The sequence below is a fragment of the Burkholderia sp. Bp9012 genome, assembly GCF_003853825.1.
GTDB classification, from domain to species: Bacteria; Pseudomonadota; Gammaproteobacteria; order Burkholderiales; family Burkholderiaceae; genus Burkholderia; species Burkholderia diffusa.
This window is the reverse complement of sequence record NZ_QTQA01000026.1, coordinates 1-57671: the sequence shown is the minus strand read 5'-3', so window position 1 is coordinate 57671 and position 57671 is coordinate 1. Positions and strand designations below refer to the sequence as shown.

Annotated in this window: 51 protein-coding genes and 1 pseudogene (1 of these 52 running past the window's edge); 27 read left to right on the top strand and 25 right to left on the bottom strand. The window is 67.8% G+C overall.

Features of this window, described 5'->3' with window-relative positions; translation table 11 throughout:
• A protein-coding gene (locus tag DIE11_RS28980; RefSeq protein WP_124628734.1) for an SH3 domain-containing protein crosses the window boundary here: on the top strand, position 1 shows a 1-nt sliver of it. It extends 812 nt beyond the left edge of the window; only 1 of the gene's 813 nt is visible here; its start codon lies off the left edge, out of view; its stop codon straddles the left edge of the window (only 1 of its three bases is visible, at position 1).
• Between the two features lie 116 nt (positions 2–117).
• On the opposite strand, the gene ilvD is transcribed toward DIE11_RS28980, so the two are convergent.
• The 5 genes from ilvD to DIE11_RS37135 all read right to left on the bottom strand — a co-directional run bounded on the left by ilvD (position 118) and on the right by DIE11_RS37135 (position 6909).
• Complete coding sequence (gene ilvD, locus DIE11_RS28975; RefSeq protein ID WP_059607831.1) at positions 118–1977, bottom strand: dihydroxy-acid dehydratase; 1860 nt, start codon at positions 1975–1977, stop codon at positions 118–120.
• A gap of 265 nt (positions 1978–2242) precedes the next feature.
• Complete coding sequence (locus tag DIE11_RS28970) at positions 2243–3265, bottom strand: Ldh family oxidoreductase (RefSeq protein WP_059607832.1); 1023 nt, start codon at positions 3263–3265, stop codon at positions 2243–2245.
• Positions 3258–4850, bottom strand: coding sequence for an aldehyde dehydrogenase (NADP(+)) (locus DIE11_RS28965; RefSeq protein WP_124628732.1), 1593 nt, complete (start codon positions 4848–4850; stop codon positions 3258–3260). Before DIE11_RS28965 ends, DIE11_RS28970 begins: the two co-directional genes overlap by 8 nt.
• A gap of 71 nt (positions 4851–4921) precedes the next feature.
• Entirely contained in the window at positions 4922–6547 is a 1626-nt protein-coding gene (locus tag DIE11_RS28960) for an APC family permease (RefSeq protein WP_124628730.1), read from the bottom strand.
• Positions 6548–6786: 239 nt separating this feature from the next.
• Positions 6787–6909, bottom strand: coding sequence for a hypothetical protein (locus tag DIE11_RS37135; RefSeq protein ID WP_257792068.1), 123 nt, complete (start codon positions 6907–6909; stop codon positions 6787–6789).
• 248 nt (positions 6910–7157) lie between these two features.
• On the opposite strand from DIE11_RS37135, the gene DIE11_RS28955 reads away from it, so the two are divergent.
• Genes DIE11_RS28955 through DIE11_RS28940 form a run of 4 tightly spaced genes read left to right on the top strand, consistent with a single transcriptional unit; the run spans position 7158 to position 10712 of the window.
• A complete protein-coding gene (locus tag DIE11_RS28955) occupies positions 7158–8090 on the top strand; it encodes a 4-hydroxyproline epimerase (RefSeq protein ID WP_059607857.1) in 933 nt (310 codons plus the stop codon).
• Entirely contained in the window at positions 8087–9217 is a 1131-nt protein-coding gene (locus DIE11_RS28950; protein ID WP_124628728.1) for an FAD-binding oxidoreductase, read from the top strand. The genes DIE11_RS28955 and DIE11_RS28950 overlap by 4 nt, the downstream gene beginning before the upstream one ends.
• A complete protein-coding gene (locus DIE11_RS28945; RefSeq protein ID WP_011658575.1) occupies positions 9214–9447 on the top strand; it encodes a 2Fe-2S iron-sulfur cluster-binding protein in 234 nt (77 codons plus the stop codon). Before DIE11_RS28950 ends, DIE11_RS28945 begins: the two co-directional genes overlap by 4 nt.
• Positions 9444–10712, top strand: a complete 1269-nt coding sequence (locus DIE11_RS28940; RefSeq protein ID WP_124628726.1) for an FAD/NAD(P)-binding oxidoreductase — start codon at positions 9444–9446, stop codon at positions 10710–10712. The genes DIE11_RS28945 and DIE11_RS28940 overlap by 4 nt, the downstream gene beginning before the upstream one ends.
• 46 nt (positions 10713–10758) lie before the next feature.
• Here DIE11_RS28940 and DIE11_RS28935 read toward each other — a convergent pair whose 3' ends face one another.
• The gene (locus DIE11_RS28935; protein ID WP_059607839.1) at positions 10759–11703 is read right to left on the bottom strand and encodes a LysR substrate-binding domain-containing protein; all 945 of its coding nucleotides are present in this window, start codon (positions 11701–11703) and stop codon (positions 10759–10761) included.
• A 164-nt stretch (positions 11704–11867) separates the two neighbouring features.
• Here DIE11_RS28935 and gtdA point away from each other — a divergent pair, with 164 nt between their 5' ends.
• From gtdA to DIE11_RS28895, 8 genes are all read left to right on the top strand, one after another.
• Entirely contained in the window at positions 11868–12914 is a 1047-nt protein-coding gene (gene gtdA / locus DIE11_RS28930; protein ID WP_124628724.1) for a gentisate 1,2-dioxygenase, read from the top strand.
• A gap of 108 nt (positions 12915–13022) precedes the next feature.
• Positions 13023–13721, top strand: a complete 699-nt coding sequence (locus DIE11_RS28925; protein ID WP_060188883.1) for a fumarylacetoacetate hydrolase family protein — start codon at positions 13023–13025, stop codon at positions 13719–13721.
• A 34-nt stretch (positions 13722–13755) separates the two neighbouring features.
• Complete coding sequence (maiA, locus tag DIE11_RS28920) at positions 13756–14397, top strand: maleylacetoacetate isomerase (RefSeq protein ID WP_124628722.1); 642 nt, start codon at positions 13756–13758, stop codon at positions 14395–14397.
• 19 nt (positions 14398–14416) lie between these two features.
• Positions 14417–15625, top strand: coding sequence for a 3-hydroxybenzoate 6-monooxygenase (locus tag DIE11_RS28915; protein ID WP_124628720.1), 1209 nt, complete (start codon positions 14417–14419; stop codon positions 15623–15625).
• 76 nt (positions 15626–15701) lie between these two features.
• Positions 15702–17063: an aromatic acid/H+ symport family MFS transporter gene (locus DIE11_RS28910; protein ID WP_124628718.1), complete on the top strand. Its 1362-nt coding sequence runs from the start codon at positions 15702–15704 to the stop codon at positions 17061–17063.
• Between the two features lie 121 nt (positions 17064–17184).
• Positions 17185–17535 carry a helix-turn-helix transcriptional regulator gene (locus tag DIE11_RS28905; protein ID WP_124628716.1) on the top strand — a complete coding sequence of 117 codons (351 nt, stop codon included), beginning with the start codon at positions 17185–17187 and terminating at the stop codon, positions 17533–17535.
• Complete coding sequence (locus DIE11_RS28900; protein WP_124628714.1) at positions 17525–17959, top strand: YeeE/YedE family protein; 435 nt, start codon at positions 17525–17527, stop codon at positions 17957–17959. The genes DIE11_RS28905 and DIE11_RS28900 overlap by 11 nt, the downstream gene beginning before the upstream one ends.
• Before the next feature lies 1 nt (position 17960).
• Positions 17961–18383 (top strand): DUF6691 family protein, encoded by a 423-nt coding sequence (locus DIE11_RS28895; RefSeq protein ID WP_124628712.1) that lies wholly within the window; start codon positions 17961–17963, stop codon positions 18381–18383.
• A 140-nt stretch (positions 18384–18523) separates the two neighbouring features.
• Here the strand turns inward: DIE11_RS28895 and DIE11_RS28890 are convergent, their stop codons facing one another.
• Positions 18524–18874, bottom strand: a complete 351-nt coding sequence (locus DIE11_RS28890) for a hypothetical protein (RefSeq protein WP_124628710.1) — start codon at positions 18872–18874, stop codon at positions 18524–18526.
• A 194-nt stretch (positions 18875–19068) separates the two neighbouring features.
• Here DIE11_RS28890 and DIE11_RS28885 point away from each other — a divergent pair, with 194 nt between their 5' ends.
• Entirely contained in the window at positions 19069–20562 is a 1494-nt protein-coding gene (locus tag DIE11_RS28885; protein ID WP_124628708.1) for a PLP-dependent aminotransferase family protein, read from the top strand.
• A 144-nt stretch (positions 20563–20706) separates the two neighbouring features.
• Here DIE11_RS28885 and DIE11_RS28880 read toward each other — a convergent pair whose 3' ends face one another.
• The 7 genes from DIE11_RS28880 to DIE11_RS28845 form a co-directional block, all read right to left on the bottom strand.
• Complete coding sequence (locus DIE11_RS28880) at positions 20707–20982, bottom strand: hypothetical protein (protein WP_057928306.1); 276 nt, start codon at positions 20980–20982, stop codon at positions 20707–20709.
• Positions 20983–21281: 299 nt separating this feature from the next.
• Positions 21282–21470, bottom strand: coding sequence for an AlpA family transcriptional regulator (locus tag DIE11_RS28875; protein ID WP_059607850.1), 189 nt, complete (start codon positions 21468–21470; stop codon positions 21282–21284).
• A gap of 428 nt (positions 21471–21898) precedes the next feature.
• On the bottom strand, positions 21899–22531 hold the full coding sequence (locus DIE11_RS28865) for a type VI secretion system amidase effector protein Tae4 (protein WP_124628706.1): 633 nt from the start codon (positions 22529–22531) through the stop codon (positions 21899–21901).
• Between the two features lie 2 nt (positions 22532–22533).
• Entirely contained in the window at positions 22534–23091 is a 558-nt protein-coding gene (locus tag DIE11_RS28860; protein WP_124628704.1) for a PAAR domain-containing protein, read from the bottom strand.
• Positions 23092–23286: 195 nt separating this feature from the next.
• On the bottom strand, positions 23287–23547 hold the full coding sequence (locus DIE11_RS28855) for a hypothetical protein (RefSeq protein ID WP_124628702.1): 261 nt from the start codon (positions 23545–23547) through the stop codon (positions 23287–23289).
• Between the two features lie 181 nt (positions 23548–23728).
• Entirely contained in the window at positions 23729–25054 is a 1326-nt protein-coding gene (locus tag DIE11_RS28850) for a cytochrome-c peroxidase (RefSeq protein WP_260437192.1), read from the bottom strand.
• Positions 25055–25224: 170 nt separating this feature from the next.
• Positions 25225–26688 (bottom strand): metallophosphoesterase, encoded by a 1464-nt coding sequence (locus tag DIE11_RS28845; protein ID WP_124628698.1) that lies wholly within the window; start codon positions 26686–26688, stop codon positions 25225–25227.
• 181 nt (positions 26689–26869) lie between these two features.
• Here DIE11_RS28845 and DIE11_RS28840 point away from each other — a divergent pair, with 181 nt between their 5' ends.
• Entirely contained in the window at positions 26870–27718 is an 849-nt protein-coding gene (locus DIE11_RS28840; protein WP_124628696.1) for a class I SAM-dependent methyltransferase, read from the top strand.
• A 90-nt stretch (positions 27719–27808) separates the two neighbouring features.
• Here DIE11_RS28840 and DIE11_RS28835 read toward each other — a convergent pair whose 3' ends face one another.
• The 5 genes from DIE11_RS28835 to DIE11_RS28815 form a co-directional block, all read right to left on the bottom strand.
• Positions 27809–28120 carry a hypothetical protein gene (locus tag DIE11_RS28835; protein ID WP_124628694.1) on the bottom strand — a complete coding sequence of 104 codons (312 nt, stop codon included), beginning with the start codon at positions 28118–28120 and terminating at the stop codon, positions 27809–27811.
• A 58-nt stretch (positions 28121–28178) separates the two neighbouring features.
• Positions 28179–30200, bottom strand: coding sequence for a BCCT family transporter (locus DIE11_RS28830; protein ID WP_124628692.1), 2022 nt, complete (start codon positions 30198–30200; stop codon positions 28179–28181).
• Positions 30201–30483: 283 nt separating this feature from the next.
• Positions 30484–31671 carry a porin gene (locus DIE11_RS28825; RefSeq protein WP_124628690.1) on the bottom strand — a complete coding sequence of 396 codons (1188 nt, stop codon included), beginning with the start codon at positions 31669–31671 and terminating at the stop codon, positions 30484–30486.
• Positions 31672–31796: 125 nt separating this feature from the next.
• The gene (locus DIE11_RS28820) at positions 31797–34217 is read right to left on the bottom strand and encodes a glycoside hydrolase family 31 protein (protein ID WP_124628688.1); all 2421 of its coding nucleotides are present in this window, start codon (positions 34215–34217) and stop codon (positions 31797–31799) included.
• A 27-nt stretch (positions 34218–34244) separates the two neighbouring features.
• Entirely contained in the window at positions 34245–35516 is a 1272-nt protein-coding gene (locus DIE11_RS28815; protein WP_059598877.1) for an MFS transporter, read from the bottom strand.
• 452 nt (positions 35517–35968) lie between these two features.
• Here DIE11_RS28815 and DIE11_RS28810 point away from each other — a divergent pair, with 452 nt between their 5' ends.
• The 9 genes from DIE11_RS28810 (at position 35969) to DIE11_RS28770 (ending at position 46337) form a co-directional block, all read left to right on the top strand.
• Entirely contained in the window at positions 35969–36919 is a 951-nt protein-coding gene (locus DIE11_RS28810) for a MurR/RpiR family transcriptional regulator (RefSeq protein ID WP_059598878.1), read from the top strand.
• On the top strand, positions 36916–37902 hold the full coding sequence (locus tag DIE11_RS28805) for an isoaspartyl peptidase/L-asparaginase family protein (RefSeq protein WP_059598879.1): 987 nt from the start codon (positions 36916–36918) through the stop codon (positions 37900–37902). Before DIE11_RS28810 ends, DIE11_RS28805 begins: the two co-directional genes overlap by 4 nt.
• 27 nt (positions 37903–37929) lie before the next feature.
• Positions 37930–39843, top strand: a complete 1914-nt coding sequence (locus DIE11_RS28800; RefSeq protein WP_124628687.1) for a dipeptide ABC transporter ATP-binding protein — start codon at positions 37930–37932, stop codon at positions 39841–39843.
• A gap of 129 nt (positions 39844–39972) precedes the next feature.
• A complete protein-coding gene (gsiB, locus tag DIE11_RS28795; protein WP_124628685.1) occupies positions 39973–41535 on the top strand; it encodes a glutathione ABC transporter substrate-binding protein GsiB in 1563 nt (520 codons plus the stop codon).
• 67 nt (positions 41536–41602) lie between these two features.
• Positions 41603–42523 carry a glutathione ABC transporter permease GsiC gene (gene gsiC / locus DIE11_RS28790; protein ID WP_124628683.1) on the top strand — a complete coding sequence of 307 codons (921 nt, stop codon included), beginning with the start codon at positions 41603–41605 and terminating at the stop codon, positions 42521–42523.
• A 7-nt stretch (positions 42524–42530) separates the two neighbouring features.
• Positions 42531–43424 (top strand): glutathione ABC transporter permease GsiD, encoded by an 894-nt coding sequence (gene gsiD, locus DIE11_RS28785; RefSeq protein ID WP_059598882.1) that lies wholly within the window; start codon positions 42531–42533, stop codon positions 43422–43424.
• Positions 43424–44506, top strand: coding sequence for a P1 family peptidase (locus DIE11_RS28780; RefSeq protein ID WP_124628681.1), 1083 nt, complete (start codon positions 43424–43426; stop codon positions 44504–44506). Before gsiD ends, DIE11_RS28780 begins: the two co-directional genes overlap by 1 nt.
• The gene (locus tag DIE11_RS28775) at positions 44503–45330 is read left to right on the top strand and encodes a M55 family metallopeptidase (RefSeq protein WP_059598884.1); all 828 of its coding nucleotides are present in this window, start codon (positions 44503–44505) and stop codon (positions 45328–45330) included. Before DIE11_RS28780 ends, DIE11_RS28775 begins: the two co-directional genes overlap by 4 nt.
• A 227-nt stretch (positions 45331–45557) precedes the next feature.
• Positions 45558–46337: a helix-turn-helix domain-containing protein gene (locus DIE11_RS28770; RefSeq protein ID WP_221622472.1), complete on the top strand. Its 780-nt coding sequence runs from the start codon at positions 45558–45560 to the stop codon at positions 46335–46337.
• A gap of 462 nt (positions 46338–46799) precedes the next feature.
• Here the strand turns inward: DIE11_RS28770 and pcaG are convergent, their stop codons facing one another.
• The 3 genes and pseudogenes from pcaG to DIE11_RS37445 form a co-directional block, all read right to left on the bottom strand.
• Positions 46800–47393 carry a protocatechuate 3,4-dioxygenase subunit alpha gene (gene pcaG / locus DIE11_RS28765; RefSeq protein WP_124628677.1) on the bottom strand — a complete coding sequence of 198 codons (594 nt, stop codon included), beginning with the start codon at positions 47391–47393 and terminating at the stop codon, positions 46800–46802.
• A gap of 3 nt (positions 47394–47396) precedes the next feature.
• Positions 47397–48104: a protocatechuate 3,4-dioxygenase subunit beta gene (gene pcaH, locus DIE11_RS28760; protein ID WP_059525082.1), complete on the bottom strand. Its 708-nt coding sequence runs from the start codon at positions 48102–48104 to the stop codon at positions 47397–47399.
• A gap of 285 nt (positions 48105–48389) precedes the next feature.
• Positions 48390–48636, bottom strand: a pseudogene (locus tag DIE11_RS37445) (hypothetical protein); the annotation flags it as partial.
• Positions 48637–48804: 168 nt separating this feature from the next.
• Between DIE11_RS37445 and pcaQ the strand changes: the two are divergent.
• The 3 genes from pcaQ (at position 48805) to DIE11_RS28735 (ending at position 50652) form a co-directional block, all read left to right on the top strand.
• Positions 48805–49791: a pca operon transcription factor PcaQ gene (gene pcaQ / locus DIE11_RS28745; protein ID WP_059598887.1), complete on the top strand. Its 987-nt coding sequence runs from the start codon at positions 48805–48807 to the stop codon at positions 49789–49791.
• A 134-nt stretch (positions 49792–49925) separates the two neighbouring features.
• Complete coding sequence (locus tag DIE11_RS28740) at positions 49926–50285, top strand: type II toxin-antitoxin system RelE/ParE family toxin (RefSeq protein ID WP_124628674.1); 360 nt, start codon at positions 49926–49928, stop codon at positions 50283–50285.
• Between the two features lie 70 nt (positions 50286–50355).
• A complete protein-coding gene (locus DIE11_RS28735) occupies positions 50356–50652 on the top strand; it encodes an XRE family transcriptional regulator (protein WP_059598888.1) in 297 nt (98 codons plus the stop codon).
• 84 nt (positions 50653–50736) lie between these two features.
• Here the strand turns inward: DIE11_RS28735 and DIE11_RS28730 are convergent, their stop codons facing one another.
• The 3 genes from DIE11_RS28730 to DIE11_RS28720 form a co-directional block, all read right to left on the bottom strand.
• A complete protein-coding gene (locus DIE11_RS28730) occupies positions 50737–52011 on the bottom strand; it encodes an APC family permease (RefSeq protein WP_059598889.1) in 1275 nt (424 codons plus the stop codon).
• Between the two features lie 131 nt (positions 52012–52142).
• Positions 52143–56642: a DEAD/DEAH box helicase gene (locus DIE11_RS28725; protein WP_124628673.1), complete on the bottom strand. Its 4500-nt coding sequence runs from the start codon at positions 56640–56642 to the stop codon at positions 52143–52145.
• Positions 56643–57086: 444 nt separating this feature from the next.
• Complete coding sequence (locus tag DIE11_RS28720) at positions 57087–57353, bottom strand: PAAR domain-containing protein (RefSeq protein ID WP_124628776.1); 267 nt, start codon at positions 57351–57353, stop codon at positions 57087–57089.
• Positions 57354–57671 lie beyond the last annotated feature (318 nt).

Sequence of the window (57671 nt, the reverse complement as noted above, 5' to 3'; positions counted from 1 at the left end):
ATCGATTGGCGGCACGGGTGCCGCTGCTTCGGGCCGGCGCCGGACGAAAAAAAGCCGCTCCGGAGAGCGGCTTCTGGTTCACGCAGACGGGCCGTTCGCGCGGCCCGTCGCCCGGTGTCAGTCATCGAGCAGCGACAGGTCGCGCACGGCGCCCTTGTCGGCCGACATCACCAGCTTCGCATAGGCCTTCAGCGCAGCGGACACCTTGCGCGGGCGCGGTTGCGCCGGCTTCCAGCCCTTCGCGTTCTGCTCTTCGCGGCGACGCGCGAGTTCCTCATCCGACACCAGCACGTCGATCGTCCGGTTCGGGATGTCGATGCGGATCCTGTCGCCGTCGCGTACGAGGCCGATCGCGCCGCCCGCTGCCGCTTCCGGCGAGCAGTGACCGATCGACAGGCCGGACGTGCCGCCCGAGAACCGGCCGTCCGTCAGCAGCGCGCATGCCTTGCCGAGGCCCTTCGACTTGATGTAGCTCGTCGGGTACAGCATTTCCTGCATGCCGGGGCCGCCCTTCGGGCCTTCGTAGCGCACGATCACCACGTCGCCGGCCTTGACCTTGTCGTTCAGGATGTTCTCGACCGCTTCGTCCTGCGATTCGGTCACGTGAGCCGAGCCCTCGAACACGAGGATGCTTTCGTCGACGCCGGCCGTCTTCACCACGCAGCCGTCGAGCGCGATGTTGCCGGTCAGCACGGCCAGGCCGCCTTCCTTCGAGAACGCGTGCTCGTACGAGCGGATGCAGCCTTCGGCGCGGTCGAGGTCGAGGCTCGGCCAGCGCGTGTTCTGGCTGAACGCGACCTGCGTCGGGATCCCGGCCGGGCCGGCGAGGTAGAACGTGCGGACCGCTTCGTCTTCCGTGCGGACGATGTCCCACTGGTCGAGCGCATCCTTCAGCGTCGGCGCGTGCACGGTCGGCACGTCGGTGTGCAGCTTGCCGGCGCGCTCGAGTTCGCCGAGGATCGCCATGATGCCGCCCGCACGGTGCACGTCCTCGATGTGGTACTTGTTCGTGTTCGGCGCGACCTTGCACAGCTGCGGCACGATGCGCGACAGGCGATCGATGTCCTTCATCGTGAAGTCGATGCCGGCTTCCCGCGCGATCGCCAGCAGGTGCAGGATCGTGTTGGTCGAACCCCCCATCGCGATGTCGAGCGTCATCGCGTTCTCGAACGCCTTGAAGCCGACCGAGCGCGGCAGCACGCGCATGTCGTCCTGCTCGTAGTGCTGGCGGGTCAGCTCGACGATGCGGCGGCCGGCGCGCTTGAACAGCTGCTCGCGATCCGCGTGCGTCGCGACGACCGTGCCGTTGCCGGGCAGCGACAGGCCGAGCGCTTCGGTCAGGCAGTTCATCGAGTTCGCGGTGAACATGCCCGAGCACGAGCCGCAGGTCGGGCAGGCCGAGCGCTCGACTTCGGCGACGTCGGCATCCGAATACGACTGGTCGGCCGCGATCACCATCGCGTCGACGAGGTCGAGCTTCTTCAGTTCGACGGTCTTGGTGATCGGGTTCGCGAGGCGCGTCTTGCCGGCTTCCATCGGGCCGCCCGACACGAAGATCACCGGGATGTTGAGGCGCATCGCGGCCATCAGCATCCCCGGCGTGATCTTGTCGCAGTTCGAGATGCACACCATCGCGTCCGCGCAGTGCGCGTTCACCATGTACTCTACCGAGTCGGCGATGATGTCGCGGCTCGGCAGCGAATAGAGCATGCCGTCATGGCCCATCGCGATGCCGTCGTCGACCGCGATCGTGTTGAATTCCTTCGCGACGCCGCCGGCGGCCTCGATCTCGCGCGCGACGAGCTGGCCGAGATCCTTCAGGTGCACGTGCCCGGGCACGAACTGCGTGAACGAGTTGACGACCGCGATGATCGGTTTCGAGAAATCGTCGTCTTTCATGCCGGTGGCGCGCCACAGCGAGCGCGCACCTGCCATGTTGCGGCCGGCGGTGGAGGTTTTGGAACGGTATGTGGGCATGATGATGGCTGAAGAAATATCGCGGAAAAGGGTGGAGGCACGGGAATAGAGGCCTCTCGCGCGCCCGTGCGAACAACCTCTTGAGCTGCGCCCTGGGCAAACCCGACGATTATCCCACAGCCGCCGGGCGTGCGGCGCCCGCAGGCACGGGCGAGCGGGCGCCGGGTGGGGCGCCAGGATGCAGGCGCGGGACACGCCGGTCGAACCGGACGACGGCTTCATCGCCCGTCCTGCCGGCGATGAAGCCGCGCCTCGCGATCGTGCGTCAGTCGAGCAGCGTCAGGATTTCGTCGTACAAGGCCTTCGGAATCCGCACGCCGTGCGCAATGCTGCGCGCGCGGGCGTCGAAGCGCCGTTGCGACGGCAGCCGCGCGCCTTGTCCGGTGATCGATGCGAACATCCGCTCACCGCGCGCGAGGCCCGCGTCGAGGTCGTCGCCGAGGAACACTTTCGGGTCGAACGCGATCACGAGCTCGCCGTGGCACGGCGTCGCGCCGACGCCTTCGTCGAAGTCCATCGACTCCTGGCTCGTCATGTCGCCGATCAGCGCGCCGCCGAGCAGCTCGACCATCGCCGCGAGCGCCGAGCCCTTGTGCCCGCCGAACGTGCGCATCGCGCCCTGCAGTGCGGCCTTCGGATCGGTGGTCGGCTGGCCGTCGGGGCCGATCGCCCAGTGCGGCGGGATCGCCTTGCCCTGTTTTGCATGCAGCTCGATGTCGCCGCGCGCGATCGCGCTCGTCGCGAAATCGAATACGAACGGCACGCCGTCCGGGCGCGGCCATGCGAACGCGATCGGGTTCGTGCCGAACACCGGCTCGCGGCCGCCTTCCGGCGCGACCCAGCTGTGGCTCGGGTTCATCGCGATGCCGACCAGCCCCTCGGCGGCGATCGCCTCGACCTCGGGCCACAGCGCCGAGAAGTGGTAGCAGTGGTTGATCGCCATCGCGGCGATCCCGTGCTGCTTGGCCATCTCGACGAGCACCGGCAGGCCGGTTTCGAAGCTCAGCAGCGAGAAGCCGCGATGGGCGTCGACCGCGACGATCGACGACGATAGCCGGCGCAACGTCGGCACGGCTTGCGGGTCGACCTTGCCCTTCTTCAGCGAGCGCACGCACACGAGCAGCCGGTACACGCCGTGCGAGTGGCACTCGTCGCGCTGGCCCTGCGTGATCACACCCGCGATCGCCCGCGCGTGCGCATCGGACATCCCGTGGTGCGTCAGCACCCGCAGCGCGAGCGCATGAACCTCATCGAGCGACAGGACGACTTCGGCGAGCGGCTCAGACATCGCGCGCTTCCCGCGGTGCGGGCACGCCGTCGATGCGTTGCGGCACGTTCAGCGGGTTGCCGTTGCGGATGGCGTCGGGCAGCAGCGCGTCCGGCACGTCCTGGTACGACACGGGGCGCAGGAAACGCTCGATTGCGCGTGCGCCGACCGACGTCGTGCGCGTGTCGGACGTGGCCGGGAACGGGCCGCCGTGCACCATCGCATGACCGACCTCGACGCCCGTGCCGAAGCCGTTGACGAGAATGCGGCCGGCCTTGCGCTCGAGCGTCGGGCGCAGCGCGGCGAACAGCGCGGCGTCGCCGCCGGCGAGATGCGCGGCGATCGTCAACTGGCCTTCGAGCGATTTCAGCACGCGGTGCAGCGTGTCGGCATCGGGGCAGCGCACGATGAGCGACGCGGGGCCGAACACTTCGTCGCGCAGTTCGGGGTGGGCGATGAATGCGTCCGCCGAGGTCGCGAACAGCGCCGCGCGCGCCTGGTAGCGGCTGCCTTCCATGCCTTGCGCCAGCAGTTCGACCGCGTCGTGCGTGCTCAGCGCGGCCACGCCTTGCGCATAGCTCGCGTGGATGTGCGGCGTCAGCATCGTCTGCGCGGCGCTCGCCTGCACGGCAGTGGCCGCCGCGGCTTCGAACGCGCGCAGCGCGGGGCCATCGACCGCGAGCACGAGGCCCGGGTTGGTGCAGAACTGGCCGGCGCCGAGGGTGAGCGATGCGACGAACTGCGGCGCGATCGCATCGTGGCGCGCGTCGAGCGCGGCCGGGAACAGCAGCACCGGGTTGATCGAGCTCATTTCCGCATAGACCGGAATCGGCTCGTGGCGCGCGGCCGCGATGTTCATCAGCGCGACGCCGCCGCGGCGCGAGCCGGTGAAACCGACGGCCTTGACGCGCGGATCAGCGACGAGCGCCTGGCCGATTTCGCGCGACGCGTCGAACAGCAGCGAGAACACGCCGGCCGGCAGCCCGCATTCGCGCACGGCCTGCTGGATCGCGCGGCCGACAAGCTCGGACGTGCCCGGATGCGCGGAGTGCGCCTTGACGATCACCGGGCAGCCGGCGGCGAGTGCCGACGCGGTATCGCCGCCCGCGACCGAGAACGCGAGCGGGAAGTTCGACGCGCCGAATACGGCAACCGGCCCGATCGCGACGTTGCGCAGGCGCAGGTCGACGCGCGGCAGCGGCTTGCGGTCCGGGCGGGCCGGATCGATGCGCGCGTCGACGTAACCGCCGTCGCGCACGAGCGACGCGAACAGCGCGAGCTGGCCGACCGTGCGCCCGCGTTCGCCTTCGATGCGTGCGCGCGGCAGGCCCGTTTCGGTGACGCAGCGCTCGATCAGGTCGTCCCCGAGCGCCATGATGTTGCGGCCGATTGCATCGAGGAGCGCGGCGCGCTGCTCGGGGCGCGTCTCGCGATACGTGTCGAAGGCTTCGTCGGCGAGCGCGCAGGCCGTCTCCAGGTCGTGCAGGCTCGCGCCGCCGAACGCGGGTTCGAGCGGTTCGCCGGTTGCGGCGGCGATCGCGTGAAGGGTGCCGTTCTGTCCGGCGATGGCCGACTGGCCGATCAGGAGCTGACCTGTGAGTTGCATGGGTTTTCCTCGGAAAATGCGGGGCCGGGCGTGGTGCACCCGGCCGGAGTGAAATGGGGAACGCGGGTGTGTCAGTCTTCGTCGTCGTCGAGCTGCAGCTTGTCGGAACGGATGCCGGTGTTGGCGCCCCAGTAATAGATGACAAGCGCGACGGCCGCGACGACGACCGTGTCGTACGGATGCGCGAGCTGGCCCGTGCCGCCGAAGCCGCCGAAGTACGACAGCACGATCATGGCCGCATAGAACGCGATCAGCCACGCGGACGAACGCACCTGCTCGGCGAGGTTCAGGTGCGCGGTCGGCACCCAGCGGCGGCACGCGAGATAGATGACGAACATGACGATCTGCAGGCCGAGCAGCCAGGACACCGTGCCCCAGCCCGACCAGTAGACGATCAGCGCGGCGATCACGAACGACGCGGGGCCGGTGATGCCGAACGCCACCGCGCGGAACGGCCGCGGCAGGCCGGGCGCGGTGCGGCGCAGCGCGGCGACCGACACGGGCGCGACCGCATAGCTCAGCACCAGCGCGGCGGACACGATGTTGATCAGCGCTTCCCACGACGGGAACGGCATGGTCCAGAAGATCGCGAGGCCGAACGTGAGCCACAGGCCCGCACGCGGGATGCCCGATGCTTCGTCGACGCGCGTGAACACCTTGAAGAACGTGCCCGTCTTCGCCCAGCCGTAGACGACGCGCGGCGTCGCGTTCATGTAGATGTTGCCGCAGCCGCTCGGCGAGATCATCGCGTCGGCGACCACCATCACCGCGAGCCAGCCCACGCCGAGCGCGAGCGCGATGTCGCGGTACGGCAGCGAGAAGGCCTTGCTCACGTCGTGCCAGCCGGCGGCCAGCATGTCGGTCGGGATGCTGCCGATGAACGCGAGCTGCAGCAGCACGTAGATCAGCGTGGACAGGAGGATCGAGAGGATCAGCGCGATCGGGATCGTGCGCTGCGGATTCCGCACTTCGCTCGCGACCGACACGATCGGCGTGAGGCCGAGATACGCGAAGATGATGCCGCCGGCCGACACGGCCATCTCGATGCCCGGCATGCCGAACGGCGCGAAACCGTGCGCGGTGAGGTTGGCGGGCTTGAAGAACGTGAACAGCACCGCGATCACCGACAGCGGCACGATGAACTTGAAAATGCTGATGATGTTGTTCGCCTTCGCGAACGTCTTCACGCTCGAATAGTTCAGATAAAAGAAGAAGCACAGTAGCGCGGCCTGCACGAGCCAGCCGATCGTCGTCGGGTCGCTCGATCCCGCCTTGGTGAGGCCCGGGAACCACGCTGCAGCATACTGGCGCGCGGCGACCACTTCGATCGCGATCAGGCTGGAGAACGCGATCAGCGTGATGAAGCCCATCAGGTAGCCCAGCAGCGGGCCGTGCGAGAACACCGGGTAGCGAACCACGCCGCCCGCACGCGGCAGCGCGGCGCCGAGCTCGCAGTAGACGATGCCGAGCAGCAGCACCGCGAAGCCGCCGAGCAGCCACGAGAAGATGCCGGCCGGGCCGGCGATCGTCGACACGTGACTCGCGGCGAACAGCCACCCCGAACCGAAGATTGCACCGAGGCCGATGAACGTCAGGTCGGTCAGCGACAGCTGCTTCTTGAACTTGCCGTGACCGCCGTCGGCGGGCACGGAGCGGGAAAGCGAGACGGACGGGTGTGTGTTGCCTTGACCTGGCATAGGTTTGTCTCCTGGGAAATATCGGGGCAGGCGTGGCTTGCGCCGCGCTCCGACGAGCCGTGGCGCAACACCTGCCGGCCGGCGTGCGACCGGTTCGAACGGCCGCCGGGGCGGGCCGGGGCCAGTTCAAGTGCGGCGCAGGCTGGCGCCGCGGCGAACGGGCCCGTGCCGGCCATGCCGGACACGGAAGTGGCGATGCGACGGGGGGAGGCCGTCGCACCGCCGGGGGGGGAAATCGGTCAGCGGTTCGCGCGGTTCCGTTCGGCGCGGTGCGCGGCGTCGAAAGCGATGGAAGCGCCCGGTACGAACCGGTTGCTGAGGGCGGGGAAAACTCCGGTCAGCTGGATGGCGTTTCGGCTCACTGCAATCTCCTGCTTCGTATCGGCCGACGACAGGCGCGTCGACGTGCAACCAGTATCGCCGTGCAAACACCCATCACGCTTGAGCCGTATCGCGGAGCAAAATGACGAAATCGGCACAGTGGCCGCAAGGGTCGCGAAACGCGTTCCGGACTATGCCGATTTCGTCGCCGTCCTCATCGAAAAGCCACAAGCGAATGGACGCGTGACGGAGGAAGCTATGCTCCTTTCCCCACTTCGGACGGCTCATGATGAAGCGCATCCAGATCATCGATTCGCACACGGGCGGCGAACCCACGCGGCTCGTCGTGTCCGGCTTCCCCTCGCTCGGCAACGGCACGATGGCCGAGCGCCGCGACGTGCTCGCCCGCGAGCACGATCGCTATCGCACCGCATGCATTCTCGAGCCGCGCGGCAGCGATGTGCTGGTCGGCGCGCTGCTGTGCGAACCCGTGTCGCCGGAGGCCGCGGCCGGCGTGATCTTCTTCAACAACAGCGGTTACCTCGGAATGTGCGGGCACGGCACGATCGGCGTCGTGCGCACGCTGCATCACATGGGCCGCATCGAGCCGGGCGTGCACCAGATCGAAACGCCGGTCGGCACCGTCGAGGCGACGCTGCACGATGACCTGTCGGTCAGCGTGCGCAACGTGCTCGCGTACCGCCATGCGAAGGCCGTCGACGTCGATGTGCCCGGATACGGTCCCGTGAAGGGCGACATTGCGTGGGGCGGCAACTGGTTCTTCCTGATCAGCGATCACGGCCAGCGCGTGGCCGGCGACAACGTGGCGGCGCTGACCGCCTATTCGTCCGCGGTGCGTGCAGGGCTCGAACGCGCGGGCATCACCGGCGCGAACGGCGGCGAGATCGACCATATCGAACTGTTCGCGGACGATCCCGAGCACGACAGCCGCAGCTTCGTGCTGTGCCCGGGCCATGCGTACGACCGTTCCCCGTGCGGCACCGGCACGAGCGCGAAGCTCGCGTGCCTCGCGGCCGACGGCAAGCTCGAACCGGGCGTCGTGTGGCGGCAGGCGAGCGTGATCGGCAGCGTGTTCCAGGCGAGCTACGCGCAGGCCGACGGCGGCATCGTGCCGACGATTCGCGGCAGCGCGCACCTGAGCGCGGAAGCGACGCTGCTGATCGAGGAAGACGATCCGTTCGGCTGGGGCATCGTGTCGTGAGCGAGACCCGGACCGACGTCGTCGTGATCGGCGCCGGCATCGTCGGCGCGGCGTGTGCGCATGAGCTCGCGCAGCGCGGGCTGCGCGTGCTTGTCGTCGACGACGCGAGCGGCGGTGCGACCGGCGCCGGCATGGGGCACCTCGTCGCGATGGACGACAACGCGGCGGAGCTCGCGCTGAGCCATTACTCGATCGAATTGTGGCGCGCGCTCGCCGGCGAGATGCCCGAAGGCTGCGCTTACCGCAACTGCGGCACGCTGTGGCTCGCGGCCGATGCGCACGAGATGGACCTCGCGCGCACCAAGCAGGCGACGCTCGCCGCGCACGGCGTGGCGGGCGAGCTGATCGACGCGGCGACGCTCGCGGGGCTGGAGCCGATGCTGCGCGCGGGCCTCGGCGGCGCGCTGAAGATCCCCGGCGACGCGATTCTCTATGCGCCCGTCGCCGCGAGCTGGCTGTTGCAGCGCGCGCAGGGCATCACGTTGCGGCGCGATTGCGCGGTGGCGGTCGACGGCCCGAGCGTGACGCTCGCGAGCGGCGACACGCTGCGCGCGGAGCGCGTCGTCGTCGCGAACGGCGTCGCCGCGCGCACGCTGTTGCCCGAATTGCCGCTGCGCCCGAAGAAGGGTCATCTGCTCATCACCGATCGCTACCCGGGCCAGGTGTCGCACCAGCTCGTCGAGCTCGGCTATGCGGCGAGCGCGCACGCGAGCGACGGCACGTCGGTCGCATTCAACGTCCAGCCGCGGCCTACCGGCCAACTGCTGATCGGCTCGTCTCGCCAGTTCGACACCGAGGACACGCGCGTCGAGCCGCCGGTCCTCGCGCGCATGCTGCGCCGCGCGGCCGGGTACCTGCCCGATCTGGCCGACCTGAACGGAATTCGCGCATGGACGGGCTTCCGTTCGGCGAGCCCCGACGGTCTGCCGCTGCTCGGCGAGCATCCGGCGCGGCCGGGCGTATGGCTCGCGGTCGGGCATGAAGGGCTCGGCGTGACGACCGCGCCGGGCAGTGCGCGGCTCGTCGCCGCGCTGATGACCGGCGAACGGCCGCCCATCGACATCGAACCGTATTTGCCGGGACGTTTCCTGACGACGTCCCCCGTAGCCGGAGCGCTTTCTTCATGATCATTCATCTGGACGGCCGCGCGCTGACGGTGGCCGACGGCGCGACCGTCGCGGCCGCCGTCGCGGCGAGCGGCGACGACACGACGCGCGTGTCGTGCACGGGTGCGGCGCGCGCGCCGTTTTGCGGTATGGGCATCTGCCAGGAGTGCAGGATGACGATCGACGGCCGCCGTCGTCTGGCTTGCCAGACGCTGTGCCGCGACGGGATGCGGGTGGAGCGCACGCGATGAAACAGGAACGACTCAGCGTCGACGTCGCCATCGTCGGCGCGGGCCCGGCCGGATTGTCGGCCGCGCGGGCCGCCGCACGAAGCGGCGCGACGATCGCGATCGTCGACGACAACCCGCGCGCGGGCGGGCAGATCTGGCGCCAGGCGGCAGCCGCCACGCCGGTGCCGGCCGCGGCGGAACGCCTTGCCGTGCTGCGTCAGCCGAACGTCACGCATCTGGCGGGCACGCGCATCGTCGCCGAGACGCAGCCGGGCACGCTCCTGCTGGAGGACGACGAGCGCGGGTTCCTGCTCGAATTCCGCACCCTGATCGTGTGCTGCGGCGCGCGCGAGCTGCTGCTGCCGTTCCCCGGCTGGACGCTGCCGGGCGTGACCGGCGCGGGCGGCCTGCAGGCGCTGATCAAGTACGGTCTCGACGTGCGCGGGCAGCGCACCGTGATCGCCGGCAGCGGCCCGCTGCTGCTCGCGAGCGCGGCGACGGCCCGTCAGGCCGGCGCGCAGGTGTCGCACGTGCTCGAACAGGCTGCGTGGAGCGATGTTGCCGGTTTCAGCGCGGGGTTGTGGCGCTGGCCGTCGAAACTCGCGCAGGCCGCGAAGCTCGTCACGGCCGCCTATCGGCCCGGCGCACACGTCGTGGAAGCATTCGGCGACAAGCGGCTCGAACGCGTGCGGATCCGGCAGGGCGAGCGTGAATTCGAGGTCGACTGCGACCGGCTCGCGTGCGGTTTTGGCCTCGTGCCGAACACCGTGCTGCCGAGCCACCTCGGCTACCGGATCGAGAACGGCGCGGTCGTGGTCGACGCGCACCAGCGCACGAGCCGCGACGGCTGTTTCGCCGCAGGCGAGTGCACGGGTGTTGGCGGCAGCGAACTGGCGATGGTCGAAGGCGAGATCGCCGGCTGCGCGGCCACCGGGCAGACGGCACCGCTAGCCGGGCTGATTGCGCAGCGCGCGCGCTGGCAGGCATTCGCGGACGCGGTGCGCGAACGCTTCGCGATCCGCGAGCCGATCCGCCGGCTCGCGCAGCCCGATACGCTGCTGTGCCGATGCGAGGACGTGCGCTTCGACGCGGTCGCGCCGGCGCCGGGCTGGACGGCCGCGAAGCTGCAGACGCGCTGCGGAATGGGCGCATGCCAGGGTCGCGTGTGCGGTGCGGCCGCGCAGGCGCTGTTCGGCTGGACGCCACCGGTCCCGCGCACGCCGCTCGTGCCCGCGCGGGTCGGCACGCTGATGCTGGACGACACGGTGTCCTGCGACGGCCCCTGACGCGCCACGGTGAAACGGCCCGGTTCATGCCGGGCCGCCGCGCCGCTCATTCCACCTTCACTTTCTCCCATCCGCCCACCTGCGGCGCCGCACAGGCACGCAGGCACTCGATCGCGGCGGCCACGGCCGCGCGATTCGCGCTGTCCGGATGCCAGTACATCGACACCGCGCCTTGTCCCTCGAGCCGCATCGGCAGGATGCGGATCGCGTTCAGTTGCTCGAAGCGCCGCGCGGCACGATGCGACGCGACGCCCAGCAGGTCGGTGTTGTTCAGCAGCGTGAGGTTCAGGATCGACGAATTCGATTCGACGCAATGCGGCGGCTGCACGCGGCCGGCGGCCGTCAGCGCGACCTGCAGCGCGTTGTGCACCGGTGTGCCGGACGGCCAGACGATCCACGAGTGGGCCAGCACCTCGTCCCAGCCGACAGCGGCCGCGCCGACGAGCGGATGATCGGGCCGCGCGACGAACACCACCGGATCGACGTACAGCGCTTCGGCGTGCAGGTGCGGATCGACGGACGCTGAGCCCGAGCGGCCGACGACGATGTCGAGTTCGCCGCGCGCGAGTTGCGGCATCAGCTGGTTCATCGTGCTCTCCGCGAGCCGCACCTGCGCGCGCGGCATCCGCTTCAGCAACTGCGATACCGCGAGCGGCACGGTATCGGCCGCCGCGACGCCCGACGTGCCGATCGTGACCAGGCCGCTGCCGCCTTCACGCAACGCGGCCATGTCGTCACGCGCGACGTCGAGCTGCGCCTCCACGCGGCGCGCGTGCTCGATCAGCGCATCGCCGTAGGCCGTCGGCCGCAGGCCGCGCGCATGCCGTTCGAACAGCGGCAGCCCGACGTCTTCTTCCAGTTCCTTCAGCCATTTCGACAGCGCGGGCTGGGTGGTCGCGAGCGCCGCCGCCGACTGGCTCAGGTTGCCCGTGCTGGCCAGGCTCAGCAGCACCTGGAGGTGCCGCAATCGCAGCCGGTAGGTCCAGTCCATCGCGTGCTCCGTGTCGGAAGGTATATAAAAAATAATATGGATTAGATGATTTCGCCATTTTACCGGGTATGTCTGCGTCGAATATAAATGCGCTGACGGACCGAAGCACGCGGTCCCCGACCCGACACAGCGCCGACCGCGATCGGCCGCACCAAGGAGACATCATGACCAGCCGACACCCGGATACGTCGCGCGCCGACTATTACGCACGGATCGCCGAACAGCGCCTCGCGCCGTTGTGGGAGTCGCTGCACAACCTCGTGCCGAAAGCGCCGCAGCCGGCCGCGCAGGCCGCGATCTGGAAGTACGCGCAGGTGCGCGACCTGGTGATGCAGGCCGGCGGCGTGATCAGCGCGGAAGAAGCCGTGCGCCGCGTGCTGGTGCTGGAGAACCCGGGGCTGCCCGGCAAGTCGAGCATGACGCCGAGCCTGTACGCGGGCCTGCAACTGATCCTGCCGGGCGAGATCGCGCCGAGCCACCGGCATACGCAGTCGGCGCTGCGCTTCATCATCGAGGGCAAGGGCGCGTGGACCGCGGTGAACGGCGAGCGCACGACGATGCATCCGGGCGACTTCATCATCACGCCGTCGTGGGCTTGGCACGACCACGGCAACCCGTCGGCGGAAGACGGCGGCGAGCCGGTCGTGTGGCTCGACGGGCTCGACATCCCGCTGGTCGGGAACCTCGACGCAGGCTTCGCGGAGAACTACCCGGAAGCCGAGCAGCCCGTCAGCCGCGCGGAAGGCGACAGCTTCGCGCGCTTCGGCCACAACATGGTGCCGGTGCGCCATCGCGCGAGCGAGCCGACGTCGCCGGTGTTCAGCTATCCGTATGCACGCACCCGCGAGGCCCTTGACGCGCTGTACCGCAACGGCGAACTCGACGCGTGGGACGGCGTGAAGCTGCGCTACGTCAATCCCGCGACGGGCGGCTGGCCGATGCCGACGATCGCGACCTTCATGCAGTTCCTGCCGGCCGGTTTCGACGGCCGCACGTATCGCAGCACCGACGCGACGATCTACTGCGTCGTCGAAGGTAGCGGCACCGCGTACATCGGTGGCGACGCGTTCGCATTCGAGCCGCACGACATCTTCGTCGCGCCGTCATGGGCGCGGTTGCGGCTGGTGGCCTCGTCCGACAGCGTGCTGTTCAGCTATTCCGACCGGCCGGTGCTGTCCGCGCTGAACCTGTTGCGCGAAGCGCGCGAGTGACGCCGCCGATTGGCCCGAGTGGCCCGATTCTCCCGATATCCCCGATTCGTCCGACGCGCCGCGAAGGCGGCGCGCGGTCCTTCCTTCATGCCTACGCTGGAGCCGTTCATGACTTACGTTTTCCCGCCCGAAGCGCCGGTGGCGCTTCCCGTCGCCGGCAGCGACGCCCGCTTCGCGGTACGCCGCGTGTACTGCGTCGGCCGCAACTACGCGGCCCATGCGCGCGAAATGGGCTTCGATCCCGATCGCGAACCGCCGTTCTTCTTTTGCAAGCCGGCCGACTCGATCGTGCCGGTCGCCTACGGCGAAACGCTCGATTTGGCGTATCCGTCGCAAACGCAGAACTATCACTACGAAGCCGAGCTCGTCGCGGTGATCGGCAAGGGCGGTTCCGACATTCCGCTCGAGCGCGCGCTCGAGCACGTGTGGGGTTATGCCGTCGGCCTCGACATGACGCGCCGCGACCTGCAGATGAAGATGCGCGAGATGGGCCGTCCGTGGGAAATCGGCAAGGCGTTCGACCGTTCCGCGCCGATTGGCCCCGTGCATCCGGCGAGCGAGGTCGGTCATTTCGAGCAGGCCGGCCTGTGGCTGACGGTCAACGGCGCGACGAAGCAGAAGAGCGACGTGTCGCACCTGATCTGGTCGGTCGCGGAAACGGTGGCCGACCTGTCGAAGTTCTTCCGCCTCGAACCGGGCGACGTGATCTTCACCGGCACGCCGGAAGGCGTCGGCGCGGTGGTCAAGGGCGACGTGATGAAGGTCGGCGTCGAGCGTCTCGGCGAATTGGCCGTGCGCGTGGTCTGAAGCGCGTTCTTCGATTTCCTCGAAAGGTCACATCGTGCAACTGCATAGCTTCTTCAACAGTTCGACATCCTATCGGGTACGCATCGCGCTCGCGCTGAAAGGACTGCCGTACGACACGCTGCCCGTGAACATCCGCACGGACGAGCACCGCGAGGCTGGCTACGTCGCGCAGGTGAATCCGTCGGCGTCGGTGCCGGCGCTGGTCGATGGCGATTTTCGTCTCGGCCAGTCGCTCGCGATCATCGATTACCTCGACCAGATTCATCCGGCGCCGCGGCTGATTCCGCTGGAACCGCGGCGGCGCGCACGCGTGCTGGAATTCGCGACGCTGATCGCGTGCGACATCCATCCGGTCAACAACCTGCGCGTGCTGCGCTACCTCGACAGCGAACTGCAGGTTACGCCGCAGCAGAAGCGTGCGTGGTACCGGCACTGGATCGCGGAAGGCATGGCCGGCGCCGAGCGCCTGCTCGCACGCGCGGGCACGGGCCCGTGGTGTTTCGGCGCGGCGCCGACGCTCGCCGACATCTGCCTCGTGCCGCAGGTCGCGAACGCGCTGCGGATGGATTGCGACCTGAGCGCATATCCGCGCAGCCTCGCGGTTCATGAACACGCGAGACGCGAGCCGGCGTTCGAAGCGGCGCAGCCACAGCGGCAACCGGACTACGTCGCGTAACACGAAGGAGGAGACAGACATGGGCGAGACAAACATGACAGGCCGACGCGTACTCGTGATCGGCGGCGGCATCGGCGGGCTCGCGACGGCGCTGGCGCTCGCGCGCCAGGGCATTCGCGTGAAGCTGCTCGAACAGGCCGCGCAAATCGGCGAGATCGGCGCGGGCATCCAGCTCGCCGCGAACGCGTTCAATGCGCTCGACGCGCTGGGCGTCGGCGAGGCCGCGCGCGGGCGCGCGGTGTTCACCGACCGGCTGCAACTGATGGATGCGGTCGATGCGCGGGAAGTCGCGTGCATCGATACGGGCGCCGCGTATCGCGCGCGCTTCGGCAACCCGTATGCGGTGATCCATCGCGCGGACATCCACCTGTCGATCTACGAGGCGGTCAAGGATCATCCGCTGATCGAATTCCGGACCAGCACGCAGGTGTGCGGGTTCGAGCAGGACGGCAACGGCGTGACCGTGATCGACCAGCATGGCGAGCGTTATCGCGCCGACGCGGTGATCGGCTGCGACGGCGTGAAGTCCGCGATCCGGCAGGCGCTGATCGGCGACGCGCATCGCGTGACGGGGCACGTCGTGTACCGCGCGGTCGTCGACGTCGACAACATGCCGAAGGATCTGCAGATCAATGCGCCGGTCGTGTGGGCTGGCCCGCATTGCCATCTCGTCCACTATCCGCTGCGGGGCGGACGGCAATACAACCTCGTCGTCACGTTCCACAGCCGCGAGCAGGAAACCTGGGGCGTGCGCGACGGCAGCAAGGAGGAAGTGTTGTCGTACTTCGACGGCATCCATCCGCTGCCGAAGCAGATGCTCGACCGGCCGACGTCGTGGAAGCGCTGGGCGACCGCCGATCGCGACCCGGTCGAACGCTGGAGCGCGGGCCGCGCGACGGTGCTCGGCGACGCCGCCCATCCGATGACGCAATACATCGCGCAGGGCGCGTGCCAGGCGCTCGAGGATGCGGTGACGCTCGGCGCGGCCGTCGCGCGAACCGATGGCGACTTCGAGGCCGCGTTCGCGCTGTACGAACACGTGCGGATTCCGCGCACCGCGCGCGTGCTGTATTCGGCGCGCGAGATGGGACGGATCTATCACGCGAAGGGCGTCGAGCGGCAGGTGCGCAACGCGCTGTGGGTCGGACGCACGCAGGCGCAGTTCTACGACGCGCTCGACTGGCTGCACGGCTGGCGTGCGGAGGATTGCCTGAAGACCGTCGCCTGACGCGCTTCAGCTCGGATCCGGCGGCGCGCATTCCAACGACATCGCGCGCGACCGCCTTCATGGAGGAGACATCATCATGGCCGATACGCTGTCCATCGACGTCAGCGAATGGATCGACCGGCATCGCGTTGCGCCGTTTCAGGCCGCGATCGTCGTGCTGTGCTTCCTGATCGTCGCGATCGACGGTTTCGACACGGCATCGATCGGGTTCATCGCTCCGGTCATTCGCGCGGAATGGGGGCTGTCGCCCGCGCAGCTCGCGCCGGTATTCGGCGCGGGGCTCGCCGGGCTGATGGCCGGCGCGCTCGTGTTCGGGCCGTTCGGTGACCGGTTCGGCCGCAAGCGCCTGCTGCTCGCCTGTGTCGCGTGCTTCGGCATCGCGAGTGCGGCGTCGGCGAGTGCGGGCGGCTTGACCGAACTGATCGCGTGGCGCTTCGTGACGGGCCTCGGGCTCGGCGGCGCGATGCCGAACGCGATCACGCTGACGTCCGAGTATTGCCCCGCGCGGCGGCGCTCGCTGCTCGTCACGACGATGTTCTGCGGCTTCACGATCGGCTCGGCGCTGGGCGGGCTCGCGGCCGCGTCGCTGATCGAACGAGACGGTTGGCGCGCGGTGCTCGTCGTCGGCGGTGCCGCGCCGCTGCTGCTCCTGCCGGTGCTCGCGTGGCGACTGCCGGAATCGGTGCGCTACCTCGTCAACACCGGCGCGTCGCGCGAGCGAATCGCGGCGATGCTCGCGCGCATCGCACCGGCCCCGCAACTCGTGCACGCGTCGTTCATCGTGCCGCGCGGCAAGCCGGCCGGGTCGCCGCTCGGCCGCCTGTTCGCCGCCGACCTGCTGCGCGGCACGCTGCTGCTGTGGCTGACGTTCTTCATGAGCCTGCTCGTCATCTACCTGCTGTCGAGCTGGCTGCCCACGTTGTTGCGCACGACCGGCGCGACGCTGCAGACGGCCGCGCGCGTGACCGCGATGTTCCAGGTCGGCGGCACGCTCGGCGCGATCGTGCTCGGCTGGCTGATGGACCGCTTCGATCCGCATCGCGTGCTCGCGTGCAGCTATGCGGCGGCGGGCGTGTTCGTCGCGGCGATCGGGGTGCTGGCTGCGTCGCCGGCGGGTGCGGCACTGGCCGTGTTCGCGGCCGGCTTTTGCGTGTCGGGCTCGCAGGTCGGCGCGAATGCGCTGTCGGCCGCGTTCTATCCGACCGAATGCCGGACCACGGGCGTGAGCTGGGCGAACGGGATCGGCCGCGGCGGGTCCGTCGTCGGCTCGATGGCGGGCGGCGCGATGCTCGCGATGGGGCTGCCGCTGCCGACCGCGTTCGCATTCGTCGCGGTGCCGTGCCTGATCGCCGGGATCGCAATGCTGGTGCTTGGCGCGGTCCGGGCCGGCGCGAAGCGCGCGGCGGCAGCCGAGGCAATTGCCGGCGAGCAGGCATAGTGGAGGCAGGGGGGCGGCCATTGCCGATGGCGCCGTCCTCTGACTGCACCGAACGAAAGCACGAATCTACATTATATAAATGTATATAATGTAGATTCGTAAATCGTATTCCGTCACCCTCATGAATGCCGACCCTTCCACCGGGCTGCCCCAGCCCGACCAGATGCGCGCCGCCGCCGAATCGGCATGCGCGTTGCTCAAGGTGCTGTCCAATCCCGACCGATTGCTGCTGCTGTGCGAGCTGTCGCAGGGCGAACGCTGCGTGAGCGATCTCGAGGCGCGGCTGGATATCCGCCAGCCGACGCTGTCGCAGCAGCTCGGCGTGTTGCGGGACAACGCATTGGTCCGCACGCGCCGCGAAGGCAAGAACATCCACTATTCGCTCGACAGCCCGGCCGTGATCGCGGTGATGGGCGTGCTGTACGAACAGTTCTGCGGCACGGCCGCGAAGGGGGCGCGCCATGCAGCTTGATGTGCTTCATTTCACGCCGTGGCTGTCGCTTGCTGGTGGTGTGCTGATCGGGCTTGCGGCGGCGTGGCTCGTTGCGTTCAACGGGCGGATCGCCGGGATCAGCGGCATCGTCGGCGGCTTGTTCACGGCCGGTGCAGCTGAGCGCGACTGGCGTGCCGCATTCGTCGCCGGGCTGATCGCCGCGCCGCTGTTGATGCGTATCGCCGGTGTCGCCGCGGCGCCGCAGGTCGATGCGGGCTGGGGCGAGTTGCTGGCGGCCGGCCTGCTGGTCGGGATCGGTACGCGCTATGCGGGCGGATGCACGAGCGGTCACGGCGTCTGCGGGCTGTCGCGTGGTGCGGCGCGATCGATCGTCGCGACGGCGGTGTTCATGGTCGCGGGGTTTGCGACCGTATTCGTGCGACGGCACGTGATCGGAGGCTGACATGCAGGCAGGATTCGCGTTTCTGGCGGGGCTGCTGTTCGGCGCCGGGCTCATCGTGTCGGGGATGGCCAATCCGCAGAAAGTGCTCGGCTTTCTCGACCTGGCAGGCCGCTGGGATCCATCGCTCGCGTTCGTGATGGCCGGCGCGATCGGCGTTGCCGTGTTCGCGTTCGCTTGGGCGAAGCGTCGGACGCGGACGTTGCTCGGCCTGCCGATCCAGTGGCCGACCGTGCGGACGATTACCGTGCGCCTCGTCGCAGGGAGCGCCGTGTTCGGCATCGGCTGGGGGCTTGCCGGGTTCTGCCCGGGGCCGGCAATCGTGTCGATCGGACTCGGGTCGGTCAAGGGCATTGCGTTCGTCGTCGCGATGTTGATCGGGATGGCGTTGTTCGAGTGGATCGAGCGCACGCGGAAGGGGCGGTAGCTGGGTAGGGTTGCTGCGGCCGAAGTTGTCGGCTCGGTCGAGTCGACCCGGCGCGGCGCCGGGACAAGTTCACGCTCGTTGCCGGGGGGGGGCGACACGGCGATCACATGACGATATCGGCGATGACGCGAGCCGCCGCGTCAGGGTTGCTCGCGCACTTGCCGCTCGCCGAGTAGCTGCCCGGACACCCGGTGCAGCCATGCGCGCCACACCGAGAACACGCCGGACCGAGCCTCGGGTTCCGCGACGGTTGCGGCGACCGGCCCGACACCGGCTGCGGACAATGCCACGTGACCGGCTGTCTCGATCGTCAGGCATTCGCCTTCGTCGAGCACGCGGCGAACGTAATGCGGCGTATCGGGTAACCAGTCGAGCCCGCCGTGACGCAACGTGACCGCGAGCGCGCCGTCGAGCACGATGACCTGGCTGTCCTTGTCGAACCACGCTAAGTGGCTTTGCCCGGCGTCGAGCCGGATCTCTTGCGTCCGCATGGTGAGTCCTTTTCCTGGTTGCGCGGCCCGGCGACGGCGGGGCGACAGCGTGCAATCAGGTTAAGGAAACGCGCGCCGGCAGGACAGATTCAGGGGACGGGAATCTGTTACGGTGCAGGCGACGATCTTGATCCTCTGTATCGGTGTGTTTCCCCTGAATCTGTATCTGGCGTGCGCTGGGGCGCGCGGGCACGATGACCCGCATGACGCTCATCACCGACTCGTTCCGAACACCGTTGCCGATGGCCGGCGAGCCCCTTTACGAACGACTCGCCGAGCATTACCGCCGCATCATCGCGGCGGGTACCTTGTCGCCCGGTGACCGGATGCCGTCCGTACGCGCATTCATGGCACAGCACGGCGTGAGCCTGTCGACCGCGATCCAGGCATTTCGACGGCTCGAGGATACAGGCTGGTGCGAAGCCCGGCCGCGCTCGGGCTATTTCGTGCGGCGGCGCGCGGTCGCCGTGCTCGATACGCTGCCGGAAAGCGACGGCTCGCCGCTGAGCGTCGAGCCGCCGTTCGCGGGACTGCATGAACGCGTGTCGCGCGTGATCGATCGCGCGAATGCGATGCCCGATGCGCTGAATCTCGGCGGCGCGTCCGCGCTGGCGACGCTGTATCCGGCCGAGCGTCTGCAGACGCTGGCGATCCGGTTGCTGCGGCGCAAGCCGACGCTGCTGACCGACGCGGGGCCGGTTGGCGGGTCGCCCGAATTCCGGCAGACGATGGCAAAGCGTGCGCTGTCGTACGGCGTGGCCGTGTCGCCGGACGACGTGATGTCGACGAGCGGCGGCGTCGATGCCGTGAATCTCGCGCTGCGCGCGGTGGCACGCCCCGGCGACACGATCGCGATCGAATCGCCGGCCTTTTTCGGCTTGATCCAGCTGCTCGAAAGCCTCGGCCTGCGTGCGCTCGAGATCCCGGCCAGCCCGACGACCGGACTCTCGATCGAAGCGCTCGACGTGGCGCTGACCGCGTACCCGGACATTCGGGCCGTGGTCGTCGTGCCGAATCTGCAGAACCCGCTCGGCAGTGTGATGCCCGACGAACGCAAGGCCGCGCTGGTCGCGCTGTGCTCGCGCCGCGGGGTGGCCGTGATCGAGGACGAGCCGTATCGCGAGCTCGTGGAAGCGCCGCAGGTGGTGAAGCCCGTGAAGGCATGGGACCGTGACGGCACGGTGATCTATTGCCCGTCGTTCAACAAGGTGCTGGCGCCCGGGATGCGGCTCGGCTGGATGAGCGCGGGCCGCTGGCACGCGCGGGTGAAGATGCTCAAGTTCGCGCACAGCCGGCACAACGCCGCATTGCTGCAGGCCGTCGCGGCCGAATTCGTCGGCTCGGGCGCGTTCGATCGCCACCTGCACCGGTTTCGCGAGCAACTGCGTATGCAGCGCGATGTGACGATCGATGCGATCGCGCGCCATTTTCCGGCCGGCACGCGGATGAACCGGCCGCCCGGCGGCATGCTGCTGTGGATCGCGTTGCCGGACGGCGTGCGTTCCGAAGCATTGTTCGATGCGGCGCTGGCACGCGGGGTAAGGATCGCGCCTGGCGCGATCTTTTCGAACTCCGACCGCTTTGACGCGTATATCCGGCTTGCCTGCACGCGGGTGTTCGACACGGCACACGAAGCGGCGATCGAAACGCTCGGCCAGCTGATACGCGACGCGGCCGCCGCCGCGTAAGCGGGACAAGTGAGGAGCGGGCCGGCGCATTGGCTACCGGGCTGGGCGGTCGTGACGGGGGCACGCGCCGGCCGATCCGGCACACCGCGTTCACCCTGGACGGCCGCCGCGCGGCGACGCGCCGACGATACGATTTCGGCGATTTCATCGGCTGACCGCATGCGCGGCGAGGTGCTGGCGGATCAGCGACAGGTAGCGATCGCCGACCGAGAAGTCGCGTGCGGCACGCGGCCGTTCCGCCTGGCGTAGCGTGGCCGGCGCGCTCATGCCCAGGTACCGGCATACCGCCGACGGGAAAGGCTTGCGTGTATGCCCGAGCTGGCGCGCCGCGCGCTCGACGCGGGCGTCGCCAACCTGCGCACGCAGCCATGCCAGCACTTGGCGATCGGTGTCGTTGACGATACGGACCAGATGTTCCACTTTAAACAGGGACCCTTGTTGCATAAGGCTCTCCGGGGTGTTTTCGTCGATATGTCAGGTCTGGCTACCGCTGTAGCTACCATGAAAGGCCGCGCTGGACCTGGAGCCACCAACCAGTGGTGTCGACGGTAGCGCCGAGCTTCGTGCTGCTGCCTCAAATACTGGTTGGTTATACAGCTGGTTATCCATACAGTATTTTGGGCAAAGCGGGTTGTCAAGCGCAATGTCGAGCTATGAGCGGGCTCAGGGGGAAATGAGGCGGGAGGGCGGCGCTCGGGTCCGAGCGCCAGAGGGGAGAGTTAAGCTGCGTCCGTGCCGGCCATGATCGCTTCGACGCTTTCGGCGGTGATACCGCTGAAGCGCTCCCCGATCTTGACCAGTTTCAGCTTCCCCTTGTCGACGAGGCCGTAGACGGTGGTTCGGGAGATGCTGAGCATATCCATGACCGCCTTGATGCGATACAGCTTCTTCGACGTGGTGGTTTCCACGTTCGCCCTAGTCTGGTGGTGGCCTGAGCGCGTGTGGTATGGAGCGCTCAGGCACGTCGCAACACAATCTAGGTGACTATCGTATAGTCGTCGGCGTCAGCCGAAGAGGCCCAACGACGGTACTGCGTAGGTAGCGAGATAGAGCAACACGACGAATAGCGTCACAACGGCAAACACGGTGCCCCATCTCCGATTCGACCATCGCTTATAGGCGACTGCGTTCAACGCGCAGAACACGATGGCAGGCCAAAGTAGCAGTCCTAGCGTCGTCAGGAAAAAGGCGGCATGAGAGCCACAATGCTCCAGGTCGTTACAGCCGGTTGAATGTGAGGGAGGCGTTGGCCAGTGCATGTGGCTGAATGTGTAGCCTGACACCCATGTGACCAGCAAGCCCCACACGAACCCCAACATCGCAAGCCCGATACGCTTCATTTCACTTCCCAAAAAAGGATTTCTTTCGAGTTGGCTAGATCGGAGAACGCGTTGTCTCGTCGACCGCGAAGCCAGGACAACGGATTGGGCATTGATGACATGCCAACGCGGAACCGTAGAAACGACGCCCAGTTGGGCGTCAGCGTGTCCTTGTTCCACAAGTCGATGTGACCGCCGCTAAGGTTATCGGAAGAATCACCGTCTTGTCGCCAGTAACCAAAGAAGTAAATGATCCCCGTTCGGCCTTTCACTTTGCTCTGCCAATCTGCGCCAGTAATGTTCTCCGGTTTGCCGAGTCCCAACAAAGGTTGCAGTTTCAACCACTCTGCAAGCTCATAAGCACGGGTTGCCGTAGGCTTGTCATTAAGCATGAGACGGCCCAACACTTTCTTTCCAGGCATGGGCTTTACGACCTTCTGCGAAAACGACTTCATATCGCTTCCTATGTTGTGAAAGGTCACGCTCATGCGGATGGCACACTGGTTCTCATACTGACCTGTCTTATCGTCGTATGGATCTTTGCTCGGGTAGGCGTTCCAAAGCTCTTGAAACGTAATTGACTTCAATTGAGTTGGCTTGACCGAGTCACGCGTACTGTTCGAGCGTACCTTCAGCGGTTTGTTAGGCATGGTTAAGCCGCATTCTGCTTGGCGATTGCGTCGTCACCCCAGTAGACCGTATAGTCGTCGGCGCTGTGGCCCGTATGGACGCGCGGTAACATGCCGCTTGCGTCGAGACGTCCTTGGAACACACGACCATCCGTTGTCTCGATGTAGTAGGGGTAGCCTGCCGGACCATCAGCCGTCGCCTTTACTTGTTCGTCGTACGGCTCGACCAAGTTGGACGCAATAGCGTCAGCAGCGGCGAAACCAGAAGAGGTGTGCTGACCGCTACCACCTAGGTTGTCGTCGCACGATGACTCACCACTAAGCGCAGCAATAATGCGCGGTGGCCTCGGGCATTTGCACATTACGATGTCGCCATCCAGGGCAACTTCCGCTAAGAACTGTAAGCGGTAAGGTCCCCCGGACTTGGCAATGACGCCGTTGCTCTTACAGGCGGTGCAAAATGCTTGACCTCCGATCAGGGCGACTTGATGACCCATGAATGTCATCGGTGGTCCATCCGCAGGTAGAACGGTGCCACCACTGGACAAAACGTCGCCCACAGACGCGATTCTTCTTTGCATTGTTTTCCCCACTCAGAAACCACGATCTTAGTCGCGTGGCTGCGCAATTTATCTCAGTATTCCTGAGGGGCGCTATATCCTTCTTTTCAATGAGTGGTTGATCACACGATGGAAACCTTGAGGCTCATACAACCGAGGATGGATTCCAAACCCCCGTTGCCGAGCACTTCAGCATGTCGGCAGCTTTTGCACCGGTCAGATCGACGTCGGCGCAATCCCCGAGCGTCGGTTGCAAGCCGTCTTGCAACCACGGGATGTAATCGCATGGTCGAACAGGACCGTGATCGTCGTCAGCACTCGATTACAGGCGCTCCACGATTTCCCGCTGGTTTCAAGCATGTAGATGATGTCGGCTGGCGTGACCTTTCGAGCTTCCAGTGAACCGAGGTTCGGATTCACCATATTCTCGATGGCCCAGTTCAGGATGTAGATCGACCCTTCGGCGAGAATGACCATCGCCTTTCCCTTGTAGCCGTCACAAAGCTGGCGGACGGTCAGCGCGAAGGCCGTACGGGCTTTCTCCGTCTTCTTGTCGGCGGCAGGGTCCTCGACCTTGTCGATCTCCGCTCGGAACGCGCGAGCAGCCTTCCTGGCGGCCGCAAGCGGGCGCGCATCCGCCTGGCCGTTCGGTCAGCGTTCAGCGCACCGGCGCCGGTGTGTGGGCGGCCGGCGATCCGGTAATCCGGGCGGCAGGCGCGGCGGGCGGGACGATTTTCGCGAAGCGCGCGTCGGTCAGCGTGCCGAGGAACGCGACGATGTCGTCGATTTCCGAGTCGGTGAGTGCGGGCTGCATGCCCGGCCGGCGGTTCATCGGCGTCGAATTGACGTTGATGTTGCCGCGATAGGCGGCCGGCACGTCGTCGAACGTCCTGGCGCCGTGATACCAGTAGCCCGGGTCGGTCGAGCGCGTGTTGTAGAACGCGACCGCGTCGCGCAGCGTCGTGAACACGCCGTTGTGCATGAACGTCTGCTTGACCGCGACGTTGCGCAGCCCCGGCGTACGCAGATAGCCACACCATTGCGTCGGCTCGGGCCAGCGCAGCCGTGCGGCCGTGTCGCACAGGCCGTTGTCGAAATGGCGCGGATCTCGGTTCGCGGGCAGCGCGCGGTTGCGCGGCACCGCGATCGCGTCGTAGCCGAAATCGGTGAAGAGCGAGCGCTCCGGCCGGCTCGACGTCTCCGTCAGCGTATGGCAACTCATGCAGTTGCCCTTGTCAGGATTGCGGAACAGCGCCAGGCCGCGCATCTCGGCCGGCGCGAGCGGCTTGCGCGTGCGCAGGTACGCGTCGAAGCGCGACGTGAACGGCGCCATGTCGTCGCTCTGCAGATACGCCTCGACGGCCGAGCCCAGCGCGCGCACCAGCTGTTCGGGGTCGCGCCGCACCGATGCGCCGAAGCGCGCGGCGAGATCGTCCGCCAGTTCGGTGCCGTCGACCTTGCGTAGCAGCGCGGCCGGCGATCGATTGTTCATCTCGTTCGGATCGAACAACGGCCCGCGGATCTGTTCGGCGAGCGTGTCCGCGCGGCCGTCGCTGAAGAGGCCGCCGAACGGCGACGGCGCGGGCGCGTCGTCATCCTGGTAGAAGTGGCGGCGCGGCACGTAGCGCACGTAGAGCAGCGACGGCGCGTTGCGCAGGCTGAAGCGCCCGTGGCGGCTGCCTTCCGGCACGCCGGGCCCCGCGAGCGAAGCGGCCGACAATGTCGGCGCGAACGCGCGCCCCGGATCGTGGCAGCCCGCGCACGACATGCCGCGCGGCTCGGACAGCCGCGGATCGAAGAAGATCCGGCGGCCCAGCGCGACGAGCGTCGGATCGGGCGCGAAACGGGCGCCCGCCGCGTCGACCTTGCCGGTCACCTGCGGCGTGCCGTTGCCGATCGTGCCGACGACGCGCGACGGCACACCGGGAAGAAGGATCGTCTCGGACGGTGTGGCATGGGCCGCGAGCGCCGCGCCGGCGAGCAGGGCGGCGGCAAGCACGCGTACCGTCCGGCCACCGCCGGCGACCGGAACCGAAGCGCAAACCCGATGCTCGGCAGCGGTCGCCGACGAAACCGTCCGCCTCCGCGAGCCGGCCATCCGTCGCCGGCGGCCGGTCGAATTCGTCAGATCATCACTCAATCGAACTTCGTCACTCACGGCGCGATGAACCCCGTCTTGTCGCATGCGAGCGTGTTGCCCGACTGGTCGCACGACGCGAGCAGCTTGCCGGCCGCCGAATACGCATGGAACACCCAGCCCGTCGCCGGCGCCGCGCGTCGCTCCATGATCAGGAAACCGAAGCTGTTGTGGTGTGACAGTCGTTCGATCACGGCGCCCGGCGCGGGCGTCAGCCCGGCCGGGAATGGATCGGGCAGCGCGACGTCGAGGTTGTCGCCACCGTTGCCGGACACGATCGTCGCCGGATGCCCGGACGAGAAGTTGATCGCCTGGAAATCGTGCACGTGCCCGTGCAGCGCGACCTGGATGCCGGGCGGGTAGTACGCCTGCGCGTTCAGGCTCGCCATCACCGACTGCAGCGCGAGGTTGCCCGGCGCCGGCGTGCTGCCGGCGATCGGCGCGAATGCGAGGATCGGATGGTGGTTCGTGAAGATCGTCGTCGACATGCCGGCCTTCGACGCGAGCGACGCGACCGTCTGGAACTGCTTCTGGTAGATGCGGAACTGCGCGTCGGTCGTCTTCAGCGGATTGCGACCGACCTTCGCGGTGTCGAACACGATCACTTGCGTGCCGCCGCCGAGCGACACCGCATACGGATCCGAGTAGTTCGCGTCGTCGTCGTTGGCCGGATCGTCGCACGAACGGGCTGCCGAATACGGGTGCGGATCGAGGAAGCGGTACCAGCCCTGTCCAGCCCGTGCGCATTCCTCGTGGTTGCCACGCACGACGACCCACGGCGCCTTCGCGAACAGCGGCGCGGCCGGGCGGAACAGGTCGGCCTGCCACGTATCCCAGCCGTAGCCCCACGGGCTGTCCTTGCAGCCGGCGATGTCGGGCGGGCACGCGTTTTCGCGGTAGTGATAGTCGCCGACGTGCAGCACGAGGTCCGGCGACAGCTTCGCGACGCTCGCCGCGATCGTGTCGAACGGCCAGACCGTCGCGTCGTTGCACGCCTGCCATGCGTTGTCGGCCTTCTTCATCCGGCAGCCGGTGTCGGCGATGATCGCGATGCGCTGCGGCTGCGCCTTCGGCAGCGGCAGCGCGCGGCCCGCGACGCTCGCCGCCTGTGCATCGGTGGGCAGCATCGCTTCGCAGACCGACACCGGGAAGCTCGACGGTTTCGAGTCGGCCGGGGCGCTCGCCGTCGGACGTTGCGCGATGGTCGCGGCGCCGGCACGCAGCGTCATGCGCGACAGCTTGCCGTCGACGGACAGCTGCGGACACAGCGGATCGCTCGCGGACACGGGGCTGTAGTTGGTGACCACGCGTGCGATCGCCTGGTTCGCATCGCCGATCTCGACCCACGCGGCCTGAACGTTGATCGCGGCACTGGCCGGGTCGGCGGGCGTATCGATGTGATTCGAACACGCGGACAGCGCCGCGAGGGCAACAAGCGGAGCGCAGCGCACGAACAGCGCGCGGGAGAGGAGTCGTCGCATGGGAGGCACCGTAGGAAAGCCGTCAACGATACGGAACGCGAATGTAAGAATTGTGAAGGATGGGGTGCGAAGACCGACGCGGCGCGCGAGTCGTGCCGCGTTCGCAGGCTTGACCTCAAGCCGGCTTGAAGCAGCATAGTCCGGATCACGGTCAACGATGCGGACAAAAGGAGAATCGACGATGGAAGGAAACCGGACAAACGAAGCGCAGTCTGCGCTGTGGAATGGCCCGTCGGGGCTGGCATGGGTCGACGCGCAGCGCTCGCTCGACCGGATGTTCGAGCCGTTCGAGGCATTGCTCGCGGATGGGGCGGTGGCGGCGTCCTCGAGCAGCGTGCTCGACGTCGGCTGCGGTACCGGCGCGGTGACGCTCGCGATCGCACGGCGGATTGGCGCGCACGCGCACTGTACGGGCCTGGATATTTCGGCGCAGATGATCGCCGCTGCACGGGCACGCGTCGAACGCGAGGGCGTTGATGCCGACTTCGTGCATGCCGATGCGCAGACGCATGCGTTTGCGCCGGGGCAGTTCGATCTGATCGTGTCGCGCTTCGGTGTGATGTTCTTCGACGATCCGGTGCAGGCCTTCGCGAACCTGCGGCACGCGGCGCGCCCGAACGCGCAACTGCGATTCGTCGCATGGCGCGGCGCCGCCGACAATCCGTTCATGACGACGGCAGAGCGTGTTGCGGCGCCATTGCTGCCCGCCATGCCGGCGCGGCAGCCGGGGGCGCCGGGACAATTCGCGTTCGGCGACCGGCAACGGATCGCGTCGGTATTGTCGGACAGCGGCTGGGCCGACATCGCGATCGAGCCGATCGATATCGCGTGCGCGTTGCCGGTGTCCGAGCTGGACGACTACATCGCGCGACTGGGGCCGGTCGGGCTCGCGCTTCGTCAGGTGGACGACGCGACGCGCCGGCGCGTGATCGATACGGTTCGCGCTGCGTTCGGGCGCTATGTGCAGGACGCGAACCTTTGCTTCGACGCGGCGTGCTGGCTCGTCACCGCGCGGGCGCCGTCTGCATGATGCATCGGGAAAATGGCGGCAGCCCGTTGTTCGGCATGCGTGTTGCCGTGCATGCGTGACGAGGCTGCGGCGCCGTGCAAAAGGCAGGTATCAGTCGCGCCTCGCACGCAACATCAGCCAGGCGCAGCCGGCCGCCACGAGCGCGAGCCCGAGCAGCACCGCCTCGACGCCGAGTGCGAAACCGGGCGGCATCTCGCCGCTGTTCGGCACGGGCGACAGGTTGGCGGTGATCGCGATCGCGCCGCCGGCCAGCAGCGCGATGCAGAAGATCCAGTAAACCTTGCCGCGCGGTGCGGCGGTGCGGATCCGCCACAGCGCAAGGCCGACGCCGCCGAGGTAAAGCACCGCGAGCGTCGCGAGCGCGATGAAGTCGCCGGTGCGATTGTTCAGGAGGCTGCTCATGGCATGGCTCCGTCGGCTGCCGCGCGTCGGCTCGATGAGAGGAACGCAGCGGTCGGATTCATTCGGCCTCCGTTGCGTGTCCCGGCGCGCGGCTCAGCAGATGCGTACGCTGGTCGGCCGCGAGCGAGACGTAGCGTTCGTATTGACGCAGTACATCAGCGATCAGTTCGTCGCCGCGCAGATATTCGATGTCGTAGCCGAGCCGGCCGTCCTCGAAGAACGTGACGATGCCGTACACGTGCGGACGCTCGGCATCCGGCTCGGCCGCTTCGCGTACCAGGAAGGCCGCCGCGGATTTCGCCGTTACGCGCGCGCCGTAGACGAAATCGCGGTGTTCCGCGGTCGGCACGGTCAGCCGCACCGCGTCGTCGCTGTCGCGCTGCACGTGTGCGTCGACGCCGCTCGAACGCAACTCGTCGGCGACCTTGCGCAGCGCGGGCTCGACGGTTTCCGCGACGAACTGGCGTGCGTCGGCTTCGGTCGTCTGCCGCAGGATGTGGGTCAGGCGATGGCGCCAGTGCTGGCCGGTCCAGAAGCTCGTCGCGGGCGCGACGTCCTGGGAATAGTGCGCGCGATCGGCCGCGAGCCCGCGCCACAGCCCGTAACACAGCGCGAGCATGATCAAGGCGACCGGTAATGCGGCGATCAACGTCATCGCCTGCAGCGCGCCGAGCCCGCCCGCGACCAGTAGCACGGCCGCCGTCACGCCCAGCAGCGCAGCCCAGAACAGCCGCTGCCAGACCGGCGAATGCGCGGTGCCGCGCGTCGCGATCTGGTCGATCACGAATGCGCCGGAATCGGCGGACGTGACGAAGAACACCGCGATCAACACGATCGCGACGATCGACAGCAACTGCGGAAGCGGCAGGAAATCGAAGAAACGGAACAGCAACGCATCGACACTGCCGGCCGTTTGCGCGAGCGCGCCGGCCGCGCCATGCGTGTCGAGCCAGATCGCGCTGTTGCCGAACACGGTCATCCACACGAGATTGAATGCGGTCGGCACGAGCAACACACCGATCACGAACTGGCGGATCGTGCGGCCGCGCGAGATGCGCGCGATGAACATGCCGACGAACGGTGACCACGATACCCACCATGCCCAGTAGAGGATCGTCCAGCCGCCGAACCAGCCTTCCTCGCGCGGCGGCGCGTACGCATAGGTGCGGAACGACAGGTCGACGAGATTCGACAGGTACTGGCCGATGTTGTCGCCGAGCGCGCGCAGCAGGAACGACGTCGGGCCCGCGACGACCACGAACGCGAGCAACAGGAACGCCAGCAGCAGGTTCAGCTCGGACAGCCGCCGCACGCCCTTGTCGAGACCGCTCGCGGCCGATGCGCCGGCCAGGATCACGACGATCACGACGAGCCCGATGCGAAACGCGTTGCCGCTCGTATCCCAGCCGGCGACCGTATGCAGGCCCGCGCTCAACTGCATCACGCCGTAGCCGAGCGTCGTCGCGATGCCCGCGACCGTGCCGACCAGCGCGAACGCGTCGACCGCGTGGCCGATCCAGCCGTTCACGCGCTCGCGCAGCACCGGATACAGGCCGGAGCGCAGCGTCAGCGGCAAGTTGTAGCGGAATCCGAAATATGCGAGCACGAGCCCCATCAGCCCGTAGATCGCCCACGCATGAAAGCCCCAGTGGAAGAAGGTCATCAGCATCGCCTCGCGCGCGGCGGCCGGCGTGCCGGGGTCGACGGTCGGCGGCTTCAGGAAGTGCTGCATCGGCTCGCCAACGCCGAAGTACATGAGGCCGATGCCCATGCCCGCCGCGAACAGCATGGCTGTCCACGACAGGAAGCTGAACTCGGGCTCGGCGTCGTCGGGGCCGAGCCGGATGTTGCCGAAGTCGCTTGCCGCGATCAGCACGAGAAACACGAGGAACGTGGTGACGGCGAGTACGTAGAACCAGTCGAAGCGCGCGACGACCCATTGCTGGCCGGAGGAGAAGAGCGCGCCTGCTTCGTTCGGGCGCAGCGCGCACACGACGAGCAGTGCACCGATGACCGCGAGCGCGGGCAGCACGACCTGCGGCTTGAATGTCGTGCGGGGCGAGGAACGGGAATCTGGCATGGCTGGCATCCAGTTGTGGGCGCAACGAGGCGCGACGCCGCCCGGCGCGCGTGTCGCGCGACGGACCCTGATACGGCGTGCGCCGAGTGTACCGCGGTGTCAGGACTGCATGAAGGGATATGCAGCAGGGATAAACCTGACGAATTGTAAGGTATCGGGGCGATCGCGAAAACCCGCACGCTGCGCGCGGCGTGCGAAAGAGGTCGACGACGAACGTCAACCGGCGCCCCGGACGATGCCGGATCGTCCGGGGCTCGAGCAGGGGAGGCGCAGCCGTACGGGTTCAGAACGTCATGGCGATCCCGGCCATGCCGACGAACTGGCCGTGCGTCGTCGACGGCGTGAGCTGCTGCGAATCGCCGACGATCGGTGCCGCGTCGACGATATGGCCGGCACCCAGCGCGCCGAGCGTCCGCCCGCTCGAATGCGTGTACGCCTGCAGCGCATAGAGCGTCGTGCGCTTCGACAGGCTGTACGACTCCTTCAGCGAATACTGCTGGTAACGGGCCGCGTCCGACACGCCGTTCGCCTTCGACGCGAGCGTGTACGCGAACGCGCCGGCCACCGAGAAGGTCGGCGTGAAGCGGTACGCGGCGAGCGCGCCGTAGGTGTTGAACACGGCTGTGTCCGTGAACGCGGAGCCGTTGCCGGGCAGGTACTTCACGTTCGAGTAGTTGAGGCCCATCGTCAGGTTGCCGAGCGTGTAGTTGCCGGCCGCTGCGACCTGCTCGACGGCCTTCGCGGTCAGGTAGCCCTGGTTCAGCACGGACACCGCGAAGCTGCCCGAAGCCGCGGTCGCCGGATTGAGGAAGCCCGCCGACGAGCCCGAGCTGTTGATGCGCAGGTAGCCGGCCGCGATCCCGACCGGCCCGTTCGCATAGCGCAGCGCGGCGCTGAACGTGTTGCCCTTGCCGGTCGCGCCGGCGATGCCGCCGAACGCATACATCGCGCTCGCGGTCAGCCCGAAGAAGGTCGGCGACGTGTAGGTGACGGAATTGTTTACGCGGATCGTCGTGTCGAGCCCGTCGATATCGCCCGGATGCGCGCCCGTCGCGCCGGTCAGCCAGCTGCTCGACGCGTACGGGCCGACCAGCAGGAAGTACGGCGTGTACTGGCGGCCGGCCGTCACCGTGCCGTAATGATCGTTGCGCAGCCCGACGAAGGCCTGGCGGTTGAAGATCGTGCCGGCGGCGGCTTGCGCGCCGGTGTTCAGGTTGAAGCCGGATTGCAGGTCGAAGATCGCATGCGTGCCGCCGCCGAGATCCTCGTCGCCGCGCAGCCCGAACTTCGACGCATACAGGTTGCCGTCGCGCATGTAAATGTTCGAGTGGCCCTGCTGGTTGTTGACGTACGCGAGCGAATCGTCGACCACGCCGTACAGCGTCACGCTGCTCTGCGCATGGGCGGCGGAAGCGCCGAGCGACGCGGCCGATAAAATCAGGATTGCAGAATAGTGATGCGATGCTTTCATTGACGATCTCCAAGTCTCTTCAAGGGCGGGAGGCTGATCGGCCTCCTCTTTGGTGGAGTGGAGGGGCGGGCCGTGTGAGCGGCCCGCCCGATCTGAGGGTTCGGCGTTGTCCCGCGCTTGCGCGGTCAGTCGTCGAGTGCCACGACGACGCGACGCCACGCGCCGTCCCGCGCATCGTGTTCGACGCACGCACCGCGCACGGCAAGCGCGCACTGCAGCGATGCCGGCAGCAGGATCTCCACGCGCCCGGCAGGGCGGTTCATGCGGCCATCCCAGCGGACCGACACGCCGAGTTCACCGGACGCCGTGCGTCCGGTCTCGACGCGCCACAGCCCGTATTCGCCGTCGCGCCACGCTTCCGTTTCGCCGTCGTCCTCGACGCATTCGCCATACGCAACGCCGTCCTCGACGCGCGGCGCGACGAGGAAGCCGCGCGTGTCCGCGCGTGCGCCGAACCGTTGCTCGGCGACGTTCAGCGGCAGCACGCGGCCTTCGCGCAACAGCATCACCGGCGTGTCGAGCGGCGCGGGCAGCGTCACGTTCGCGCCGCCGTCGAACGACTGCGCGCTCGCGCAGCACAGCCAGCGCGCACCGGACGGCAGGTAGACCGCGCGCTCCGTGCGGCCCGGCTCGACGACCGGCGCGACCAGCAGCGCGTCGCCGAGCATCATGTCGTCGCATTCGTCGTAGCAGCGCGGGTCGCCGGGGAAGTCGCCGAAGGTCGGCCGCAGCACCGGCTCGTAGCGCGTGGTCGACAGCCACAGCAGGTGATAGAGGTAAGGCAGCAGCCGGTAGCGCTGCTTGAGCAGCGACGCGATCCGCGCGGTGATCTCCGGATACATCCACGGTTCGTTGACGGTGCCGTCGTCATTCCACGAATGGATGCTGAAGCGCGGCATGAAGATGCCGAACTGCACCCAGCGCAGGAGCAGCTCGGGCGACGGGGCAGGGCCGGAGAAGCCGCCGATGTCGTGACCAATGTTCGACACGCCCGACAACGCGAGCCCGAGGCCCATCTTCAGGTTGTAGCGCAGCGTTTCCCACGACGTGTAGTTGTCGCCGGACCAGGTCTGCACATAACGCTGCATGCCCGCGCCGCCGGAGCGCGACACGAGGAACGGCCGCCGCGCCGGCGCATGCGCGCGCTGTGCGTCGCGCGACGCGCGCATCATCAGCATCGTCTGCAGCACCTTCGCCTCGCGTGCGGGAAACGGCTGCCCGAAGCCGTGCGCGATTGCGTCGGGCGACCAGATCTCGTATTCGTTGTTGTCGTTCCACGTCGACTCGATCCCGTAGTCGAGCAGCGCGGACGTGACCTGCTCGCGCCACCAGTCGTAGGCGTCCGGTTGCGTGAAGTCGAGATACGCGCCAACCTCGTCCCAGAATTGCACCCATGCCGGTTCGCCGGATGCCGAGCGGATCAGCAGCCCGCGCCGCGCGGCGTCGTCGAACGCCGGGTGGTCGCGCAGCAGGCACGGCTTGATGTTCGCGCACAGGCGGATGCCGTGGTCGCGGTAGTGCTTCACGAAACCCTTCGCGTCGGGAAACTTCTCGCGGTTCCAGTTGAACACATAGCGCTTCTCGCCGATCGACGTATAGCCCGACGACAGGTGGAACGAATCGCACAGAATGTCGTGCGATTCGCACCGCTCGACGAACTGGTTCATCTGCCGCTGCGCGTCCGGCGCGTCGGTGTAGCTCATCGTCGAGCCCGAATAGCCGAGTCCCCATTTCGGCGTGCGCGCGGGGCGCCCGGTGAGCCACGTGAAGCGCCGCGCGGCCGTGAGCGGCGTGTCGGGCGACGCGATGAAGTAATAGTCGAGATCGCCGTGCTCGGCGACGAAGTAGCGGTAGAGCCCGTGGTAGTTGTCGAGTTCGCGGCCCATGTCGAACGCGCAATCCGACAGCGTGTCGTAGAACAGCCCGAAGCCCTGGCACGCGCCTGGCGACCACGTGACGTAGAACGGAATGTGCTTGTAGAGCGGGTCCGTGTGCTTTGCGCTGTAACCCATCGCGTCGATGTTGCGCATCTCGAAGCGCGCGCCGGTGCGGTCGAGGTCGCCCGCGCGCTCGCCGAGACCGAACACCTTGTCGCCGCGCTCGCGAGCGACGTAGTGATAGGCGCGATCGTCCCACCAGCCGAAGTTGTACGCCTGCGTCGCGCGATCGGCGAGCACGACGCGCCACGTGCCGTCGGCGCCGCCCATCGACCACGTGCAATGGCCGCCTTGCCGGCTTACCGTGAGGCGGATCTGCGCGGTTTCGATGCGCACGCCGCCGTCGTCTTCGACGAAGTCGTAGGCCGGCTGTGCGAAGCCGCTCAGGTCGAGACGGTCGCGCCCTTCGAGCGGCACGTCGTCGAGGCCCGGCGCGATGGTCCAGGTGCGCGGGTTGCGCGCCGTCGCGTCGGGCAGCACGCGCACGCGCACGATGTCGTCCTCGAGCACGAAGATCTCGAGGGTCGCGCCCGCGTCGGACGCGAGCAGCACACGGTTCGCCTGCCGGTCGGCGACGTGGAACACGGGCGGATGAAGAAGCGAAGTCATGAAAGCGATTCCTGGTGAAGACGGAGGTCAGGCGTGCTGCGCGAGCAGGCGTTCCTGCTTCGACTGCCCGCGGATCAGCACCGCGAGCAGCGTGACGCCGATGATGTCGAACAGGCCGAGGCACGCGAACAGCGGTGCGTAGCCGATCTTGTCGGCGAGCGCGCCGACCAGCAGCGAGAAGCCGAGCCCGCCGATCCATGCGGCCATGCCCGCAAAGCCGCTGGCGGTGCCGACTTCCTCGGGATCGAACACGTCGGCCGACAGCGTGTTCACGAGCGCGGAGATCATCTGGTGCGCGAAGCCGCCGACGCAGAACAGGCCGATGGCCGTGTACGGCGACGACACGAGCCCGATCATCGCCGGCCCCAGCATCAGCACCGCGCCGAGCGCAACGCCGGCGACACGCGACCACACGAGCGGCAGCCTGAACCGGTTCGCGAGGTAGGGCGACAGATAGCCGCCGGCGATGCCGCCGAGATCGGCCGCGAGAAACGGCATCCACGCGAAGACGGCGATCTGCGCGAGCGCCATGTGGCGTTCGGTGGCGAGGTACAGCGGAATCCAGAAACTGAAAGTCTGCCACGCGGGTTCCGCGAAGAAGCGCGGCAGCGCGATCGCCCAGAAACGGCGCGCGGTGACGACGTCGCGAATCCGGCGCTTCGACGCGGCCGGCATCGTGGCCTGGCCGTCGCGGATCAGCGTGCGCTCCTGCGACGTGATGCGCGGATGATCGGCCGGCGACCGGTACTGCGTGTACCAGAGCGCGGCCCACACGAAGCCGAGCGCGCCGGTGACCATGAACGCGGATTGCCAGCCGAATCGCATCGACAGGAACACGACGAGCGGCGGCGCGATCGCGGCGCCGAGCGACGTGCCTGCGTTGAAGTAGCCGACCGCAACGGATTTCTCGCGATCGGGAAACCATTCGGCGACGGCCTTCATCCCTGACGGAATCGCGGCGGCCTCGAACAGCCCGAGCAAGCCGCGCAGGATGCCGAGCGACAGCCAGCCGGACGCGAAGCCGTGCGCGACGCCGACCACCGACCACAGCATCGCGAACAGCGCGAACCCGACCCGCAGGCCGATCAGGTCGACGATGAACCCGCATACCGGCTGCATGATCGTGTAGCCGATCTGGAACGCCCCGACGATATACGAGTATTGCTGCGTCGAGATCGCGAACACCTGCTTCAGTTCCGGTGCGAGCACCGCGAGGGAATTTCGCGCGAGGTAGTTGAGGATCGTGCCGAGACATACCAGCACGATGATCCACCAGCGCAACGCCTTGACTGTTTTCACTGCTGTCTCCTGAGCCATGCAAGTCGCCCGGCTGGGGCGTCTTATGCGGTCATATTTGTACGATGTCCGATCTTGATGGGCGGCCGATTCACCTGGCTTCTACCGGAATTGGCGCATTCGATCGAACATTTCGCTGCTATTGAAAGCCAACGTTATCTGACGACTGATCATTTTCGAGCACCCTATGTTCGAATTCGAATCGGGTCAACGTGAATCTGCATTCGAACGAACATCCTCGGGGTATTCCCGATAGGTGCGCGGACGGGATCCTCGGTGCGTTGCGCGACGAGGGCGGCGAATGCCGGCTGGACGGCGATCGAGCGGTCGTCGCACGACCAATTGCATCAGGCGGGCCCGGCAGGGGGGGCGTGGGAACCCTGATGAAAATTTATTTTTTTCCGGTCGGCAGATTGTGTAAATTGATTTTCATCAACCTTGCAAAACCATTCGCAATGACGCCTCTCGTTCCGCACGATGCCAGTCACGAGGAATCCGCGATCGCGGAGCGCATCGCCTCGGCCATGCCGCGGATGACGCCGATCCACCGCCGGATGGGCGAGTTCGTGCTCGCGAATCCGTTTCGCGCGGCGACGATGCGGATCGACGAGCTGGCGCAGGCCGTGAATGCGTCGATCGCGACCGCGAACCGCTTCGCGAAGGCGCTGGGTTTCGACGGCTATCCGGCGATGCGCGCGGCGCTCGTGCGCGGCTTCGAGGCGACGCTCGGCCCGGTCGAGCGGCTGCGTTCCGCGCAGGAGCAGGAACAAGAGCAGGGCGTGCGCGGCGCAGCGTGGATCGACGCGGTGTTCGACCAGGCCGTCGCGAACATCGAGAACACGCGTGCGCAGCTGGATGCGGCCGACGTCGAGGCGGCCGTCGAGGCGATCGTCGGCGCGCGGCGCGTGCTGATTCTCGGCGCCGGTTCGAGCGCGTTTCTGACCGGACTGATGGAACACGGATTGTCGGTGTGTCACGACAACGTGCAGTCGCTCGCGTTGCTCGGGGGACCGTCGCATGCGGCGCGGCGCCTTTACACGGCCGACTCGCGCGATCTCGTGATCGCGCTCGCGTTTCCGCGCTACGTCAAGGACACGATCGAGCTGGCCCGCCGCGCGGCCGCGCGCGGCGCGCGCGTGCTCGGCATCTCCGACGGGCCCGGTTCGCCGCTTGCACCGATCGCGTCGCTGAATCTGTACGTCAAGGCCGAACGGCGTTTCGCGGCCACGTCGGAGGCGGCCGTGCTGACGATGATCGAGGCGCTGATCGACGCGGTCGCGCTGCGCACGCACCGCTCCGCGAAGTCCGCCGCCGAAATGACCGAATTCCTGTTGCCGTGGCTGATCCACCCGCAAGCGGTGCCGCCGGCCGCCACCCCTTCTTCCTCCGGTACGAAAAAATCATGACTTCACCCGCGATCGTCGCGATTCATGGCGGTGCAGGCACGATCCTGCGCGATGCGATGGACACCGACACCGAACGCCAGTACCGCGCCGAACTCACCGCGATCCTGCTGGCCGCGCAACAGGTGCTCGCCGATGGCGGCAGCGCGCTCGACGCCGTCACCGTCGCGGTGCGGCTGCTCGAGGATTGTCCGCTGTTCAACGCCGGGCGCGGCGCCGTCTATACGGCCGAAGGCAAACACGAACTCGACGCGGCGGTGATGGACGGCACGACGCTCGCGGCCGGCGCGATCTGCTGCGCGACCCGCGTGCGCAATCCGGTGCTCGCCGCACGGCGCGTGATGGAGGCGAGCGAGCACGTGCTGCTGGCAGGCGCGGGCGCCGACGCGTTCGCGGCCGCACAGGGCCTCGAACTCGCCGAGCCCGGCTACTTCGACACCGAGGCGCGTCATGCACAGTGGGTCAAGGCGCGCGCGGCGGCCGGCACGATGCTCGATCACGATGCCGCGACCTTCGCGTTCGGCGCCGGGCAGCCGGCCGAGCCGCTCGATCCCGACCGCAAGCACGGCACGGTCGGCGCGGTCGCGTGCGACGTGCACGGCCATATCGCGGCGGCGACGTCGACCGGCGGCATCACGAACAAGCAGCCCGGCCGCGTCGGCGATTCGCCGATCATCGGCGCCGGCTGCTATGCGGACGACGCGACCTGCGCGGTATCCGCGACGGGCACCGGCGAGATGTTCATCCGGCTCGCGACCGCGCATGACGTGGCCGCGCAGATGGCCTATCGCGGCGCATCGCTCGCCGATGCTGCGCACGACGCCGTGATGAACAAGCTGTCGCGCCTGGCCGGGCGCGGCGGCATCGTTGCGGTCGACGCGCACGGCAACGTCGCGATGCCGTTCAACACGGAAGGGATGTATCGCGGCTACGCGCGCGTCGGCGAGACGCCCGTGGTCGGCATCTATCGCGACGATGCGGCCTGATTCCGGATCGTACGAGGAGACCTTCGCATGACTTCGAGCCGAACCCCGTCCGCGCTGGTGCTGCCGGAGCAGCGCGTCGTCGCCGTCGACGACCTGTCGGTCATGTTTCGCCGCGAAAACGCGACGTTCGATGCGGTGCGCAACGTGTCGTTTCACGTCGATCGCGGCGAGACGCTCGCGATCGTCGGCGAGTCGGGCTCCGGCAAGTCGGTCACGTCGCTCGCGCTGATGCGGCTCGTCGAGCATGGCGGCGGCGAGATCACGAGCGGCCGGATCGCGTTGCGGCGTCGCGGCGGCGCGCTCGTCGACCTCGTGCAGGCGAGCGCGGCGACGATGCGCGGGATCCGCGGCGCGGACATCGCGATGATCTTCCAGGAGCCGATGACGTCGCTGAACCCGGTATTTACGGTCGGCGACCAGATCAGCGAGGCGATCGCGCTGCACCAGTCGAAGAGCGCGACCGAAGCCCGCGCGGAAGCGTTGCGGCTGCTCGATCTCGTGCGCATTCCCGAGGCGCGTCGCGTGTTCGCGCGCTATCCGCATCAGTTGTCCGGCGGGATGCGGCAGCGCGTGATGATCGCGATGGCGCTGTCGTGCCGGCCCGCGCTCCTGATCGCCGACGAACCGACGACCGCGCTCGACGTGACGATCCAGGCGCAGATCCTGCAACTGATCCGCGGCCTGCAGGACGAAATGAACATGGGCGTGATCTTCATCACGCACGACATGGGCGTGGTCGCCGAGGTGGCCGATCGCGTGCTCGTGATGTATCGCGGCGAGAAGGTCGAGGAGGGCGAGTCCGAACGCATTTTCGCGACGCCCGCGCATCGCTATACTCGTGCGCTGCTCGCGGCCGTGCCGCGGCTCGGCTCGATGCAGGGCACCGATAACCCCGAGAAATTCCCGCTGCTGAAGGTGGACGGCGCGAGCGCGGCCACGCCGGCACCTGCCGCGAACGACGCGGTCGCGGCCCCCGTCGCCGGGCAGCCGCACGTCGATCCGGCCGCGCCGCCGATCCTGCGCGTGCGCGATCTCGTCACGCGGTTTCCGGTGAAGAGCGGCGTATTCGGCCGCGTGTCGCAATACGTGCACGCGGTCGAGCGCGTGAGCTTCGAGCTGCGCGCGGGCGAGACGCTCGCGCTCGTCGGCGAATCCGGCTGCGGCAAGTCGACCACCGGCCGCTCGCTGCTGCGCCTCGTCGAATCGCAGAGCGGCTCGATCGAATTCGACGGCCGCGACATCAGCGCGATGAAGGGCCATGACCTGCAGGCGCTGCGCCGAAACATCCAGTTCATCTTCCAGGATCCGTTCGCGTCGCTGAACCCGCGCCTCACGGTCGGTTTCTCGATCATGGAGCCGCTGCTCGTACACGGCGTCGCGAGCGGCCGCGAAGCGCAGGCGCGCGTCGACTGGCTGCTCGAGAAGGTCGGCCTGCCGCCGGAGGCGGCACGCCGCTATCCGCACGAATTCTCGGGCGGCCAGCGTCAGCGGATCGCCATCGCACGCGCGCTCGCGCTGAATCCGAAGGTCGTGATCGCCGATGAATCGGTGTCGGCGCTCGACGTGTCCGTGCAGGCGCAGATCGTGAACCTGATGCTCGACCTGCAGCGCGAGCTGGGCGTCGCGTATCTGTTCATCTCGCACGACATGGCCGTCGTCGAGCGCATCAGCCATCGCGTCGCGGTGATGTATCTCGGCCAGATCGTCGAGATCGGCCCGCGCCGCGCGGTGTTCGAGGCGCCGCAGCATCCTTATACGAGGAAGCTGATGAGCGCGGTGCCGGTGGCAGACCCCGCGCGCCGGCATGCGCCGCGCCAGCTCGCGGCGGACGAGATTCCGAGCCCGATCCGCGCGGTCGGCGACGAGCCGATCGTCGCGCCGCTCGTTGCGGTCGGCCCCGATCATTACGTCGCGACGCATCGCGTCGGCGGCGCGTATTGATTGCACGGCGAGTCGGATATGGACCGCAGCTGCGCACGCGCCAGGCAACGGCGTCATTTTCCCGAGCGGATGCAGTCACGCCGCGATTTCCACCACGCGTTACCGAATCATCCACAGGAGCCAGACAAAATGAACAAGTCGCATTCGTTCCCGATGTTCCGTCCGCGCGCGTTGTTCGCCGCGGGGGCAGGCGCGCTCGCGCTGTCGGTCGCCGTGCCCGCGTTCGCGCAACAGAACGTCGTGGTCGCCGTGTACTCGACGTTCACGACGATGGACCCGTATGACGCGAACGACACGGTGTCGCAAGCTGTCGTCAAGTCGTTCTACGAAGGGCTGTTCGGCTTCGACAAGGACATGAAGCTCGTCAACGTGCTTGCGACGAGCTACCAGGCGTCGCCCGATGCGAAGGTCTACACGGTCAAGCTGCGCCCGGGCGTGAAGTTCCACGACGGCACGGATTTCAACGCCGACGCGGTGAAGGCGAACTTCGACCGCGTGACCGATCCGGCGAACAAGCTGAAGCGTTACGGGCTGTTCCGCGTGATCGAGAAGACCGAGGTGGTCGATCCGATGACGGTGCGCTTCACGCTGCGCGAGCCGTTCTCCGCGTTCATCAACACGCTCGCGCACCCGTCGGCGGTGATGATTTCGCCGGCCGCGCTGAAGAAGTGGGGGCGCGACGTGTCGCTGCATCCGGTCGGCACGGGCCCGTTCGAGTTTGTCGAATGGAAGCAGACCGACGACATGAAGGTGAAGAAGTTTGCCGGCTACTGGAAGAAGGGCTATCCGAAGGTCGATTCGATCGACTGGAAGCCGGTGGTCGACAACAACACGCGCGCCGCGTTGCTCAAGACCGGCGAGGCCGATTTCGCGTTCACGATCCCGTTCGAGCAGGCTGCCGACCTGAAGAGCAATCCGAAGGTCGAGCTGATCGAGCGGCCGTCGATCATCCAGCGCTACATCTCGCTGAACACGCAGAAGAAGCCGTTCGACAATCCGAAGGTGCGTGAAGCGCTGAACTACGCGGTCAACAAGGAAGCGCTCGCGAAGGTCGTGTTCGCCGGCTACGCAACCCCGCAGACGGGCGTCGCCCCGGTGGGCGTCGAATACGCGACCAAGCTCGGGCCCTGGCCATACGATCCGGCGAAGGCGCGCGCGCTGTTGAAGGAGGCCGGTTATCCGAACGGCTTCGAGTCGACGCTCTGGTCCGCGTACAACCATTCGACGGCGCAGAAGCTGATCCAGTTCGTCCAGCAGCAGCTCGCGCAGGTCGGCGTGAAGGTGCAGGTGCAGGCACTCGAGGCCGGCGAGCGGGTCGCGAAGGTCGAGAGCGCGCAGGATCCGGCGACGGCACCGGTGCGGATGTACTACAGCGGCTGGTCGGCCTCGACGGGCGAGGCGAACTGGGCGCTGTCGCCGCTGCTCGCGTCCACGTCGGCGCCGCCGAAGCTCTACAACACTGCGTACTACAAGAACGGTGCGGTCGACGACGATCTCGCGAAGGCGCTCGAGACGACCGACCAGGCGAAGAAGGCCTCCCTGTACGCCGACGCGCAGAAGCAGGTGTGGGCCGACGCGCCGTGGATCTTCCTGGTGCAGGAGAAGATCGTCTATGCGCGCAGCAAGCGCCTGCACGGCATGTACGTGATGCCGGACGGCTCGTTCAACTTCGACGAAATCTCGGTGAAATGACGGCGATTCGCCCGTTGTGCGGCGCCGGCGGTGCGAGCTGCCGGCGCGCTGATTCGATCGGTGCCCCATGCTGAATTTTCTCGTCAAACGCCTGTTCGGCCTGCTGCCCACGCTCGCGATCGTCGCGGTGCTGGTGTTCCTGTTCGTGCACCTGCTGCCGGGCGATCCGGCGCGGCTCGCGGCCGGCCCGGAAGCCGACGACGCGACGGTCGCGCTCGTGCGCGCCGATCTCGGGCTCGACCGGCCGCTGCCGGCGCAGTTCGCGAACTTCTTCGTGAAGATCGCGCACGGCGATTTCGGGACGTCGACGCGCAGCAAGCGTCCGGTGTCGACCGAGATCGGCGAGCGCTTCATGCCGACGCTGCTGCTGACGCTCATCAGCATGGTCTGGGCGACGGCGTTCGGGATGGCGATCGGGATCGCGTCGGCGGTATGGCGCAACCGCTGGCCCGATCGCCTCGGGATGACGATCGCGGTGTCGGGCATCTCGTTTCCGGCGTTCGCGCTCGGCATGCTGCTGATGGAGATATTTTCGGTGAAGCTCGGCTGGCTGCCCGTCGTGCCGGACGGCACGTGGAAGAGCTACGTGCTGCCGTCGCTGACGCTCGGCGCCGCGGTCGCGGCCGTGATGGCGCGCTTCACGCGCGCGTCGTTCGTCGAGGTGCTCAACGAGGACTACGTGCGCACCGCGCGCGCGAAGGGTGTGCACGAGCCGATGGTCGTGCTCAAGCATTGCCTGCGCAACGCGATGATCCCGGTCGTCACGATGATGGGGCTGCAGTTCGGCTTCCTGCTCGGCGGCTCGATCGTCGTCGAGGCCGTGTTCAACTGGCCGGGGCTCGGGCGCCTGCTGGTCGACGCGGTGACGATGCGTGACTACCCGGTGATCCAGGCGATCGTGCTGCTGTTCTCGCTCGAATTCATCCTGATCAACCTGACCGTCGACGTACTGTACGCGGTCATCAACCCGACCATCCGGTTCAAGTGAGGCGCGCATGAACGCGACTGTCCAGCCCGCGGCGTCGGCCGCATCGAGCGCGATCCGCACGCCGTGGCGCGAATTCTGGCGCAAGTTCCGCAAGCAGACCGTCGCGCTGGTCGCGGGCGGTTTCGTGCTGGGGCTCGTCGTGCTCGCATTCGTCGGCCCGCACATCGTGCCGTTCGATCCGGAGAACTATTTCGACTACGACGCGCTGAACGCCGGTCCGTCGGCCGTGCACTGGTTCGGCGTCGACTCGCTCGGCCGCGACATCTTCAGCCGGATCGTCACCGGCACGCGCATCTCGCTCGCCGCCGGCTTCTTCTCGGTCGCGCTCGGCGCGCTCATCGGCACGTTCTTCGGGTTGCTCGCGGGCTACTACGAAGGCTGGTGGGACCGCATCACGATGCGCGTGGCCGACGTGCTGTTCGCGTTCCCGGGGATCCTGCTCGCGATCGGCGTGGTCGCGATCCTCGGCAACGGGATGGTCAACGTGATCTGCGCGGTCGCGATCTTCAGCATTCCGGCGTTCGCGCGGCTCGTGCGCGGCAACACGCTGATGCTCAAGCACATGACCTACGTGGAAGCCGCGCGCAGCATCGGCGCGTCCGACTGGACGATCATCATGCGGCACATCCTGCCGGGCACCGTGTCGTCGGTCGTCGTGTACTTCACGATGCGGATCGGCACGTCGATCATCACGGCCGCGAGCCTGTCGTTCCTCGGGCTCGGCGCGCAGCCGCCGACGCCGGAGTGGGGCGCGATGCTCAACGAGGCGCGCGCCGACATGGTGACGGCGCCGCACATCGCAGTCTTCCCGAGCCTCGCGATCTTCCTGACCGTGCTCGCGTTCAACCTGCTCGGCGACGGACTGCGCGACGCGCTCGACCCGAAGCTGGAGCGGCGCTGATGCGTGCGGTTCCGATGTGGAGCACGACGCTGCCGGCCGGGCCGCGCGGCACGATTGCCGACGTGCCGGGCGTGACGGTCGGCCATGCGACGCTCGATGCCGGCGACGTGCAGACGGGCGTCACCGTCGTGAAGCCGCATCCGGGCGACCCTTACCGCAGCAAGGTGCCGGCCGGCGCGGCCGTGATCAACGGCTTCGGCAAGAGCGTCGGGCTCGTGCAGGTCGACGAACTCGGCACGCTCGACACGCCGATCGCGCTGACCAACACGTTCGGCGTCGGCGCGGTCGCACAGGCGCAGATCCGCGCGGCGATCGCGAAGAATCCGCACATCGGCCGCGACTGGCCGACCGTCAACCCGCTCGTGTTCGAGTGCAACGACGGCTATCTGAACGACATCCAGGCGTTCGCGGTGACGGCCGCGCATTATGAAGAAGCCTGCAATACCGCGGCGCGCGACTTCGCACGTGGCGCAGTGGGCGCCGGGCGCGGGATGTCGTGTTTCGACCTGAAGGGCGGGATCGGCTCCGCGTCGCGCGTGGCCGTCGCGGCCGGCAGGCCGTACACGGTCGGCGCGCTGGTGCTCGCGAATTTCGGCCGGCTGCCGATGCTGACGCTCGGCGGCGTGCCGCTCGGGCGCATCGCCGCGCAGCGCCGTGCCGCCGCGGACGCGCAGGCGGCGGCGCCGGAGCAAGGCTCGATCATCCTGCTGCTGGCGACCGATGCGCCGCTCGACGCGCGGCAACTGTCGCGGCTCGCCCGTCGCGCGGGCGCGGGGCTCGCCCGCACCGGTTCGGTCTACGGGCACGGCAGCGGCGACATCGCGCTCGCCTTTTCGACCGCGTACACGATCGCGCACGATGCGTCGACCATCGCGCTACCGGCCCTCGTGGCCGATGCGGCGCTCGATCCGCTGTTCATGGCGGCGGCCGAGAGCGTCGAGCACGCGATCGCCGACGCGCTGCTGCAGGCCGTGACCGTGACCGGGCGCGACGGCCACGTGCGGCAGTCGCTGCGCGACGCGGTGCCCGATCTCGATCGGTTATTCAACGAAGGTAACGAAGGACGTCCGATCCATTCATGAAGATTCTGATTTCGACCGACATCGAGGGTGTCGCCGGCGTGTTCGCCATCGAGCAGACGCGTGCCGGCAATCCGGAATACGAACGTGCGCGCCGCTGGATGACCGCCGAGGCGAACGCGGCGATCGAAGGCGCGTTCGCCGGCGGCGCGCAGGCCGTCTGGGTCAACGATTCGCATGGCGGCTTCCGCAATCTGCTGCCCGACGGGCTCGATGCCCGTGCCCGCGTCGTGCTCGGCAAGCCGCGCACGCTGGGGATGATGGCGGGCCTCGAACAGCAGCCCGACCTCGTGTTCATGATCGGCTTTCACGCGAAATCGCAGACGCGCGGCGTGCTTGCGCACACCATCAACAACTTCGCGTTCACGCAGGTGTGGCTGAATGGTGTCGAGCTCGGCGAAGCCGGGCTGTACGGCGCGCTGGCGCGTGAATATGGCGCGCACGTCGCGCTGGCGTCGGGCGACGACGTGTTCGCCGAGGAAACCCGGCCGCTGTTTCCGGACGCGCGTTTCGAGACGGTCAAGACGGCCGGCGGCGCATCGAGCGGCGACACGCTCACGCCGGCAGCGTCCTGCGCGCGCATCGCGACCGCCGCACGCGAAACGGTCGCGCACGCGCTGTCGTCCGGCTGGCGCGCGGGTGCGCATCGGCCCGCGCCGGCTGCTTGCACGTTGCGCGTGCAGACGGCCGCGCTCGCCGATCTGTTCTGCGTGCTGCCGTCGCTCGAGCGGGTCGATGCGGTGACGCTGCGCTTCGACGGGCCGTCGGTGGAGCACGTGGTGCGCACGCTGAACAGCCTGTCGGCCATGTCGTTCATGCTGCGGTGATGCGTGCCGATCGGATGCCGGACCGCGATCTCGTCGCCGAAATCCGTGTCGGTCCACGCCCCACGAGATGAAACGTATTGGGCATCTCCGCTCCGATGAAGTCGCTATCCGGCCGATTCGGCCGTCGGGTCTCGCGGCCGTCCGGTCGCGCAAGCGTGGAGCGGATCGTAGACCGATCGAAGGTGCCCCGCCTTCGCTGTCGGGTCACTCATGATGGAATTCAGACCTTGAGAAATACGCTGCTGGATCCCTACGAGCATATTCCGCGTAGCGTCGTGGCGACCGCCAACGACTACGCGGCGGGTACGACGTTTCCGGAGCGCGCGCACGGGCGCGGGCAGTTCGCGTTTGCGTCGCGCGGCACGATCAGCGTGTCGACGCCGCACGGCCGCTGGCTGGTGCCGCCGCAGCGCGCATGCTGGGTGCCGGCCGGCGTGCGGCACGAAATGACGATGACCGGGCCGGTCACGATGCTCAACGCGTTCGTGTCCGAAGACGCGGCCCGGGCCGCAGGGCTGTCGGACCAGTGCGGCGTATATGGGGTGTCGCCGCTCTTGCGGCAGTTGATCGACGATGCGATCGACCTGCCGGCGATGTACGACGTCGACGGTCGGGCGGGCAAGCTGATGGCGCTGCTGATCGCGGAAATCGCGCAGATGCCGCGGCTGTCGCTGCACGCGCCGCTGCCGACCGATGCGCGTCTAGGGAAGATCTGTCGGCATCTGTTCGCGTCGCCGTCGATCGCGGCCGATCTCGACCGGATGGCGACCGATGTGGGCGTGAGCCGGCGCACGTTTACGCGGCTGTTCCGCGCGCAGACCGGTATGAGTTTTGCCGCGTGGCGTCAGCAGGTCTGCATGTTGGCGGCGATTACACGGCTGAGCGACGGGCAGCCGGTGACGCGTGTCGCGCTCGATCTCGGATATGCGAGCGCGAGCGCCTTTACGTCGGCGTTTCGCCGCATTCTCGGCGAAACGCCGAGCCGGTATCTGGAAGCGCGCCGCTAGCCGGAGCGGATACGGCGGCGGGCGCGGTGCCTTGTTTCGGTCATGGGCGAAAAAAACGCGCCTGCCAGGTTTCGGTCAGACGCGCTTAAAGGCACTCGGTTAGAAAAAATGCGCGACAGCCAGTGGGGCCATGTTCGCGCATCGAGTCGTGAAATTATTGCTTGATCCGATTCAATTCCGTCAGTGGACTGCGGATAGCGAAGCATACGCCGCATAACGCACAAACGATATCGCGCGGCCCCAACGATTCATGTGCAGTCGCAGCATGCGTTTTAATCGCGCGTTCGATTTCGGGGTCTGAAGCAGGCAACCGCGAGCGTTCGACGATCCTGACCGGACGTGCTGCGGCGCGGCATCGAATGTTGGCGCCCGAAAACGAAAACCGCCGCGTGGCGCGATACCTATTGGTATCGCGCCACGCGGCGGTTCGGTGCGATCAGCCGGCCCGCGCCGGCTCGCGCGTCACACGTCGAAGAACACGGTCTCGTCCGGCCCCTGCATGTGGATGTCGAAGCGGTACACGACGGGCCGGCCCGGTTGCGCGTCGCGCTTCGCGACGAGCGTCGCGCGGCGTTCGGCCGGCACCAGGTTCAGCACCGGATCGGCCGCGTTCGCGGCAGCTTCGTCGTCGAAATACACGCGGGTGAACGCGTGGGTCAGGATCCCGCGCATCATCACGGTCACGTTGACGTGCGGTGCTTCGTCGGCGGTGATGCGGCCAGGCTTCACCGTCGGTACGACGAAGCGGTTCTGCACATCGGTGCCCGTGCCGACGCGTGCGAAGCCCGTGAAACCGGACTTCGCGATGTCGTCACGCGACGCGGGATAGCGACCCGCCGCGTCCACCTGCGTGAATTCGAGCACCGCGTCGCTGACGACGTTGCCGTCGCCGTCGAACACCTGTCCGACCAGGAGCACGTGCTCGCCTTCGGCCTCCGGCGTGGCGATCGTCGGCGTGAACAGGCTCTTCAGGTCGTAATCGTATTGCTGCGGGCACAGGCCGTACGCGAAGTACGGGCCGACCGTTTGCGAAGGGGTTTGCTTCAGCGTCGTCATGGTTCAGCGCTCCATCGGGGTAGCGTCGCGGCCGCGCAGCACGATGTCGAATTCGTAGCCGAGCGCATAGCCTTCTTCGGTGATGTCCATCGAGAAGCGCGAGATCAGGCGGTCGCGCGCCGCTTCCGGCGTGCCCTGGAAGATCGGGTCGTACGCGAGCAGCGGGTCCCCGGGGAAGTACATCTGCGTGACGAGGCGCGAGCCGAAGTAGTCACCGAACAGCGAGAAATGGATGTGATTCGGACGCCACGCATTCGGATGGTTGCCCCACGGATAGGCGCCGGGCTTGATCGTCAGGAAGCGGTAGCGGCCTTCGGCGTCGGTCATGCAGCGGCCGGCGCCGAGGAAGTTCGGGTCGAGCGGCGCGTCGTGCTGGTCGACCTTGTGCACGTAGCGGCCGGCCGCGTTCGCCTGCCATACCTCGACGAGCGTGTTGCGCACGGGCTTGCCGCCTTCGTCGAGCACGCGGCCGGTGACGACGATGCGCTCACCGAGCGGCTCGCCGTTCTTCACGGCGTTCTTCGTCAGGTCGTGGTCGAGCGCGCCGAGATCCTCGGCGCCGTAGACGGGCGCGAACTGGTCGCGCAGCTTTTCCTTCAACGGGATCATCGGGCGCGTCGGGCCGCGCTTCACCGACGAACGGTACTCGGGGTGGACATACGCGGGATGCGACGGCCAGTCGCGCGGCGTGAGGATCGTGGGGGAATCCATCGGGCGTCTCCTGTTAGGTATTTCGCGAAGTGGATGGCAAGACTTTAGTCAATCCGGAAAGTTATGAAAAATGAACTTTTTTAGCGAATTGCATAACCATTCGTTATGTTCTGCGGCGCCAGTGAAAATCCGGCGGACGGGCCGCCTGTCCGGCGGAGAGAGCGATCGGGCTTCGCGTCGTCGATGACGATGCCAGGCACGGCCCTCCAGCCAGCCCGTCGCTGCTTTCTTGTGTTTCGTTGTTGTTACCCGGCCTTCCCGGGCGTGCCCGTCGTTCGTGAGGCGTTACCGTCGGGCGGGATCGAAGACGATTCCGTCGAATTCGAGCGATAGCGTGCCGGTGCGCAGCGGTGCGGTCGGCGCCGAGCACGTCGCTCACGTAGTTCGCGCAGAACCCGCGCTGCGCCAGCAGGTCGACGCGGCTGCCGAGCCGCGCGTCGGTCCGCCGTTCGGCCGGCGCGTGCACGTTGCGCTCCGCGTCGGCGCTCGGTACCGCGACGCGGCGGGCCAGCGCGATGCGTTCGCCGTCGGCACCGCTCGGGCAGAAGCGCGGCACGGCTCTGCTGATCGCGAAACGGATCAGGGAGCCGACCGGATTCCACGCGCTGCGGCGTCATGCGTGATACCACGCCGAATGCTTGGGTCTTTCCGGAAAGTTATGCAAAATGGCATTTCATCGCCACTCCCATAACTGCTCGTTATGAATAACCGTATCGCCGACGGCCGCGTCAAGTTCCGGCACCTGCAGTGTTTTCTCGCGGTCGCGCAACTGGGCGGCGTGCAGAAGGCGGCCGAAAGCCTGTCAATCACGCAGCCGGCCGTGTCGAAGACGATCGCCGAACTGGAGTCGATCCTCGGCGTGAAGTTGTTCGAACGCGGGCGGCACGGCGCGCAGCCTACGCGCGAAGCGCAACTGTTCATCCCGCATGCGAATGCGTGCGTGCTGGCGCTGCGGCAGGGCGTCGGGCTGCTCGCGCGCGAGGGCGGCGCGGCCGCGGCGACCCTCGAAATCGGCATGCTGCCGACGGTTGCGGCATCGCTCGCACCCGCGCTGATGAAGGCGCTGACCGCACGCTGGCCGCGCATCGTGGTGCGGATCGCGACGGCCGCGAATGCCGAGCTGCTCGAGCGCCTGAAGGCCGGGACGATCGAATGCGCGATCGGGCGCCTGTCGGAGCCGGAGCGGATGATCGGGCTTGCGTTCGAGCAGCTGTACAACGAACCGCTCGTCGCGGTCGTGCGCGCCGGCCATCCGCTGCTGGCGAGCGCCGCGCCGGCTGCCGAACTCGCTTCCTATCCGGTCGTGCTCCCGCCGTACGGCACGCTGATCCGCCAGTCGGCCGAGCACCTTCTCGGCGCGTGCGGCGCGCCGCCGCTGGATTCGTTCATCGAGGTGCTGTCGGTGTCGGTCGCGCGCGCGCTTGCGCTCGAGAACGACGCCGTGTGGTTCGTGCCGCTCTATGCGGCCGAATACGACCTGTCGGCAGGTGCACTCGCGCGGCTGGCGCTGCCGTCCGCTGGCACCGACGAGCCGGTCGGGCTCATCCTGCGCACCGATGCGCAACCGTCGCCCGTCGCCCGGACGTTGATCGACGCCGTGCGCGAGATCGCGCAGGCGCGGTTCGGCGATGCGCTCACCCGTCGCACGCCCCGCGGCGCGCGCAAGCCGGCTCGCCGCGCGCGTTGAGACACCGGGCAGGGCGTGGGCGGGTGGTGTCCGGCCGTCGTTCCTTCACCTCCATTCGTTAGCCGTTCGGTCAGTAGCGGGCCTCGTCATGCTTGGCATATCGTACCGTTTTTGATACGATCGATGACACGACGATGGCGAGACAGCAGATTCAGATCACGCTCGGCGTGCGGTTCTTCCGCACCGCGCGTGGTAACGAGCCGGTGCGCGAATGGCTGGAGGCGCTCGGGCAGATCGAGCGCAGGATGACCGGCGAAGAGATCAAGACCGTTCAACTCGGCTGGCCGCTCGGCATGCCGCTGGTCCGGAAGATGTCGGCGGATCTTTGGGAAATCCGCGTGATGCTGCCGCGGCGAAGCGCGCGCGTGCTGTTCACGATCGTCGGCGACACGATGGTGCTGCTGCATGCGTTCTTCAAGCAGTCGCAGGCCACGCCGTCCGACGATCTCGACGTGACCGTCGCGCGGCTGAAAGCGCTGACGCGCGCCATCTGAATTCCCCCGGCCGCGCCGCCACATGAGATCGGCGATGGGTCGGCCGGCAACGCCATGCACTGGAGTACTCATGACGACCACGAACAACCCGCATATCGGCAGCGACTTCGACACATTCCTCGAGGATGACGGCCACCTCGAAGCGGCCACCGCCACCGCAATCAAGCGCGTGATCGCGTGGCAGATCGGGCAGGAAATGAAGGCGCAGCACATCACGAAAACCGCGATGGCCGCGCGGATGAAGACCAGTCGCGCCGCGCTCAACCGGCTGCTCGACGAAACCGATACGAGCCTCACGCTCGCGACGCTCGCGAGCGCCGCCACCGCGCTCGGCAAGCGGCTCAGCTTCGAACTCGTGCCGGCCTGACGCGCCGGGCGAAGCGGCGCGCAGCGGGCCGGTGCATCGCGGCGACGGGCGCACGCTCGTCCGCACACGGGCACCGGCGCGCGATCACGTGCGCTGTCCGGCCATCCGCAGATACAGCAGCGCACCGCCCGCGAGCAGCAGCGGGCACAGGAAATACCATCCGGTCGTCAGGAACAGCCCGGCGACGGCGACCAGCGAAATCCACGCGCAGCGATACGCGATGCCGCCGCGCGGCAGCAGTTTCAGCGCGGCGGCCGCGCCGAGCCCGTACACCATCACGAAGCATCCGGACGTGACGAGCACGAGCGGCTTCGGCCCGACGTTCGAGAGCGTCGTCGCGGCCAGCGCGACGGCCGCCAGCAGCGCGATCACGCCGAGGCTGCGGCGCGGCACGCCGCCGACCTGGCTGCCTTGTGCGAGCCACGCCGGCAGTGCGCCGTCGCGCCCGAGCGCCGCGCCGAGCTTGGCCGCGCCCGCGAAATACGCATTCATCGTGCCGAGCGTCAGCAGCAGCGCAGCCGCGGCCGCCAGCACCTGCGCATGACCGCCGATGCCGCCCGCGATCAGTTCCGCAAGCGGCGCACCGGACGCGCCGGCCGACGGCCCGAGCACCGTCACGCTCGCGGCCGCGACCGACAGATACAGGAAGCCGACGACCACGACGGCGATGCCGGCCGAACGCGGCATGTCGTGCGCGGGTCGGCGAAATTCGGCCGCGAGGTGCGTGATCGCTTCCCAGCCCGCGAAGCTCCACACGAGCAGTGCGGCAGCCTGGCCGACCGCGAGCCACCCGTGCGGCGCGAACGGATGCAGGTTCGCCGTGCGCGCATGTGGCGCGGATGCGAGCACGGCGGCCAGCAGCAGCGCGACGAGCAGCGCCGACAGCACCAGCTGCATGCGGCCCGACACCGTGACGCCGAACGCATTCGCGGCCGACACCGTCCCGATCAGCGCGGCAGCCGTGACGATGACCGTCGTATGCCCGCCGCCCGTGACGGCCGCGACGTACGCGCCACCGAACATCGCGGCGGCCGGCGCACCGGCCGGCACCGCGAAATAGAAACACCAGCCGACGATCGCCGCGGCCTTCGGCCCGAACGCGCGTCGCGCGTAGGTCGATACGCCGCCCGCGTCCGGATAGCGCGCGCCGAGTGCGGCGAAGGTGGCCGCAAGCGGCCCCGACAGCACGACGAGCGCGGCCCACGCAAGTAGAGACGCAGGGCCTGCGACCTCGGCGGCGAGCGCGGGCAACGCAATCACACCGGTGCCGAGCACCGCGCCGATATACAACGCGGCACCCTGGAAAATCGTCAGCGAGCCCGCGTGATGAGCGGCGGGCGAATCGGCATGCGAGGACATGAAGGGCAGTCTCCGGAAGGCTTGTTCTGGGCGCGGTCGGCCGCGCGGTGAATCGCTCGATGCTACCCGAACGGGCGCGGCGATGCGGCGCGGCGTTCAGTAGTCCGCGACGTGCCGCGTGTCAGCCGATGTCAGTAGCGGCGAGCGAGCCGCAGCCGCGCATCCTCGCGTGCAGCGGGCGGCAGCTCGGGTACGTAGTGGAACGTGCCCGATACGAGCGACGCGACCGGCACGCCATCGCGGAACAGCACGCGATTGCCGACCAGCGCGGGCACCTTGTCGCCGGGTAACAACGTGCCGGCCAGGTTCAGCGGATCGGCGCCCGTCACGCACACGTACTGGCCGTCGCCCGGTTGACGACGCAGTTCGCGCAGGATCGGGATCGCTTCCGGCAGCGCGAACTGCTCGCCCGCGAGCCCCGCGACGAAGCGTCCGCCGCGAATCTCGCCGCGCGCTTCGAGACGTTGCAGCACGCGCACGAGTTCGCGCCAGCTCGGCAGCCAGTCGGCCTCGCGTTCGAGCAGCCGCCAGAACACCACGCCATAGCGGCGCAGCAGCGTCCAGGCGATATGTTCGAGTGCTTCGGGATCGATCGCGGCCGGGCCGCGCTTCGGTGCGGGCGCATCGTCCGGTGCCGAGGCGCGTTGCACGAGCGCCCAGCGGCCGGCGTCGTCCATCCCGCCGATCAGCGCGCCGCCGCGCCGCGTGCGCGGCGCATACGTCGCGCTGCGCTTGACCGCGGGCTTCAACAGCGCGCGCAGCCCGGCGAAGCTGTCCGCATTCACGAGGCCGGCCGACACGAGTTCGCCGAGCGCCTGTTCGAGTTCGACGGGCAGCATGTGCAGTTCGTCGAGCAGCGCGTCGAAGAACATCGCACCATGCGTGGCGAGTGCGTCACGCACCTGCGTCGCGCGCGCGGACAGCGCCGGTTGCGGGTCCGCGTCGCGCAGCGCCTGCCATGCACCGAGGTGGCGGCGCGGCAGCAGCACGACTGGCGTCGTTTTCACGGGGGCACCGGCCGCGCGGGCCGGCGCGCCGATTCGGGTCCACACGAGCTTGCCCGAGCGGCACAGCTCGTCGAGGCCGCCTGCCGTGTAGTCGGTCAGGCGCGCGGGCAGCAGCGCGTCTTCCCATGCGCTCGCCGCGGCTTCGTAGCCTTCGAGCTGCGCGACGACGGCCGCGAGCGCGTCGCGGCCCGTGCCGCGCGTGTCGGGCGTCAGGTGCTGCCAGTGGAACAGGAAGCGCATGAAATCGGCGCGCTCGACCGGTTCGATCTCGCGGCGCAGCCGCTTGACCGTGTAGCGATGGATGCGGGCGAGCAGGTGGCGTTCGCACCATTCGTCGGTCGTCGCGCCTGGTGTGAAGCGGCCGCGCATCACGTAGCCTTCGCGCTCCAGTGCCGCAAGCGCGGTCGCGACCTGCGCGGACGGCAGGCCGAGTGGCCGTGCGATCGCGTCGAGCATCAGCGGCCCGAAGCCGGTGAGCCGCGCGCGGATCACATCGACGAGCGCGGCATCGGCTTCCCATGGTTGGGCGCAGGCGGCGGGCACCTTCAGCGCGGGCGCGACGCGTGCGTCGGGGTGCAGCGCGCGCATGCAGACCAGCCGTTCGACCGGCACCCACACCGCTGCGTCGTCCGGCGTGACGAGTTTCGTCGCGCGCCGGCGTTCGGCCAGTTCCGCGAGCCGCTCGGGCCAGCCTTCGTGCGCGCGCGCTTCGCTGTCGGCGACGCAGGCGAGCGTGAGCAGTGCATCGTGCATTTCGTCGGCATCGCGCACGAGCGGCCATGCTTCGTCGCGCACCGCGTTGATCGCGTCGGCGTCGAGCGCGCCGAGATCGTCGGCCGATTCGGGATCGCTCCAGCGGCGCGACTGCACGGCCTGCGTGCGGCGCTCCTCGAGCGGCGCGTCGTCGAGGAACGCATAGGGCTTCGCGTTCAGGATCTCGGCCGCCAGCGGCGACGGCGCGGGCAGGTCGCGCGCGATCAGCTCGATCGCGCCGCTTTCGATCCGGCGCAGCAGCGCGAGCCAGCCGTCGGTATCCATCGCGTCGTGCAGGCAATCGTCGAGCGTCTGGTCGACGAGCGGATGGTGCGGGATTTCGCGTTCGCCGACGATGTTCTCGAGGCACGCGACCTGGTCGGGGAACACGGTCGCGAGCAGGTCCTCGCTCTTCATCCGCTGCAACTGCGGCGCGGTGCGCCGGCCGCCGGTGAAGCGCGGCAGCGCGAGCGCGGTCGTCGCGTTCCAGCGCCAGCGCACGCCGAACATCGGTGCGTCGAGCAGCGCCTGGACCAGCACGTGCTCGGCGCTGGCCGAGCGGAGGTAGCGCCACACTTCGTCGAGCGCGAAGCTGTGCGCGAGCGACAGCGACAGAATGATCGCGTCGTCGGTCGCGGCCGCCTGCAGCTCGAAGTTGAAACTGCGGCAGAAGCGCTTGCGCAGCGCGAGCCCCCACGCGCGGTTGATGCGGCTGCCGAACGGTGAATGGATCACCAGCTGCGTGCCGCCCGATTCGTCGAAGAAGCGCTCCATCACGAGCGTGTCCTGCGTCGGCAGTGCGCCGAGCGCCGCGCGCGTGCGCGCGAGGTAGTCGACGATCTGGCGGGCCGCATCGGGAGACAGATGGAGATCGTCGACGAGCCAGCGCAGCGCCGGCGCGAGACGGCTTTCGGCCGGTTCGATCGCGGTGCCGACGGCATCATTGGGCGAATCGGCGGCGGCACGGGCTTGTGCCGCTTGCCTGGCATTGCCGCGCGTGCCCGTCTTGCCGGCCGCGTCGCCGCTCGTGTGCTTGCGTTCACCGGCCTTCGCGGGCCGATCGCCTTCGGAGAACAGCCCGTCGAGCCGCGCGCGCAGCCGGCCGACCGCCGCCGACAATTCGTCGCTGCGCCCGGGCGCCTCGCCGAGCCAGAACGGAATGCTCGGCGACTGGCCTTGCGCATCCTCGACACGCACGCGGCCCGTTTCCACGCGAATGATCCGGTACGACTGGTTGCCGAGCTGGAACACGTCGCCCGCGAGGCTCTCGATCGCGAAATCCTCGTTGACCGTGCCGACCTGGATGCCCTGGGGTTCCAGCAGCACCGCGTAGTCGGCCATGTCGGGAATCGTGCCGCCCGACGTCGTCGCGGTCATCATCGCGTTGCGGCGCCCGCGCACCGTGCCACCGACCACGTCGCGATGCAGATACGCGCCGCGCACGCCGCGACGGCTCGTGAAGCCTTCCGCGAGCATCTTCATCACGTCGTCGAAGCGTTCCCGCGACAAGCGTGCATAGGGCGCGGCGCGCGTGAAGCTCGCGTACAGCGCGTCCTCCTGCCATTCCGCGCAGGCGACTTCGGCGACGATCTGCTGCGCGAGCACGTCGAGCGGCGCTTCGGGAATCCGCAATGCGTCGAGCTCGCCGCGTTGCACGCAGTCGAGCAGCGCCGCGCATTCGACCAGCTCGTCGCGCGACAGCGGGAACAGGCGGCCCTTCGGCACGCCGCCGACATGGTGACCCGAGCGGCCGACGCGCTGCAGGAACGGCGCGATCCCGCGCGGTGAACCGACCTGGCACACGAGATCGACGTCGCCGATGTCGATGCCGAGTTCGAGCGACGCGGTCGCGACGAGCAGTTTCAATTCGCCGCGCTTGAGCCGCTGTTCGGCTTCGAAGCGATGCTCCTTCGCGAGACTGCCGTGATGCGCCGCGATCGCGTCCTTGCCGAGACGGTCGGCGAGATGGCGCGCCATGCGCTCCGCGGTGCGCCTCGTGTTCACGAACACGAGCGTCGTGCGATGCGCGGCCGCGAGCGCGGCGATGCGGTCGTACACCTGTTCCCACACGTCAGTCGCCATCACCGGTTCGAGCGGCAAGTTCGGCAGTTCGAGCGCGAGGTCGCGCTCGCGCGTGTGGCCCGTGTCGACGATCGTGCAGTCGCGCGGCGCGTCGGCCGGGCCGCCGACCAGGAAACGCGCGACCGCGTCGATCGGTTTCTGCGTGGCCGACAACCCGATGCGCGGCAGCGCGCGGCCGGTCAATGCGTCGAGGCGTTCGAGCGACAGCGCGAGGTGGCTGCCGCGCTTGGATGATGCCAGTGCGTGAATCTCGTCGACGATCACCGAACGCACGTTCGACAGCATCTGCCGCCCCGACGTGGACGACAGCAGCACGTATAGCGACTCCGGCGTCGTCACGAGGATGTGCGGCGCGCGCTTGCGCAGCGCCGCGCGTTCGGCCTGCGTGGTGTCGCCGGTGCGCACGGCGGTGCGGATCGCCGGCACCGGCAGGCCGAGCTGCGCGAGCGACTCGGCGATGCCGGCGAGCGGCGCATCGAGGTTGACGTGGATGTCGTTCGACAGCGCCTTCAGCGGCGACACATAGACGACGAGCGTCGCGTCGGGCAGCGCGCCGTCGTGCGCGAGCGCATCGCGCACGAGGTCGTCGAGCGCGCACAGAAATCCGGTGAGCGTCTTGCCGGAGCCGGTCGGCGCGGCGACAAGCGTCGACCGGCCGGCCTTGATGTGCGGCCACGCGAGCGCCTGCGCGCCGGTGGGCGCGGCGAACGTGCGCCGGAACCACGCGGCGACGGCCGGGTGGAACACGTCGAGCGCACTGGCGGCAGGGCGGGTAGCGGTGACGTCCATCGGAGCGTTGAATTGGGGTGCGAGCGCGTGGGCGGCGCGCGTCAATCGCCAGTGTGCCAGACGTCGCGTGTGCGTGCCGGGCAGGTGTGTCGGCGGTTCAAACGTTGATCATACGTCACGCAAGAAGCCTGAATCGTCATCGCTCGGAAAGCCAAGCGGTTCACTCACTACCAACGAGGTAGCCGTCGAGCCGTCCAAATGTCCGGAGCCTGGCTTACCCCCCATGCTTCGGCCTTGGGAAGTATTTTGTCCTGTCTATTTTTCCTGTCTTAGCCATGTCTTATTCACGTACCAACGATTGATTTGGATACCGAATCCGCCGCAGAAAATCGGATGGAATTGCCCTTGATGATCAAAAAATACCGGGGCGTGAAGGTAGTTGGCATGACCTGTTCGTGACGATAGTTACCCTTGAGCCGCGGCGAGGCATCCGCGATGCCCGACCTACACCTTGGCGTAGCGCCCGGTGCATGACGACATCACATAGCAGCCACAGGCCAGTTGTGCGGGCTCGAAAATCAGCGGGCGCCCATCACACAGTGCAAATTGATCGCCGCCGGATACCAGCGGAAATGTCCCGTTATGCGTGGGACATTCTGCCTTGTCGCCCATGAGGCATTGCGGGACACCGTCCACCGGAAAACCGGTGGCTTCTGTCATGGTGCCTCCACCGGAATGACGGTCTCCCAAGCGAATCGCTCCATTAGCCATAGTTCGAGGCTCCTCTTTTGTTTCCCGTACCGGACGCTTGCTTCGGTAATCGGGTGGTTGCATGTCATCCGTTCCGCATCACTTCGCCGATCTTCCACGTGAGCAAGCATCAGGACGCGCTTTCAACAGGTCACGCAGGGGCACGTAGTGACATCGGGTTAGGTCTCGTCGTCGTCCGCTAAGCCACAAAGCGCGTCGATCTCGTGCGGGAACCGCGCGTAAGGCACGTTGTATTCGATGACTGGAGCAGCCCCCTGAAACGCCGGACACAGTCACCCACTTACAATAACGGGTAGACATAAGACTGTGTTGTTGACT

Coding starts and splice junctions, on each gene's coding strand:
- ilvD (WP_059607831.1), bottom strand. CDS start 1,977: ATGCCCACATACCGTTCCAAAACCTCCACCGCCGGCCGCAACATGGCA.
- DIE11_RS28970 (WP_059607832.1), bottom strand. CDS start 3,265: ATGTCTGAGCCGCTCGCCGAAGTCGTCCTGTCGCTCGATGAGGTTCAT.
- DIE11_RS28965 (WP_124628732.1), bottom strand. CDS start 4,850: ATGCAACTCACAGGTCAGCTCCTGATCGGCCAGTCGGCCATCGCCGGA.
- DIE11_RS28960 (WP_124628730.1), bottom strand. CDS start 6,547: ATGCCAGGTCAAGGCAACACACACCCGTCCGTCTCGCTTTCCCGCTCC.
- DIE11_RS28955 (WP_059607857.1), top strand. CDS start 7,158: ATGAAGCGCATCCAGATCATCGATTCGCACACGGGCGGCGAACCCACG.
- DIE11_RS28945 (WP_011658575.1), top strand. CDS start 9,214: ATGATCATTCATCTGGACGGCCGCGCGCTGACGGTGGCCGACGGCGCG.
- DIE11_RS28940 (WP_124628726.1), top strand. CDS start 9,444: ATGAAACAGGAACGACTCAGCGTCGACGTCGCCATCGTCGGCGCGGGC.
- DIE11_RS28935 (WP_059607839.1), bottom strand. CDS start 11,703: ATGGACTGGACCTACCGGCTGCGATTGCGGCACCTCCAGGTGCTGCTG.
- gtdA (WP_124628724.1), top strand. CDS start 11,868: ATGACCAGCCGACACCCGGATACGTCGCGCGCCGACTATTACGCACGG.
- DIE11_RS28925 (WP_060188883.1), top strand. CDS start 13,023: ATGACTTACGTTTTCCCGCCCGAAGCGCCGGTGGCGCTTCCCGTCGCC.
- DIE11_RS28915 (WP_124628720.1), top strand. CDS start 14,417: ATGGGCGAGACAAACATGACAGGCCGACGCGTACTCGTGATCGGCGGC.
- DIE11_RS28910 (WP_124628718.1), top strand. CDS start 15,702: ATGGCCGATACGCTGTCCATCGACGTCAGCGAATGGATCGACCGGCAT.
- DIE11_RS28905 (WP_124628716.1), top strand. CDS start 17,185: ATGAATGCCGACCCTTCCACCGGGCTGCCCCAGCCCGACCAGATGCGC.
- DIE11_RS28900 (WP_124628714.1), top strand. CDS start 17,525: ATGCAGCTTGATGTGCTTCATTTCACGCCGTGGCTGTCGCTTGCTGGT.
- DIE11_RS28895 (WP_124628712.1), top strand. CDS start 17,961: ATGCAGGCAGGATTCGCGTTTCTGGCGGGGCTGCTGTTCGGCGCCGGG.
- DIE11_RS28890 (WP_124628710.1), bottom strand. CDS start 18,874: ATGCGGACGCAAGAGATCCGGCTCGACGCCGGGCAAAGCCACTTAGCG.
- DIE11_RS28885 (WP_124628708.1), top strand. CDS start 19,069: ATGACCCGCATGACGCTCATCACCGACTCGTTCCGAACACCGTTGCCG.
- DIE11_RS28865 (WP_124628706.1), bottom strand. CDS start 22,531: ATGCCTAACAAACCGCTGAAGGTACGCTCGAACAGTACGCGTGACTCG.
- DIE11_RS28860 (WP_124628704.1), bottom strand. CDS start 23,091: ATGCAAAGAAGAATCGCGTCTGTGGGCGACGTTTTGTCCAGTGGTGGC.
- DIE11_RS28855 (WP_124628702.1), bottom strand. CDS start 23,547: ATGGTCATTCTCGCCGAAGGGTCGATCTACATCCTGAACTGGGCCATC.
- DIE11_RS28845 (WP_124628698.1), bottom strand. CDS start 26,688: ATGCGACGACTCCTCTCCCGCGCGCTGTTCGTGCGCTGCGCTCCGCTT.
- DIE11_RS28840 (WP_124628696.1), top strand. CDS start 26,870: ATGGAAGGAAACCGGACAAACGAAGCGCAGTCTGCGCTGTGGAATGGC.
- DIE11_RS28835 (WP_124628694.1), bottom strand. CDS start 28,120: ATGAGCAGCCTCCTGAACAATCGCACCGGCGACTTCATCGCGCTCGCG.
- DIE11_RS28830 (WP_124628692.1), bottom strand. CDS start 30,200: ATGCCAGATTCCCGTTCCTCGCCCCGCACGACATTCAAGCCGCAGGTC.
- DIE11_RS28825 (WP_124628690.1), bottom strand. CDS start 31,671: ATGAAAGCATCGCATCACTATTCTGCAATCCTGATTTTATCGGCCGCG.
- DIE11_RS28820 (WP_124628688.1), bottom strand. CDS start 34,217: ATGACTTCGCTTCTTCATCCGCCCGTGTTCCACGTCGCCGACCGGCAG.
- DIE11_RS28810 (WP_059598878.1), top strand. CDS start 35,969: ATGACGCCTCTCGTTCCGCACGATGCCAGTCACGAGGAATCCGCGATC.
- DIE11_RS28805 (WP_059598879.1), top strand. CDS start 36,916: ATGACTTCACCCGCGATCGTCGCGATTCATGGCGGTGCAGGCACGATC.
- DIE11_RS28800 (WP_124628687.1), top strand. CDS start 37,930: ATGACTTCGAGCCGAACCCCGTCCGCGCTGGTGCTGCCGGAGCAGCGC.
- gsiB (WP_124628685.1), top strand. CDS start 39,973: ATGAACAAGTCGCATTCGTTCCCGATGTTCCGTCCGCGCGCGTTGTTC.
- gsiC (WP_124628683.1), top strand. CDS start 41,603: ATGCTGAATTTTCTCGTCAAACGCCTGTTCGGCCTGCTGCCCACGCTC.
- gsiD (WP_059598882.1), top strand. CDS start 42,531: ATGAACGCGACTGTCCAGCCCGCGGCGTCGGCCGCATCGAGCGCGATC.
- DIE11_RS28780 (WP_124628681.1), top strand. CDS start 43,424: ATGCGTGCGGTTCCGATGTGGAGCACGACGCTGCCGGCCGGGCCGCGC.
- DIE11_RS28775 (WP_059598884.1), top strand. CDS start 44,503: ATGAAGATTCTGATTTCGACCGACATCGAGGGTGTCGCCGGCGTGTTC.
- pcaG (WP_124628677.1), bottom strand. CDS start 47,393: ATGACGACGCTGAAGCAAACCCCTTCGCAAACGGTCGGCCCGTACTTC.
- pcaH (WP_059525082.1), bottom strand. CDS start 48,104: ATGGATTCCCCCACGATCCTCACGCCGCGCGACTGGCCGTCGCATCCC.
- pcaQ (WP_059598887.1), top strand. CDS start 48,805: ATGAATAACCGTATCGCCGACGGCCGCGTCAAGTTCCGGCACCTGCAG.
- DIE11_RS28740 (WP_124628674.1), top strand. CDS start 49,926: ATGGCGAGACAGCAGATTCAGATCACGCTCGGCGTGCGGTTCTTCCGC.
- DIE11_RS28735 (WP_059598888.1), top strand. CDS start 50,356: ATGACGACCACGAACAACCCGCATATCGGCAGCGACTTCGACACATTC.
- DIE11_RS28730 (WP_059598889.1), bottom strand. CDS start 52,011: ATGTCCTCGCATGCCGATTCGCCCGCCGCTCATCACGCGGGCTCGCTG.
- DIE11_RS28725 (WP_124628673.1), bottom strand. CDS start 56,642: ATGGACGTCACCGCTACCCGCCCTGCCGCCAGTGCGCTCGACGTGTTC.
- DIE11_RS28720 (WP_124628776.1), bottom strand. CDS start 57,353: ATGGCTAATGGAGCGATTCGCTTGGGAGACCGTCATTCCGGTGGAGGC.